A 57,671-nucleotide genomic window follows, 5' to 3' on the forward strand; every position below is an offset into this window, starting at 1 on the left:
GCATCTAAGTTGCTAATTAGGTCTTCAATTGATTTGCTTGATAGCTCATCTTGACCTTCTAACGCATTGTTTAAGTTTGTTACATATGTGTTGTGATGTTTTCCATGATGGATATTCATTGTTTGCTCATCAATATGTGGTTCTAAAGCATTTGCAGCATAAGGTAATGCAGGTAATTCATATTTTGCCATTTTTCATTTCCTCCTAGATATTTTTAAAATTTAATTTGGAAAAATAATACTATACAGTTAATATATTTAAGCAACAGAAATGTTTACTAAGTTGCTCAATAATTACATTATCAGAAAAAACTTGATCTTGCAATTGATATGTATCTTGTATTTAACCGCATTCTTATTTAATCCACTTTATACTGTACCCTTATTTCAAAAATAGTAATCAAAATATACATATTTACCGGACAAACCCCATATTGTGAATTACGTATATATTAAGGGGGTGTATTATTGAACTGGGTTGAAGCATTATTATTAGGGATGATCCAAGGGATATCTGAGTTTCTTCCTATCTCTAGTTCTGCACATTTAGTAATCGCTGAGAAGATATTAGGAATTCAAATTTCTACGAGTAATTTAACATTCGAAGTCATTCTTCACGCAGCATCTTTACTAGCGGTTATCTGTTTTTTTTGGAGAGATCTATTGGATATTATTAAAGACTTTTTATCATACCTCTTAACAAAGGATCAGAAAGCGCAGGCAAACTATCGATTTGCATGGTTAATCGTAGGTGCGACTTTAATTACGATGGGAGTCGGAAAGGGAATTGAAGGGATAATAGGAACGAACATGACTCATTCCTCAACTATCGGTGCATCACTAATTGTAACTGGACTCTTTTTAATCCTAATTGAACATGGAATTAATGTTGGAACACGAACGGTAAAAGATATGAATTGGAAAGATTGCATTATAATCGGCTTTGGTCAAGCCCTCGCTGTTATACCAGGAATTTCAAGGGCAGGTAGTACATTAATCGTGTCCCTCTGGTGTGGTTTGGATAAAAAAACAGCTGTTCGATACTCATTTCTGTTATCAATTCCGGTTATTTTAGGAATTACCATTTTAAAAATTCCTGAATTAACTACAGAGACATTTTCAGGGATAGGTTTTGAACTCGCAATCGCCTGTATCGCCTCATTTATTTTTGCAATTATAGGAATTAAGTGGCTCATCCAAATGTTAAATCAAGCGAAACTCACATACTTTGCAATTTATTGTATTGCCTTAGGCGCAATCACGTGGATATTCCTAAAAGATATCCAAATATAAAGAAAAGCTTATGATTGAATTCATCATTCAATCATAAGCTTTAATATGTATAATATGGCGGAGGAAGAGGGATTCGAACCCCCGCGCGGTTTAACCCGCCTGTCGGTTTTCAAGACCGATCCCTTCAGCCGGACTTGGGTATTCCTCCGTGTAAAAACTTTAGTTTCTATTTCTAATATCATTTAAATGGTGGACCCTGTAGGACTCGAACCTACGACCAATCGGTTATGAGCCGACCGCTCTGACCAACTGAGCTAAGGGTCCATAAATGGGGCGGCTGATGGGAATCGAACCCACGAATGCCGGAACCACAATCCGGTGCGTTAACCACTTCGCCACAACCGCCATTTTATTAAATTAAGTAAATTGGTAGCGGCGGAGGGAGTCGAACCCACGACCTCACGGGTATGAACCGTACGCTCTAGCCAGCTGAGCTACACCGCCACAATAACTTGGCTCCACAGGCAGGACTCGAACCTGCGACCGATCGGTTAACAGCCGATTGCTCTACCAACTGAGCTACTGTGGAATAATAAAGACAAGAATTATTATATATCAATTCATCATTTTAAGTCAATACCGTTTATCGATGTTTATAATAAACGGTAAAAATGTAGTAACGAAGAGTAATATATCATAAAGTCCAAGTTATGACAAGAGATATGATCCAAAAAAACCGTTCACTTAATTGAAACAGAACATATCTTGTAGCATTATTACATATCTTGTAAAATGTACATTGGTGGTGCTACAAAAGGAAAAGGAGTAGACTCAAATACATGAACATTTTCAAACAGCTTATAAGAAGTTTATATTCACCTAAAGATATTGCCATATTTCGTTTTCAAGGCATCGGTAAAACGATATTTTATGTGTTTTTACTAATGGCTATTATTTCAATACCGAACGCAGTTAGCATATCTACGACTACTTACCAAGGAGTTAATTATTTAGCTACATCGTTACAAGAAGAAATTCCCGATTTTGCTTTACAAAACGGTGTTCTAACTTCAGATTTTTCATCTCCTTACATAGACGGAGATGAAAGTAATTTCTTCATTCTCGATTCGACTGGTGAGCTGACTGTTAATGATATTTATCAATACGATAATGGCTTAGCTCTACTTGAACGTGAAGCAGTAATAATGACTGACGGTATCGCGGAAACTATTCGATATCGTGATTTCGGTAACTTGAACCTAACGAAAGCGGAAATAAGCAGTTTAGTTACTAGTATTGCTGATGTCCTTCCTATCATTTTAAGCATTATATTATTATTATTGTACATTTTCATTACGGCTCTAAAATTTATTGGAATTACAGTATTAGCATTAATTGGATTAGTATTTAAGAATAAAGCGGGACTGAACCTAAAATATCGACACTTATGGATATTATCGGCCTATACCGTTACATTACCAACAGCCTTCTTTGCATTAACAGAATCGTTCGGTATCTTTATTCCATTTTCAATGTTCTTTTACTGGGCTATTGCTATATTCATGTTATACCGTGTGCTGCAATATGTTCCTAAACCAACCCCACGAAATAGTGCCGACATCTCCTCCCCTCCAACAACTGAGTAACGATTAAAGAGGCAGAACAAATTCTGCCTCTCCCTTATTTTTCTTTATTTTTTTTTACTTGAAAACCCGAAGTTAATTCCTGAAGACTTTTTGAAGTTTGGTATAATTCTTTTGATATTGTGTAGTTTTCCTTTGACTGTAACAATTGTTGATTAGAAATCGCTGTCATTTCTTCTGTACTTGCAAGGGTTTCTTGGGATATACTCGTAAAACTTACCGAAGCTTTCTCCATGTCTGGCAATACTTCACCAAGTGATGCTAACCCCTGCTTCATTTCGTTTAGTTTTACATTAGTATCTAAAATCTTTGTTAATAAAAAATGAAAGACTTCATTTGAATGATGGGCTACATCCGTATGCTTATCTACTTTTTGTAAAATCGAATTAAACTCATTGGCTGCATTTTCGGAAGTGAAATTCATCGACTGTATCGCTTTAGTAATTTTAACAGTTGCAGTTGTTGCTTGTTCAGCAAGTCTCCTCACTTCTGTAGCAACAATTGCAAATCCTTTTCCTGCTTCCCCTGCTCTCGCTGCTTCTATTGTTGCATTTAAGGCAAGAAGTTTTGTCTGCTCCGATATTTGTTTTATTAGTTCAACAATTCCGCTAATCTCTTGCGATTCTTCTTTAACTTTTGAAATGGTTTCATGAATAGCAATAAATTCACCATGTAACTCTTCCATAGATAATAACATATCACCAATCTGTTGCTTTCCTATCTGGGCATGATCATTCATTTCCTTTGAACTAATATTAACAACTTCTACTTGTTGTATTGCATGTGTAATATTTTGTTTCATTTTTTGAAAAGTCATGGTATTTTCATCCGAACTAACTGCAGTTTGCTCAGCACCTTGACCGACTACACGAATAGCTTCTAATAACTGACTGTTTGTATCTTGCACAATATTAGAAGAATGATCAAGGTCACTACTTCGCTGAAAGAGCCTATCAGTGGTCTTTTTCACTCCATCAATCATTGTATTCATTTGTTCAATCATTTGGTTATAACTTTTTATTAAAGAAACAATTTCTGGTGTAGTTGTTTTATGGTTTAGACTTTGACTTAAATCGCCCGTTCTTACTTTCCTCATCACAGCACGAAGAGCGGTTAACGGAAGGGTAATAGTACGAACAACGAAAAAAATTATAATGGAACCAACCATAATACTAACAACCACTGCATATTGAATAAATCTCCCCAATTGATAGATTTTATGTAAATAGTTATTGCTTGGTACTACAATGATTACAGTTTTTCGAATATCCTGCACAAAATCAAAAGCTAATGCATATTCAAAATCATTTATAGTCGTATAAATTAACCCATTTCCTTGATCAAGTATTTCTTCTATTACTTGTTCAGGAAAAACAATGGTCGTATGACGACTGACATTAAACGGTGATACCGTGCCAGTATCATCTATCGTAAAGAAGTCACCATTCAACCCTTCTTGAATTAATTCCACAGCTTGACCTCTTACACCATACTCAAACTGTTTGTTAAAACGCTCTTCATCAGAAATATAAGACAGCTTCAAGTACTCTGCCATTTCTTTTACAACTTTTATCTCCCTTTTCAACCTGTTTTCATTTGTCACGATGATAAGTTCTTTTGCTTGGTGATAACTAATTAGCCCAATTAATCCTGTTGAAATAACAATAACTGTTAAAAAAATAATTAATAATCGTGTACGTAACGAAAATTTCTGTAAAAATGGCTCTTTTTTTTGGATATCTTTTAACTTTTCTCTCTTCTTTTTCTTCAAATTTCACACCCCTCGTGTCAACCTAAATCAGATTATGACACTGGAGTGTTAACGAAATATAAATTTTTCGTTAAGAATTAATTATTATTCACTTTCTACTTTTTTTACGACAATTCGAGTACCGTCCACTGAAATAACTTCAATCATCGTACCTTCTGTTAACCAATTATTTTCACTTGTTGCACTATATTGCTTTCCTTCTACTTCAATCGTTCCAATAGGACGAAAAGGAGTAACCGCTTTCCCTCTTTTTCCTACCAAATCTTTATAATTATCATTAATTGAATTATATCCAAGTTCCCCAGTTAATCGATCTCTTAACGTCATTTTTGACCATAGTTTTCGAGATGGAAATACTTTAAGAAAAAGTAGCGAAGCAGCAGCACCAAGAACTAAGCCCATTGCCACTAACGCCCCGTATACAAAGCTCGGTGCAGGAACAGCTAATCCTAATATCATTAATACGATCCCAAGAAGCGCAATGGTTCCGTCACTGATGACTTTTCCATCGACTACAATTAATACAAGACCAGTAATGTACAATAAGATGACCCAAATTCCTGTTTCACCACCACCTAAATGATGTGAAAAATAAACAGCCATAATACCAATACCTAGAATACCGAAAATACCTTTGGACTTTACAAGCAGTTCACCAAATAAGAACAGAGTCCCTAAAAAAACAACGAGAAAGCCCATACTAGCAATATTAAGTATATCCATTAATCTCAACCCCCCCAATCACTTAAATATACGTACAAAAATAAAAGAAGTTTCATTTCAATTTTTGGTTAAACTATTTTTGAGGTGAAAATATGAAAAACACTAATAAAAAAGCTACTAACCAAACAAAACCTGCACAAACCACACTACAGCAACAACAACCTATTACTTCTAATGCCTTTTCAAACATTAAAACAAAGTCACTACTCATTTAAAATTGTACCAAAAGTGAAAGCAAATTACATACTACTTAAGGAGGTTCTAATTAAAAAGAGGAGGCTGACTCAATTTGAAAGTTTCTACCCCTCCCCACAATTCGTTGTTACTACTTATTCAGTAGCACATGTTGGTATCGGTCGGAGGAAGTAGACACTAATGAGTCAGCCACTCTTTATCTAAATAACCCTTTAATTGCATCAATAAAACGATTAAGGACATCTAACATCGAAGCAATAAATGATTGAGTATCTTCACGATTTAGAAAATCACCTAAATTGTCTCGAATTTTTCCAATTTGATTTTGTACTTGATTCCAATCAATATTTAAATCTTTTATTCGCATAAATAGAGAAACAAGGCCATTTAACTCCTCATCTGTTAAAGTAACACCCAACTCTTGAGCCACTCGTTGAATTAGTGCACGAAGATCATCTTCTGTCTCTACTGGGTTTTTAGCGATTTCCTCTTTAATACGATTCATTAACTCTGTTGCTTCTTCCATTCCAATACTTTCCGCAAGCTTACCTGTTCTAACCATTTCTTCGTTAGCAATTTGCTTCTGCTCTTCTGGAATGTCAATTTCTGCTGTAATTTCATAAGCTTTAATAATTCCAGTTAATCCCGCTGTACCTGATACTTCAAAAGGCGCCGTTACATAAATATCAGCATCCTTTACTCCTGCTGTTACAAGAGCATTCGCATACATCCCTTCAGAGACCCAGCTAATATTATTTGTTTCAATATTTAAACCAGATCCTGATTCTGTTAATGTAATCATAGAAGAAGAGATGGCACGCGTGCCTATTTGCCGAGCATTTACATAGTTACCTAAATACTGATGTTCCTCTTCATTTGTTACATATATAATTTCTACATCTGCTGGAGCACCCATTTCATTTAAAAGACTTTGACGCTGTTCTGCTGTTAAATCCTCTCCTAACGTTACAATCATATCTCCTGGCGCTGCATCAGCAACGACAATACTTGGTAAAAGTAATGATAGAATTAATAACAATGGAAGAAATTTCTGCTTCATCAATTTCATATAACCCATCTCCTTTGAAAGCCTCAATTAGAAAACATGACTTATCACCAAAAGAGGCGATAATCGATGTCATTCTTATACTTTAATCTTTTAATAAATTTCACTTTCCTAAAAGTATAAAAAACAACATTCTAACCTTAAGAAAACTATTTTTCGAGGGAAATGAAAAGTGACTTTTGTCCTAATTATTTATGTAAAACTTTAAAGTCCCCCCATCTTTTTCATATTGTGGGATTACACTCCTTTAAAATCGGTATGCATGTCCAAGAAGAAATAAGGATAACAAATGATACCCCTACGAAAAAAAAGGATAGAAAAAACAACTCCATCGGTTCGTTCATAAAAACACTAAACGTAATCGGCCCAAAAGCAACTCCTAAAAATCGGATCATTGAATATAAAGAAACCACTAAACCCCTTTCATGAATTCCGACAGAAGAGGTTACTGCTGTATTGGCTGCTGGAAGAAAAAAACCTAATCCTACAGATACCAATGTTATTAACACGAGTAAACCGAGTAACCCATGGAAAAAAATAAGCAATGCGAAACTTATAAACAAAATGCTTAAGCCTAACAATAAAAATTGTTTGACTTTATTACTATTCCCCCCCAATTTGTTGCCAGTCCAATATGAGAAAATCGTTAATGCGATGAGAGGAAAAGCTAAATATATCCCTTTTTGAATGCCATATATTCCATAACTTTCTTCAAAATAATAGGACATAAAAAACATAAGTCCAAATAAAAGTAACATACCAACTCCACTTGCAATAAAGATTGGAATAAGCCACTTAAATTCCCTTAAAATGATTGTTATAACCGAACGTCGATAATCTTTGACGCTAAATGCTTTCTTTTCTCTTACACGCTCATTGATCGAAATTTTAATTCCAAAGTAAGCAAGAAAAGCTAGAAAAAAATAAATCCAAAAAGTTCCAACCCATAAGAACACTGCAATAGATGCCCCGATAATTGGACTTATTACCTTTCCAAGACTATTGAATACTTCCACAGTTCCCAATGCTTTACTTCTTTCTTTTCCTTCAAATAAATCACCAGCCATCGCCATTGCCATTGGAGCAGTTCCACCTGCACCAACACCTTGGAAAAATCGACCAAATAACAACAATGAAAAAGCGGCTTGCCCGTCAAGTAAAAGGGGTGCTACTGCTGACATGATACTTCCTAACATAATAAATAAAAGAGAAACTAAAACGACTTTTTTTCTCCCCACTCGATCTGATATAAAACCGATAATTGGTATCATTAAAGCTGCTGGAATCGAAAAAACAGTTAAAATAAGCCCACTTTCTACTGTGGTTAACCGTAATTCATGTTGAATGTCAGGAATAATCGGAATAAACATCGAGTTTCCAACAACCATAACAAATGGTAGTAAGCCTATGATGCATATTATCAATGTTGTCGAAGTTGATTTCTTCATTTTTGGGTCCTCCTTCCTGAAAAAATATATATTATTTTTGGTATATTTTTATATCTACGTGCATATATATTGTTAGAATAATTACTTTATTAGGGAGGACAAGCTATTGAGCACTCAATTGAGCTTTAAACATAGCATTGTATTAGTAATCATCTTATTTATCATCTCTTATAGCATTTATTATGATCTAACGACAGGTACTTTACCCAAAGTAGATAGTTCTTCAACAATTACCTCTCAAGAAGAAAACCCTTCAAATATTTTAGTTGAAGAAGAAGCCTTCCCTGCACAAGAAGTAGTTGTCGAAAATGGATATACTGTATTATCGATTGTAGAACATTTACATGATGGTCCTATACCTGCATCTATTCAACAGATCGTTTATGATTTTCAAGAATTAAACCCTGGGGTTACTGCGGATAAAATTCAAGTAGGCAAGACCTATTTGTTTCCTCTTTACACAACATCAGAGTAACAATACCTTGCCAAATAAAATGGTACACTGATAAAATAAAACTGTATGTCAATAAAAATACACTAATAGTTAAAATTGAAGGGGCGAATGATTCATGACCCAAATCACTCATCGAACGCAAACTCGACCTGTACAAGTTGGCGGGATTACGATTGGTGGCAATAATGAAGTAGTAATCCAAAGTATGACAACAACTAAAACTCATGATGTAGAAGCGACAGTTGCAGAAATCAAACGGCTAGAAGAAGCGGGGTGCCAAATTGTTAGGGTTGCTTGCCCTGATATGCGAGCAGCAGAGGCGATTTCTGCAATAAAAGCTAGAATTAACATCCCCCTCGTTGTAGATATACATTTTGATTATAAACTTGCCTTAAAAGCAATCGAAGGTGGCGCGGATAAAATCCGAATTAACCCTGGAAATATTGGGAAACGTGAAAAAGTAGAAGCAGTTGTTAAGGCCGCTAAAGAGAAAGGTATCCCTATTCGAATTGGGGTAAATGCAGGTTCACTAGAAAAGAAAATTTTAGATAAGTATGGGTATCCTACTGCGGACGGAATGGTCGAGAGTGCGTTGCATCACATTGGCATCCTGGAAGAGCTAGATTTTCATGACATCATCGTTTCAATGAAAGCATCAGATGTTAACTTAGCGATTGAAGCCTATGAAAAAGCAGCCAAAGCGTTTAGCTATCCACTACACTTAGGAATTACTGAATCAGGTACATTATTTGCAGGTACAATTAAAAGTGCAGCTGGGTTAGGTGCAATATTAAATATGGGAATCGGGAATACAGTTCGAATTTCATTAAGTGCCGATCCGGTTGAGGAAGTAAAAGTTGCTCGCGAATTGCTTAAATCATTTGGTTTAGCAGCTAATGCTGCTACGTTAATTTCTTGTCCTACATGCGGTCGAATTGAAATTGATTTAATTAAAATTGCCAATGAAATTGAAGAATATATTTCAACGATTAAAGCACCAATTAAAGTTGCTGTCCTTGGTTGTGCTGTTAACGGTCCAGGTGAAGCAAGAGAAGCTGATATCGGTATAGCTGGTGCTCGTGGAGAAGGGCTATTATTTAGACATGGAGAAATCGTTCGAAAAGTTCCCGAGGAAATAATGGTCGAAGAGTTAAAAAAAGAAATTGACAAAATTGCTTTAGAAAAATTAGCTAATCAAAACAGTTAATACCTTTTATCAACTGGCAGTAATACCCTCCCTGATGGAAGTTTTACTTTATAGTGCATCTATCTATTAATGTAATAATAAGCACACGCTAGTTGCGTGTGCTTATTCCATAACTCCCCTTCACAAATTAGGTGATGTGGATTCCTGCTTTGACTTACTAGAAAAATGGCGAGAAAAAAACGGTTAAGATAATCGATAATGCACCGATACCGATAGCCCAGTTCCCAAGTGCATTAGCACCCGCTCTTCTCGCAACGAACCCGACAATGATCCCTGCCGCACCTAGAATTATTGGCAAAAAGAACAATGACAGGATCGAAAGGACAATGGCAAACGTCCCAACACCTCGACCACTAGCGGTCGCATCGTCATAATTTGCTTCTGCTGTGTCTTCACGTTCTTCTGTTCGACCACCAAAAGCTCCAGTCATTGGTGTAACTTCAGCAGCTGTTTCCTCTTCAAATGTTTTTGGTTCATAATCTCTTTCTTCTGGCCTTAAATCAATGGAACGCTCGTCATCATTAAAGCCTTTATAATTGTTATTATCAGCCAAAACTAATCCCTCGCTTTCTATATTTGGGGGAGCATTAATAGTATGACTCAACTTGTATTGAATATAGATGACAATGATTACATGCAAAGGAAACGATTATTTGTTCAAGAGGTGAAATTTATGAAGAAATCGAAGATATTTGGTTTTGATATCGATGGTACGGTTACAGACCCAGCTACTTTTGTTCCATATTTAAATAAACACTTTAAGAAAAATATAACATTAGAAGATATAACCGAATACGATTTAACACAAGTTCTTGGAGTAACATCAGAACAATTTTGGAAGTGGTTAAGCGAACATGAAGGACATATTTATTCAAAAGCCAACCTAGCTGTTCATGCAAAAAATGCTCTCTATACATGGAAGGACTCCCATAAAATAGTCTATATCAGTGCAAGAGGTGACCATTTATATGACTTGACTGAACAATGGTTTCAATCTAAACAAGTACCATATGATCAAATTACACTAATTGGAAGTCATGATAAAATTAATGCTGTCAAAGATCAACAACTTGATATTTTCTTTGAAGATAAACATGACAATGCTTGCGACATTGCGGAAGAATGCGAAATTCCTGTATTATTATTTGATACTCCATACAATCGTCTTTCTGTTCCTCGTAATGTCATTCGAGTACAAAACTGGAAAGAAGCAACGCATTGGGTTAATCAATGGCTTAAACATGAGTAAACAAAAAGGAAAGGCGAGATTACAATTCTCACCCTTCCTTTTTTGTTTTTTATCCGTCAGAATGTACGGGTACACAACTTTTACAATAGCCATATAATTCAAACTTATGCCCAATTACTTCAAAATCTTTAAAGTGAATGTTTAAATCTTCCATAGGACAGCTGTGTAGTGCTTTTGTTTTTCCACATTCTAAACAAATTAAATGATGATGATGCTGCGAAGTCGAACAGGAAAAACGAAATTTCTTTTCTCCATCTAATTCGGTTACCTCAAGAATTTCCAACTGTGCAAAAACACCTAGATTTCGATAAATGGTATCAAAACTTAATCCAGGATAATCCCCAGACATCTTTTCTAGAACATCCTTAGCAGAAAGATATCTCTTTTCATCAAAGAAAAGGCGAACCATTTCTTCTCGTTTTTTTGTATATTTATATCCTTTTTCCTTTAAGCGTTCCATTGCTTGCGACACATTCATGAAGATACTCGCTCCTTTCGTTTTCCTTTAAACAAATGGTGAAGAAGATGAGCTACAATAAGCCAAACTGTCGCAAACAACACAATTCCTCCACCAGTAGCAATATTTAAATGATAAGAAAAATAAGATCCAGTGAGCATAGCAAGCTGACCGAACAAAACAGACAACCATAATAAACTTTTAAAACTTTTTGCAAAGATGATAGCTGAAGCTGCAGGTAAAACAATCATTGCTCCAACAAGCAAAATTCCAACAACTTTCATTGACAACGCTATGACAAGAGCGATTAAAAATGAAAAAATAAAATTTAATCCTCGAATGGATATACCTGAAACTTTCGCAAACTCCTGGTCAAATGAAATGGCGACAAACTCTTTATAAAATAACGTCAATATAATAAGAACTACTATTGAAGTTAAAATCATAAAATATAAATCCTGTAACGTGACACTAACAATACTACCGAACAAATACATAAACCATTGATTATAGCCAGTTTTCGAAATACTAATAATAATAGCACTTAAACCTACACCCGTAGATAATATGATTGGAATGGCTATTTCTTGAAAATCCCTATATACTTGTCTCAATCTTTCAATTAACAACGAACCAATAAAGGCAAACACTAATCCGAAATATAATGGGTTAATAAAGGAAAAAAACGTCATTGTTGAAGTTAGTAATACACCAGCAGCTATTCCAGTTAACGTAATATGCGACAAAGATTCAGAAATAATTGATATACGTCTAACGAGCAAAAATGCCCCTAATAATGGACATATAAATCCGATTAATCCAGCTGCAACCATTCCTCGTTCAATAAAGCTTAAATTTGATAAAATTTCCAACATCAATGTACCCCTATTCTAATCTGTCTATTAGATTTTACTTTAGAACAGACCTCAAGACAACAATGTACACTTTAAACATTTCATGTACCTAGGTTCGGTTTACGTCTATAAAAAAGTTTATCTTTACATTTTTTTATAGATAAACATATGACTAAAATCAGTACCGAGAGGATAACAATTGTTCCTCCTGGTGCTAAGTCTAATTGAAACGCAGCAATTAAACCGCCAATCACTGCAATTTCACCAAATAGAATGGAATAAAAAAACATTTGCTTAAACCCTTTAGCTAAACGCATGCTTGCGGCAACTGGAAGTGTCATTAAGGCAGAAACTAAAAGAATTCCAACAATTCTCATTGAAGCCGCAATGACAAGAGCAACACTAATAATAAAAATGAGATGAATAAATTTCTTATTAAGCCCAGATACCGTAGCTTGTTCTTCATCGAAAGCCAAATAAAATAATTCTTTAAACAAGAATATAGTTAGTATAATGACAACAATTGAAGTGATTAAAACCGTATATAAGTCAGACCGACTTATTGTTATTACACTACCAAATAAATAATTAAATAAGTCATTGTTAAATCCATCTGCTAATGAAATAAGGACAACACCAATACCTATACCACTGGAAAGAATGATCGGTATCGCAAGCTCCTTATAATATTGATAAACATTTCTAAGCTTTTCAATAAGTAATGAGCCACCTACTGCTGCACCCATTCCTAAATACAGAGGATTGAGTCCTTGAAATAATACAAAATGTTTACCTAATAATAAACTGGCTGCAATTCCTGTTAACGTAATGTGTGAAAGGGCATCAGCAATCAGTGATAACCTACGAACCACAAGAAAAACACCTAACATAGGTGCGATAAGTCCAATTAACAACCCAGTATAAAATGCATTTTGTAAAAACTCATATTTAAGAAAAGCTTCAATCATGTTGACAGCCTCCGTCACAATGATTGTGACTTAGAAGTTGTACATTGTGACCAAAAAATGATGACAGGTTATGATTTTTTTCAAATTCTTCACGATCCCCATGAAAATGCAATGTCGTATTAATACATGCAATATCCGTTACATGTTCAATCATCGTGCTAATATCATGAGTCACTAACAATAAAGTGATTTTGTTATTTCGATTTAAATCGATTAACATTTGATAAAAAGATTGAACCGAACTTGCATCTACTCCAACTGTTGGCTCATCCAAAATCAATAATTCTGGATTACTAACTAATGCTCTTGCAATAAACACTCGTTGCTGTTGTCCACCAGATAATTCCCCAATATTTTGTTTCGTATATTGACTCATTCCTACACTTTTAATTGCCTCATGAACCCTTTCCTTATCGTTTTTTGACATAAAACGAAATAATCCAATCTTTGCATACAAACCCATGGAAACTACTTCATATACCGTAGCTGGGAACCCAGAATTAAAGCTGTTCGCTTTTTGTGAAACAAAGCCAACTTTATCCCAAGCTTTAAATTTATTGACACGTTGACCAAATAAAAAGACGTCGCCATCTTGAGGCGTTAATAATCCTAGGATGCACTTAATTAATGTTGATTTACCAGATCCATTGGGTCCAACTAAGCCTAGGAATGCCCCTTTTTTTATTTTTAAATTAACATTTTCTAATACGTCCTTATTATCATATCGAAATGAAACTTTATTGACTTCTATAGCATAAGCTTGCTGACCAGACATAATGTTCCTCCATATTAGTACTGTCTTTATAGTATACCACAAATAAGAATAATTCTTATTAAATAATCGAAAAGTAATAGACATGCAAATAGAAGTAGAAAATTATATAATAGAAAAAATACAATAGATCCCAATCCATAACTATATCGTTTTTTTAGGATGTGAAATTTAGTGGCACAAAGAAAGTTAGCAATTATTGACATGGGTTCTAACTCTATTCGACTGGTCATCTATACAATTCAAAGTAACGGTTGTTATCATGAACTTCATAACTTTAAAGTCGTTGCAAGGCTTAGCAGCCATACAACAAACGATGGCAGTATTACTCCTGAAGGGATTGAAATTATAGTTAATACTCTCGCTCGTTTTCATAACATAATAATAGCTCATGAAATTCACCAAATTAAGGGAGTAGCTACAGCTGCCCTTCGACTTGCACCCAATCAAAAAGAAGTATTACAAATACTCAAAGACAAAACTTCCATATCCTTCTCCGTACTAACTGATTATGAAGAAGCTTATTACGGTTATTTAGCAATAATTAATTCAACGAATATTGAAGACGGAATTTCAATTGACATCGGAGGTGGGAGTACCGAAGTTACTTTATTTAAAAATCGAAAATTAGAGCAATTTATAAGTTTTCCTTTCGGTGCCATTACCTTAAAGAAACTTATTAAAAATGATTCACCCACGATAGAAGAAATGGACAAGTTAAAAACCTTTTTAATCGATCAATTTTCTTCTTTAATTTGGATTGTAAACTCTAACCTACCCGTCGTTGGAATTGGTGGGTCAGCTAGAAATTTATCACTCATTCATCAAAGAAAAAGCAACTACCCATTAAAAGGCCTGCATCAATACGAGCTCTTGCCAAGTAGCATTCAAGGTATTCAAGACGAATTACTTCATTTGTCTGTTACCGATAGACAAAATGTTGAAGGGCTATCTAAAGATCGGGCAGACATCATCATTCCTGCTATACAGGCTATTTATTCTCTAGTCGAAGTAACAGCTGCACCCAAATTTATTATGAGTAATAAAGGATTACGCGATGGAATCTTTTATGAAGAGGTTTTGCAACAACTTGGAATTGAACAATTCCCGAATGTAGCTGAAGAAAGCTTTTATCAATTATCTTACAGCTATCAAATTAATATAGAACATGTGAAGCAAGTATCTAAGCTCGCTACGACTATTTATAAAGAACTTGCGCCTTATATACTGGAAAAATACAATGACGAAAATAACTTAAGATTGTTAAGGTATAGTGCCCGAGTCCTTTATGTTGGGGAATATATTAGTAATGAAGCAAGTAACCAACATACCTTTTATTTATTGTCGAACATGACAATTGATGGCTTAACACACGAACAACGTTTAGCCATTTCCCTAATTTCATCTTTTAAGTCGAAGTCAATTTTATCACAGTTTGCCGAACCGTTTGCTAAATTATTAACGAAACAACAGCTTAAGCGGTACGAGTTACTTGGGGCGATTTTAAAATTTGCTTATGCTCTAAACCGAACACGAAGAAACATTGTAAAAAACTGTACCATTACGATGACACCCAAAAGAAAATTATCAATACACCTACTATGTGATAGTGACTATTTTTTCGAGGCTGAGCAAGCAAATAAGTATAAAAAGCATCTCGAACGAGTATTAAATTTCAATGTTGAACTCCAATTCCAAAATAACAACTAATTTACAGGTTCTTTACAAAAAATTTACAATGAATTGCTAAGATTGTAGTTAGATTAATTTTCAATTTTGGAAAGGTTGATATTATGTCGACAAATCACATCGAACAAAAAAAAAACCTCGATTTAAATGACCCAACCTTTTATAATAACCGCGAGCTAAGTTGGTTAGCATTTAATGAACGTGTACTAGAAGAAGCAATCGATGAAAGAAATCCCTTATTAGAAAGACTCAAATTTTTAGCAATCTTTAGTTCCAATTTAGACGAATTTTTTATGGTACGAGTTGCAGGATTAAAAGATCAAGTAAAAGCTGGGTTTAACCGCCCTGAAAATAAAGCAGGATTGACTCCAAAACAACAACTTAAAAGGATATCAGAAAAAACGCAACAACTAGTTCGTCTCCAGGATAATATGTTTTGCGAAACGCTATTACCGATGCTTTACCATGAAGGTGTTCATTTTTTAGCTATCGATGAAGTAACTAATGAGCAAATGACATTTTTAGAAGAGCGCTTTAATCACTATATTTTCCCTGTGCTCACACCTATGGCCATTGATGCATACCGGCCGTTTCCAATGTTACTCAATAAAAGTTTAAACTTAGCTGTCTTGTTGAAAGAGGATAATAGACAACAAGAAAAAGAACGCCTCGCTATCGTGCAAGTTCCTAGTGTATTAAGTCGTTTTATTCAACTTCCTACTCGAGATGATAAACAACAGTTCATTTTGCTTGAAGATGTCATTAGCCATTTTATTGGAGTACTCTTCCAAGGGTATAAAGTGCTCTCCGTTTCACCATTTCGAATTACAAGAAATGCCGATTTAACAATTCATGAAGAGGGAGCAAGAGATCTTTTAAGAGAAATAGAAAAGGAATTAAAGAAACGAAAATGGGGAGCTACGGTTCGTCTTGAAATGCAGGAAGGGTTAATGGAATCAAAAGTTTTAAACCTCTTGCTAGACGTTTTAGAAGTTCATAGTAATGACGTTTATTCTTTTAAAGGTCCATTAGATCTTTCTTTCTTATTTAAGCTATACGGTAAACTCGTATCGGAATTTGAGCATTTAGCAAATGAAAACTTTATTCCGCAACCACCTGTGGACTTAATAAATGAAGAAAATATTTTTCATGCAATCGATAAAAAAGACATTTTTCTTCATCACCCTTACGAATCGTTTCATCCAATTCTAGATTTCTTAAGTATGGCGGCAGATGATCCAAGTGTGCTCGCAATTAAGCAAACGCTATATCGTGTCAGTGGAGACTCGCCAATCATTCATTCACTTGCACGAGCAGCAGAACAAGGAAAACAAGTAACAGTATTAGTGGAATTAAAAGCTAGATTTGATGAAGAAAATAATATCCAGTGGGCAAAAAAATTAGAAAAAGCAGGTGTCCATGTTATCTACGGAATTACCGCTTTAAAAACTCATAGCAAAATAACGTTAGTCGTACGGCATGAGAATAATAAAATACAACGGTATGTTCACTTAGGTACTGGAAACTACAATGACTCTACCGCAAAGCTTTATACAGACATGGGTATTCTTACCTCTGAGGAAGACTTCGGGATAGATGCGACTAACTTTTTCAACTATTTAAGTGGATATAGTGACAAACCCGTCTGGAATCATATATCAACAGCACCTTTTCAAATCAGAGAAACTTTTATTGACGCAATTAATCAAGAAATAAGCGCTCATCTCCAAACAGGTAATGGGAGAATTATTGCTAAAATGAATTCATTAACAGACAAACCGATTATACTTAAACTTTACGAAGCCTCTCAAGCAGGAGTAAAAATTGATTTAATTGTTCGAGGAATTTGCTGTTTACGTCCTGGTATAGAAGGAGTGAGTGAAAACATTCGTGTTCGAAGTATTGTCGATCGCTTCCTTGAACATAGTCGGATCTTTTATTTCCATCATGGTGGACAAGAAAGCATTTTCCTTTCCTCCGCAGATTGGATGACAAGAAATATGGAAAAACGAATTGAAATCCTATTTCCAATTTACAGTCCGAATATTAAGCAACGAATTATAGAAGTTCTAAACATCACGCTAAAAGATAATGTCAAAGCAAGAGAACAGGACAAGACTGGCCATTATCATTATGTTGCTTGCCACAACGGAGAAACACCGATCCAGAGTCAACTTGCTTTTTATGAGATGGCTGCTCGTTTTAATGAAGATTATTAATATTGAAAAGAGTGTATTTGTCAGAATAAGTAGTTTCCCAAAAAATTCAAGTCTTCTAGGAAGTACTGAGCCATTAGCGGCTGTTTTTACAACGGTCTTTTGGTTAATAGAACCTTTTGGAAGTTTTCAATGGATTGGTACCACTTGTATCCTTATCATGATTTTATTATTGGCTTTGAATAAAGAACCCTTTTTCAAAAACGATTTCTAAAAAAGAAAAGCCCCTCAAAATCAGCTAGTTTCGCTGAGAGGGGCTTTTAACAAGTGAGAGTTCATTATGCTTTTAATCTACTGCTTCAATTCGTTTTATTATTTTTGCAGGATTTCCACCCACTACCACATTGTCTGGTACTTCTTTTGTTACGACAGCACCCGAAGCGATGACGACATTATTACCTATTTTAACCCCAGAGTTAATAACAGGGTTAAAAATTGTGTATAGCGAAAAGTAATAGTTTATACATTTAAAGAGTAGTCTAAAAAGCTACTCTTGTCTTAATCTCAGTTTAGTTTTTAGGGTGTCTAGACCCCCACCTCTTAGCGTAGCGTAGGTGGGAAGTTCTATTCAGGTAGAGTCGAGATCTATCTGATTCTCCGATGTCCCAGCTTGTTGATACGAGTTCGCTTAAAGAAAGCTGCTCAAAATACAATCATTTTTTTAGATTTGCCTTCATTAATGAGGATATCTGTTGCTCGTCTTTATTTGAAATTTTTTCTAGTTGATTAATAACTAACTCTTGCCGTTGCACTGAATGGTTTTGACTTAATTTCGCTTTTCCTTCAATCTTGTTGATTTTTATTTTGAAACCTTGAACTCCTTTGTTCATACCAGCAAGAAACTCAGGGTCTACTTCTCGTAATCGATATGAACTATCAGGAGCTTCATACTTCAATACCATATCATGTAAGGATTCGATTAACTCACGTTCATCCTCTAAAAGTTCGACTTCTCCGTAAACATGAACCGTCACATAATTCCATGTTGGTACAGCTTTATTCGTCTCATACAAAGATGGAGAGATATAACAATGAGGACCATGAAATATGGCTAAGACGGTTTGATTTACGATATCTTTCCACTGCGGATTCGGACGAGCAAAATGTCCATATAAGTATGTATTCTCCTTGTTCAACATCACCTTTCAATAATTTCTCTTGTTCTTTTCATAAAGCCACTCATTTCAAGTTTTTTTATCGCACGAGAAGCTGGTATTCGATCTCCTTTTATCATCTCAGCTAACCTTTTCTTGAATGATACCTGGGTTTTTACATATTCGCACAAGGTACCAATACTGCCCTTTTGTATGGTCAGCTATATTACTTATAGAATCTTCTCTTTCTATCTAATGATACTATAAAATAGGAAATTTACCCTTTTTTATGCCATTAGCAACAATCCTTACGAAAAACAGTCTAATAAAAAGAGACCGAATCACTCTTCGATTCGGTCTGATAATTAGGTTGTTATTTACTATGTTTCTCCACAGAATCGGAACTACTTACCGTCAGTTACCTCTATTTATATTTATGCTGTTCGCTGAACCTTCGAACGAAGATATCGAGTAATAACGCCTTGTTTAGGAGAAAAGAAAAACACGATCCCAAATAGGACAGAAGCAACGAGAACAATGGCTGCTCCAGACGCAACATCATAAATAACAGAAAAGAAAATTCCTAGAATAGCTGAGATGGAACCGAAAAATGCCGATAAAAATAACATGACGGGAAGTCGATCCGTTAATAAGTATGCCGTTGCACCTGGTGTAATTAACATTGCTACGACTAAAATTATTCCTACTGTTTTTAAGGAAGCTACCGTTACCAAAGATAAGAGCAGCATTAGCAAGTAATGAATTAATTGAACTGGAATACCTGCTGCTTTGGCCATTGTCGGGTCAAACGTACTCATTAGTAATGGACGGTAAAATAAAAATATCATTAATAATACAAAAATTCCTATACCAAATGTAACCCAAAGATCGCTTCTCGAAACAGCCAAAACATTTCCAAATAAAATATGCCATAGATCTAAAGACGTCCCGCGTAAATTGGTTAGGAGAACAACACCTAGAGCAAATGCAGCTGTAAATAAAATACCTATAGCTGAGTCGTCTTTAATTCGGCTATTTTGAGATACATAGCCAATCCCAAGTGCCGTTAATACCCCCGCAATAACAGCTCCAATAAAGAAACTACTTCCGACCATATATGCAATAACGACTCCAGGCAATACGGCGTGAGAAATAGCGTCACCCATAAGAGCCATTCCACGTAAGATTATAAAACAACCAATAACCCCGCATATAATCCCAACTAAAATAGCCGCAATTAAAGCTTGCTGAAGATAATTATAACGAGACACTTGGTCAATAAATGTTAATATATCTTGCATTAGTTACTCACCACCATCATTTGGTCATTCTCTTTGAAAAGTTTAATCTTCCCTTGATACGTTTTTGATAGTAGCTCAGGTTTAAACGTTTCACTCACTTCACCATAACCAATAAGTTCTTTATTAACTAACATAATTTGATCAAAGTACTCTTCTACCTTACTCAAATCGTGGTGCACAACTAAGATTGTTTTGCCTTCCTCTTTTAGAGTTTTTAATATACGAATAATAATATCTTCAGAAGTAATATCGATACCAGCAAAAGGTTCATCGAGAAAGAACAATGTCGCTTGCTGTGCTAAAGCTCTAGCTATGAACACCCGTTGTTGTTGTCCCCCAGAAAGCTCTCCAATTTGCCGTTTTCGAAAATCAGTCATTCCAACTTTCTCTAAGGCACCCGTGACAATCTTCTTATCATCTTTAGATGGACGTTTATACCAAGGTAAATGAATAAACCTCCCCATCATCACTACATCTTCAACAAGTACAGGAAAATCCCAATCAATCTGACTTCTTTGCGGAACGTAAGCAATTAATTTTCTCGCTTTTTTTATTGATTTTTGCAAAGCAGATATCCCACTATTTGTAGATTTTTCTAAACCTAATATCGCTTTAATTAATGTCGACTTACCAGCACCATTAGGTCCAACAATTCCAATTAATTTTCCTGCATCCGCAGTGAAACTCACATTATTTATAGCTTGAAGATTATCGTAATAAACGGAGAGATTATTGACCTCTAACATTCGTTCCATTATAAAACCCCTCTCTATTATTAAATTGACAAAAACCTATTCAACGAGATATCTAGTTCCATCCAAAGAAACCACTACCCGTAATATACCTAACCCATTTTATGAAAGTTATTTAGGTTTCGTGATAAAAAGTTTCCTTAGGTAAACTTTTTATACTATAACCAATTATATTAGCTAAGGGGAAACATTGTAAATGATTTTTTATAATCTTTATTCATTCAAGAAGCTAAAGTGATGTAAATTTTATTTTTTTATCCAGATTTCACACTTTTTTTCTCCTTTCATAAACTGATTGTATTAGTGCTGCGAGGAGGAAGAAGTGATGAATCCTTTTATTCAACAAATGATTAATCATAAGATTAATTCTTTAACAAAAAAGGAATTAATTACATTATCCCATCAACACCAAATGCCTATTAATGGGGGGCAGGCAAGTAAGGTAATTCAAATTATTCAATCAGAGCCAATCGACATTGGAAATCGTTCACAAGTAGAACGAATGATCCAAAGGTTACAAAACGAAGTAGATCCTCATGTGTCAAAATTAGTTAATCAACTCCTAAATCAATACGGTCATTTACTTTCCCAACTATAGAACTATAGAGAGAACTCTTAAAAGCATAGTATCGTTAAGCGAACTCGTTCCAGTAAGCTGGAACATCGGAGAATCAGATGGAGTTTCGACTCCACCTGATTATAACTTCCCACCTACGATACGCTAAGTGGTGGGATCTTTACCCTAAGAACTTAACCAGGATAAACTCAGCTTTCCAAAAAAAAAGACGCTCAGTTCACATCGTAAACTTGAGCGTTTTTGCATTAAGAATTCATAATTTCTTCTTTTAATTTTTCATTAAAACTCGAATTCTTTAACATTTCAATTTCATGCTTGTATGGTGCTTTTTTATTGTTTTTGTCTTCACCGATATAAGGAGTCTCTAAAATTTTCGGAACATCCTTTAGTTGTGGGTGGTGCACAATTTTATGGATTGCTTCGTATCCAATGTGGCCAAATCCAATATTTTCATGGCGGTCTTTTCCTGCGCCACGTTCATTTTTACTATCGTTAATATGAAGTACCTTTAATCGGTCTATTCCAATTATTTTATCGAACTCTTCAAGAACACCATCAAAATCATTCACAATATCATATCCAGCATCGTGTGTATGACAAGTATCAAAGCATACAGATAATTTCTCATTATGAGTAACGCCATTGATAATTGATGCTAATTCATCAAATGATCGTCCACATTCAGATCCTTTTCCTGCCATTGTCTCAAGAGCAATTTGCACATTTTGATCCTTCTCAAGAACTTCATTTAATCCTTCGATAATTTTTTTAATCCCAGCTTCTGCTCCTGCACCAACATGTGCACCAGGGTGAAGTACGATTTGTTTGGCGCTTAACGCCTCTGTCCGTTCAATTTCACTACGTAAGAAATCGACACCTAATCGAAAGGTAGCTGGTTTTTCTGTATTGGCAATATTAATAATGTACGGAGCATGAACAATAATTTCGTTTATGCCATTTTCATTCATATGAGCTAAACCTGCTTCAATATTTAACTCTTCAATTGGCTTTCTTCTTGTATTTTGAGGAGCCCCCGTATAAATCATAAATGTGTTCGCACCGTAGGAAACAGCTTCTTCACTTGATGCTAACAACATTTTCTTTCCACTCATCGAAACATGTGATCCTAAAATCATATTTCTCCACTCCTTGTAAAACATCTTTTATAGTTATCTAAACGGATTTTTCGCTATTCCCACCGTAGTTTAACAAGTATTTGACTCTTTAAGTTTTGAGTAAAATACTATTCATTTAGTAACAGACTTACGAAATGTTTTACGTACTATTTCTTCCTATTTAATCTTCTGTCTCGTTTCTCTTTCTTTTCTTGCAAATAACGAGCTTTCTTTTTATATCCTGGTTTTACTTTTTTCGGTTTGGCTAGTGCTTTCCCACTACTTACTGTACTTTTACTTTTCGGTTTATTGCCACCAAACTTAGGTTTTTCTAACTTTATTAATTCCCCATTCTTTATATCAGCAAATATAAAGTTAATGCCTCTTTTCATCAATTTCTCAATAGCTTCTTGTTCCTGAGGCTCATAAATTGTTACGGCTAACCCTTCTTTTCCTGCACGAGCTGTTCTACCTACTCTGTGAATATAAAAATCCAAATCTTTTGGTATATTATAATTGATTATATGGGTAATTCCTTTAATATCCATTCCTCTAGCTGCTAAATCTGTAGCGACTAAATATTGAATCTTCACATCATTGACTTGTTTCATAATCTGTTTTCTTTCTCGAGCCTGTAAACCTCCATGCAATCTTCCCACATTTAGCCCTGCAGTTTGCATTGCATCGGCTACTTCATCCGCTTGTTCTTTCGTATTTGTAAAAATAATAGCAAGATACGGATTAACAATCTTCGCAACCTCAATTGTTACTTCAATTTTATTACGATGTCTTAACGAAATTAACCTATGCTCAATCGTTGGTGCCGTAGCATGTTCTGGTTTCACGTGTACATGTCTTGGGTTATTCATATATTTCCGTAAAAAAGGCTGCAATTTTTCTGGGATGGTTGCTGAGAATATAAGCATTTGCAATTCAACAGCCATTCGTGAGGCTAATTTATCAACGTCTTCGATAAAGCCCATATCTAACATTTGATCTGCCTCATCTACTACAAGCATCGATGTATTTTGAACACCTAAAGCTTGTGCAGATACTAAGTCATTAATACGACCTGGGGTTCCAACTACAATATGCGGCTGTGCTTTTTCAAGCTTATCTATCATTCGGGTACGATCTGTTCCACCAACAAGCAACTTTGCTTGGATCGTTTGCTCTTCTTGATGATCTAACAATTTCTTTAATTCATTGAAAATTTGAGTAGCTAGTTCTCGAGTTGGTGCAGTTATGATAGTTTGTACTTCTGCTTTATCTGTATTAATCATATCTACAATAGGTAATAGAAAGGCTAACGTCTTACCAGACCCTGTTTGTGACTGCCCAATTACGTCTTTACCGCTCCGTATAGCGGGAATTAGCCGTTCTTGAATTTCTGTCGGTAATGAAAAACCTTGAGCAGTAATTGCCTCTATTAGAAAAGCTTGTAAATCAAAGCGTGAAAAATTTGAATTTGTCATGTGTCTCCTACCTCTTTTACCTTTTAAAGGTTATAGTTCTTGCAATTGTTTATTGTACCAAAAACAAAGTGTAAAAGCGAATTTCGGTTTGAAGCCAAATATGAAACATGTACTTATTGCACCAAACCGTTTAACATGCATATACCTAATCATAAAGAGTGAATATTGCACGAAAGGATGAAAATGATGTTTTTTCCTTACCAACAACAAATGATGATGCCTCCAACATCTCCTAGCCCTTTTAATTTTCCATTCTTTAATTCAACCCCTAGTCCAGGAATGTTTGGAATGGCATCTGGTGCTCCAAATATGATGACACCAGGTGGCGGTGGCGGCTTGTTAGCTCGTTTATTTGGAAGAGGAGCCGCTGGTCTTGGGTCTAGTTTTGGCCCAGGAGCTAGTATGGTTGGTGGAATGGGTGCTCCAATGAGTGGTATCGGTGCAGCTGGAACAGGAGCATTAGGTGGTGGAATGAACTTAATGGGAATTCTCCAAAACGCCCAACGTGTAATGGGGATTGTTCAACAGGTGACACCGATGATCCAACAATATGGTCCACTCTTGCGGAGCATGCCACAAATTTACCAAATCCTAAAAAATAATCCTGATAGTGATGAGACTCCGTCTACACTTGATCATGACAATACTCAGACAACCGAACTAACAGTAAATGCTGCAAACTCTTCTAAAAGGCGATCAACGAAGGCTCATCAACTAAAAAAAGCTACAGTTGCTGGAATGCCAGCCCCTAAAATGTATATTTAATGATGAGAAAGTGATGTTCATTGTATATACTACAGTCCTCCTTTATAATGTAACTTAGTACGTTATTGATAGGAGGCCAAGCATGAAAGTACTAAAAATATCACCGCGAGGCTATTGTTATGGTGTTGTCGATGCAATGGTACTCGCAAGACAAGCCGCCCAAAACCTTGATTTACCTCGCCCTATTTATATATTAGGAATGATCGTTCATAATAAACACGTTACAGACGCCTTTGAAGAAGAGGGAATTATTTCTTTAGACGGTCCAAATCGTTTAGAAATTATAAAGCAGGTTGACAAAGGAACTGTTATCTTTACTGCTCATGGAGTATCTCCAGAGGTTCGAAAGCTTGCAAAAGATAAAGGTTTAACTGTTGTTGATGCAACATGCCCAGACGTAACGAAGACTCATGACCTTATTTTAGAGAAAAAGGCAGAAGGATACCAAGTGATATACGTAGGTAAGAAAAGCCATCCTGAGCCAGAAGGAGCGCTTGGTGTAGCCCCTGAAATTGTTCATTTAGTTGAATCTACTGACGATGTAGAAAAACTTCAATTAACCAATGAAAAAATCGTTATTACAAACCAAACGACAATGAGCCAATGGGATGTTGCTGATATTATGAATCAAGCACTTAAAAAATATCCACATGCAGAAATTCATAATGAAATCTGTTTAGCTACTCAAGTTAGACAGGAGGCTGTAGCCAAGCAAGCAAAAGAGGCTGACCTCGTCATTGTCGTTGGTGACCCAAAAAGTAATAATTCAAACCGTTTAGCCCAAGTATCTGAACAAATTGCGGGTACTAAAGCTTACCGAATTGCAGACCTTTCTGAATTAAATTTAGAATGGTTAGAAGGAGTTCATATTGTAGGTGTTACTTCAGGTGCTTCTACACCTACTCCTATTACAAAAGAAGTTATTGCTTTTCTAGAAAAGTATGATCCTACAGATGAAACAACGTGGGAAAAACAACGAAAAGTCACTCTTCAAAAAATCTTACCTAAAGTTAAATCAAAATAACATTACACTTTAAAGTGTCTCATCTTGCAGCAAAAAAGAGGTAGAGCATATCAATGATATGCCCCACCTCTTCCATGCAAAAGTGATGGACATTTTTTTATTTGGCTTAAACAAATGTGAACGGGTCAGTGTTTATCTTACTAATAATGACCTCTGTCTCATAATTTTGTTTATTTAAATTCTCTTTTAAAATTCTTTGTACGCCTTGTTTCATAATCTTTTCAACATTATGTCCTGGATCGACAATATGAAGGCCGTCCATCATCGCATCGTGCGCTACGTGGTAATAAACATCTCCAGTAACAAAAACATCGGCGCCTTTAAATATGGCTTGAGACATATATTTGTTACCATCCCCGCCGAGAACCGCAACCTTCTTAACTTTTGAGTCAAGATTTCCAACAACTCGGGCACCTTTTACATCGAAGGCTTGTTTAACATGATGCGCAAATTGTTCCAATGTCATTTCCTCTTGAAGCCAACCTATACGACCAAGTCCAAGTACTTCCCCCTTATTTTCGAGTGGATAAATATCATACGCGGGTTCTTCATAAGGATGAGCTTTTATCATTGTGGCAATTACTTTATTTTGAAGGTGGCTTGGAATAATCGTTTCAATTTTAACTTCATTAACTTTTTCTAATTTCCCTTGTTGTCCGATAAAAGGGTTTGTCCCTTCTAAGGGAGTAAACGTGCCAAAACCTTCACTATTAAACGTACAGTGGCTATAATTTCCGATATGACCTGCACCTGCGTTTCCTAATGCTATTCGGACTTGATCTACATGACTTTCAGGAACGAATATGACTACTTTCTTTAAAGAAATTTCTGTCGTTGGTGAAAGCACTTCACAGTCTGTTAATCCTAGCGCTTTAGCCATCATGTCGTTTACGCCACCATTTGTCACATCTAAATTGGTATGCGCAGCGTAAACCGTAATATTATGTTTGATTGCTTTTTCAATAATTCGACCTGCAGGACGATTGGTATCTATGTTTTTAAGCGGTCTAAAAATCAGTGGATGATGAGCGATAATTAAATCAACACCTGCTTGAATCGCTTCATCCATTACTTCCTCCAACACATCGAGAGCAATCATTACTTTTTTGATTGGTTTATTAAGTGTTCCAATCATTAACCCAATCTTATCTCCATCTACAGCTAGAGATTTCGGTGACCAGCTTTCAAACGTTTGAATAATCGTCTGCCCATTTGCAATTTTACTCATGTTGAGATTACCTCCTCTACTTTAGAAATTAGTCTTGTCAATTCTTCTTTTTTTCTTTGCACTCCTCCTGTTTCTTTTGCTTGTTCGAATTGATTTAATATACGTTTCCAGCTGTAGAGCTCACTTGTCCACTTTCGGATGAAAGCTGCATTCTTCTCTCGCATTAAGAACGGTCCAAGTAATAATTCAAGATCGATATTATTACTATATGGCTTATCAACATTTCCTCTTTCAGCTACTAAGATTTCATATATTTTTTCATCTTCTTCTAAAATCACTTCATACTTTAATTCCCAGCCATTTTGTTTTAGCCAAACTCGAATTCGATCTGCCATAACATTTGGCTGTAAAATAAGCCGATTAACGCCCTCTAGTTTATCGCTTCCAGCTTCGAGGATTTCTGTGATTAGCGCTCCCCCCATACCAGCAATAATAATATGTTCGACCTCCTGAGGAGAAATAACTTCCAGACCGTTCCCTTTTCGAACATGGACTTGATTTGATATCCCCAACTTTTTAACTTGGGTAAGCGCAGATTGGTATGGCCCTTCATTTACCTCACCAGCAACCGCATAATGTATTTGACCGTTTACACATAAGTAAGAAGGAAGATAAGCATGATCAGAACCAATGTCTGCTATACTTGATCCTGGCTTAACAAAATCTGCAACCGTCTTTAATCGCTTTGAAAGCTTTGTTTCATTCATGTTTTCACCACATTTTATGTAAACTTTTTTTAATCATACCTTTAATAAATTAGAAAGCGCAAGTCAGAAAAGCAGAAGGCATATGCTTAGCCCCGACAAGCTAATGTTCTGGCAGGCTAAAGTCCGCTTTTTGACTTTAGTCCTGACAGGTTATTTGACCTCGAGGGGCTTGTGCCTGGCGCTAGACATAGAAAAGCAGAAGGCATATGCTTAGCCCCGACAAGCTAATGTTCTGGCAGGCTAAAGTCCGCTCATTAGAATCTGACTCTTTATTGAACTCATGAGCAATAAAAAAAGAGGGTACGGTAACCCCCTCTTTTCTTCCTATTACTCAGAAATTGATATTAAATATGTAGCAATTGCTTCTGCTTCAACCTGCTGTAAATTGCTCATAGCTGGCATGGAAACTCCTTCATATTGCCCAAAAATAATTTGTACAATTTCTTCTTCAGTAAACTTACCTTCTAAAGCGTTAATTGCAGGATTACTAGCTAAACCTTGTAGATCTTGCCCATGACAACTTATACAGCTTCGTTGTACTAGCTCTTCACCAGCTGCAATTGGATCTTCAATTACAATTTCTTCTTCGGCTTCGCCTTCATCGGCTTGACTAGCTAATAGGCCTTGGAATGATAATACTAACATTAGAAGAATTCCTGCTATTGCAATTATTGCAAAAGGAAATAACGGTCTACCTTTCACTATCTTGTCCCCCTTTACACTATAATAATGACGTATACAAAACTAAGTGAATCCAAGTTGAATTCCCTCTACCATTTTACTTGAAAACAGTGAAAGAGAAAAGAGTTAACTGAAGAATTGCTTATTTTGTCATTGTTTTCTATTGTCTTTATTCATTTTATCAAATTCTTACTTAAATTAAACTCCACTGTAGAAGCAGATTTAATAGAATAGAAAAAATAAGGTGATCAGTAGAAAACCTACGCTCCCTCCAATCATAAAATACTTCATCTTAAATTTCAAACCGATAATAAGCCAAAGAATACAATTGGCAAAAATAACAATAGACATGGCTAAACGATTGTTAGGTAATATTTGTTCTACTCCCTCAACTACTACTACCAGTAAAATAATCGCAGCGATTAAAAAATAAAAATGTCCTAATTGAGATAACGTACTTACCGTTTTTTTCGCAAGAAAAGCCGTAATTAACACACAAATAATTCCAAAGACGATTTGCAATAAAAAAGGAAAATCAGTAAAATAAATGACAACAACCGTTAATAATAATAGGATTTGAACGATAAAGAAGTTTAACATAGACCGAATGCTTACATTAGTGCGTGCTTTATTTGGTATGATTGGATCTTCTTCTCCCTCACTATAAAGGGTAAGGAGATAATTACAATATTGCTCGGGAAGAAGTCGTGTTTGTTTCCAATATTTTATCTCTTTTATAATAATTTCTTTCCGCTCTTGGTTCATCCTTTCCCCTCCTGAAGCTCTAAATAACTATATTTATTATCGTACGGAAGAGCGAAAAATTGAAGTAAAAAAGCTGACTCAAAGAGTCAGCGTTGAATAATTAATCTAAGAAATCTTTTAGTCGCTTACTTCGACTTGGATGTCTCAATTTTCTTAAGGCTTTCGCTTCAATTTGACGAATTCTCTCACGTGTAACACCGAATACTTTACCAACTTCTTCAAGTGTACGTGTTCTACCGTCATCTAAGCCAAAGCGAAGTCTAAGAACATTTTCTTCCCGATCCGTTAATGTGTCCAGCACATCTTCAAGCTGCTCTTTTAATAACTCATATGCGGCTGCGTCTGAAGGAGCTAACGCATCTTGGTCTTCGATAAAATCACCTAAATGCGAGTCATCTTCTTCACCAATCGGTGTTTCTAATGAAACAGGTTCTTGAGCAATCTTAAGAATTTCTCGTACCTTTTCAGGTGTTAGATCCATTTCTTCTGATACTTCTTCTGGAGTAGGCTCACGACCTAAATCCTGCAGTAATTGACGCTGTACCCGAATTAATTTATTAATCGTCTCAACCATATGAACTGGAATTCGAATGGTACGAGCTTGGTCAGCAATCGCACGTGTGATCGCTTGGCGAATCCACCAAGTTGCATACGTACTAAATTTATATCCTTTGCGATAGTCGAACTTTTCAACAGCCTTAATTAATCCCATATTTCCTTCTTGGATTAAATCAAGGAACAACATTCCACGACCAACATACCGCTTAGCAATACTAACAACGAGACGTAGGTTGGCTTCCGCTAATCGCCGCTTTGCTTCTTCGTCACCGTCTTCAATTTTTTTTGCTAAATTGATCTCTTCTTCAGCAGAAAGAAGTGGAACTCGACCAATTTCTTTTAAATACATACGAACTGGATCATTAATCTTAATTCCAGGAGGTACACTTAAGTCGTTTAAATCAAATTCTTCTTCTTTCTCCATTTGTTGCATATTAGGTACATCATCATTATCATTTAATATTTCAATACCTTGTTCACCTAAGTATTCGAAAAACTCGTCAATTTGGTCTGAATCTTGGTCAAATACTGCAAGTTTTTCTGTAATTTCTGCGTAGGTTAGTACTCCTCTTTTTTTCCCTAACTCAACTAGTTGTTCCTTTACTTGATCGATGGTCAAATCTCCATCCGCGAGTGGGCGTAATGGTTTCTCAGCCATTCGATCCCCTCCTTCCATTGATACAACACGTCAACTTTCTTCAGATGAATCCTCATCTCTCTAGCAGGTGCTATCGTTTCAAGTCTTTTTTCATTCGGATGATATCCATAGCAATTTGAGCTGCCATTAATACATCTTTTTGTTTTTCAGCTTCTTTTTTCTCTTTTTCTTTTTGTTCTATTTCTACCCATTTTGGATAGGTTTCAATCTTATTAATGTAATCCGATAATTCTTGATCAGATAAATCATCACTAATCTCAAGCATCGCAATTTCAGCAGCTAGCCTTCTTAACTTCTCGTCATCAAGTCTTTCAATAAAAAGACTTGGATTAGGTTCAAATCCTTCACCATAATAAGCAAAGAGATGCGCAACAATTGCGTGATATTCATCTATGTTAAAAGCTCCACCAATTTTTTCTTGGATGGTAGCAGCTGTTTCTGCATTTTTCATCATATGTGCTAAAAGAATTCTTTCAGCATTGTGATAAGCGGGAAGTAACTTTTTCTGCTCAAACCCTCGATGTTTTTTTATTTCGACCAAGGATCGAACATTTTGTTGTTGCCCTCCCTTATTTCGTTTTTCTCGAAAAATTCGATGCTGTTCTTGCTTTAGTGCCTCCAATGATAAAGAAAATTCATTAGCGATTTGTCTCAAGTAATGATCTCTTTCAACTGCACGAGGAAGATCAGATATTTCATTAAGTACTTCTTCGATATACCTCATCCTTTCTCCTTCATCGAGGAGGTTTTTCCCTCGTTTTAAATATTGCATTTTGAAAGACATCAGTGTAAGACTACCATTGATAATTTCTCGCTTAAATTGCTCCCCACCATTAAGCCGAATGTAATCATCTGGGTCTTGCCCTCCTGGTAACAATGCTACTTTAACATAACACCCCACTTGAACGAGCATCGAAGCAGCTCTTGATGAAGCCTGTATCCCCGCTTCATCAGAGTCATAACATAAGATAACAGTTTCGGCATTCCTTCGAATAACTTTTGCCTGTTCCTCGGTAAGTGCTGTGCCTAAGGTTGCAATGCCGTTTGAAATTCCAGCTCCCCATGCGGATATCACATCAATATATCCTTCAAAAAGTACTGCTTGATTTAACTTTCTAATGTTCGGGCGAGCTAAATGGATCCCATAAAGCGTACGACTTTTATTAAAGAGAACCGTTTCTGGACTGTTTAAATATTTGGGCTTTCCATCATCAATAATCCGTCCACCAAAAGCGATTACATTTCCTTGTCCGTCCCAAATTGGAAACATCACACGATTACGGAAACGATCAAATAATTTACCGTCAAACTCACGGACCGATAATAATCCTGCTTTTTCAAGGGACTTTAGGTTGTATCCTCTCTTTTCTAACAGGTTTGTTAAACTATCCCAATGATTTGGGGCAAAGCCAATTTGAAAAGTTTCGAGCATTTCTTGTGTAAATCCTCTTTGCTCCACATAATTTAACCCTGTAGCCCCCATATCAGTTTTAAGGAGAATGTGATGGTAAAATTTCATTGCAAGTTCATGTGCGGCTTCTATAACAGACTGATCATTCGATTTTGCTTTATTGGAACTAATACTAGGAAGTTCAATATTTGACCGTTCCCCTAGCCTTACAACTGCCTCAACAAAACTAAGGCCTTCTAATTCCATAAGAAAAGAAAAAACATTACCGCCAGCTCCACAGCCGAAACAATGATAAAGTTGTTTATCTGGTGAAACTGAAAAAGAAGGTGTCTTTTCACCGTGAAATGGACAAAGACCAATGTAATTTCTTCCTTGTTTTTTTAACTGTACATATTCGTTAATCACTTCTACAATATCTGCCGACTTACGAACTTCCTCAACTTTTTCTTCTGGGATGCGGTTAACCATCTTTCATCACCAATCTTCTATCTGATTAGGATTACCATTCTGGTTACTATATTTTCGACCTTTTTCGGCAAATTCCTTCTTCTGTAGAAATATTTTTCTTAAATTGGTACAAAAATGTTTGCGATCCGTTGCTGTAAATGCTTTAGGCCCTTTTGTCTTATTTCCAGCCCTCCTTTGTTTTTGAGACCAATGCCTTAATTGAAGGATCGTGATCATTTCATCTTCTGTAAAAATTTTTCCTCGTGGTGATAATACAGACAACTTCCGTCCTACCAGAATGGAAGCAAGGGCATGATCTTGTGTAACGACAACATCATTTTCCTTCGCATTGTTCATAATAAACAAATCTGCAGCCTCTTTGTCTGGATCTACCAACACAACTTTAGCTTGTTCATACTGAGCTGATGAGAATATGAGGAAACAAAAATGACCTCTACATTAAATTCTGCTATTATTTCGTCCTTGACTGGACAAGAATCAGCATCAACATATACATATGATTTCGTTAACATGGTCTCTATTTCTACATCTCCTAACAAAATCCTTCTTAAAAGTGTTCTTCAGAAATGAAATATGTCGACAAATCCTCGTCAATAACTATCATTACCAAAAAACACAGAAAAAGTCTTGACTTTTTCAATTTATTTGTTCTTTTTTTGTTTTATGCTAAATCTAGATGTTTTTTTATCACAAATTTTCATTATAATAATTATTTGTTAATTTGACTACTATCATGCTTAAAAAATTTTCCTGTAAGAAAAGTGGAAGGCGCCAGCTTATCAGGGACAAGCGCTGGAAGGCTAGCAATAGATGTGCCGTTTTTTGATATCGGTTGATAGACCGAAGCCGCCGTTTAGTGCCGCATGGACTGGAGCTGCTTATTCCTTTCAGTTGCAAAATGCTGTTTTCGCAACAATTTGATTCACCTCAATTTGCCTTACAGTAAAGAGGAGAGCGAAGTCCATTAGACCTGAACTCTGCAGCTAGACAATCGAAAAGCGAAAGGCTTGTGGGTAGCCATGACTAGCAGTTGTTCTTGCTCGCGAAAGTCTGCTTTTTTGTTTTTTGGTTCTGTCAGAACATTTGACCTCAAGAGGTAAAATCCATGCGCTAGACAAAAGAATAGAGGCTGAATAGTCAGCCTCTACTTGCCTTGAAACATATTCGAAATAAGGTTTGCTGTTTCCTCTACAGCTTTGCTCGATACATCAATAACCGTACACCCAATTCGATTCATAATTTTTTCAGCATACTCAAGTTCTTGTTTTATTCTTTCTATATTTGCGTAGTTAGCTTCTGCTTTTAATCCTAAAGCTTTTAAACGTTCTGTTCTTATATCATTTAACTTCTCAGCATTAATAATAAGACCGATACATTTTTTTGGAGTCACCTTAAATAGTTCTTCAGGTGGCTCTACTTCAGGAACGAGCGGAACATTAGCTACTTTGAAACGCTTATGTGCTAAATACTGTGAAAGAGGCGTTTTCGAAGTGCGTGACACCCCAATCAATACGATGTCTGCCCGAACAATTCCTCTTGGATCTCTTCCATCGTCATACTTTACAGCAAATTCAATCGCTTCAACCTTTCGAAAATAGTCTTCATCTAGTCGATACACAAGCCCTGGTTCATACCGTGGTTGTTTTTGTGTAATTGTTGCGATTTTCTCCATCATAGGACCAATAATATCTACAACCTCGACACGTGCAGCTTGAGCTTGTTCAATTAAGTAGTCTTTTACCTCTGGAATAACTAACGTAAAAGCAATAATCGCTTGTGCTTGTTGCGCTAGACCAACTACTTCATCAATTGTACTTTTATCATCAACATAGGGAATTCTCCTGATTTCAACACCAGAACCACTATATTGACTTGCTGCAGCTCGTACAACTAATTCAGCAGTTTCACCTACTGAATCTGATACAACATAAACAATTGGGCGATGATTAAATACCTCCATCACTACCTCCTCATTAGCGCAAACCATTCATTAAATTATATTAATTCATCGTTCGCTAAGTCCACTAACACTTTCGTAATGTTCGTTTTTGTTAATCTACCGATCACTTCTAGCCCAGATCCTTTATCAAATTCACGGACAACAGGTAACGCATCAATTTGTTTATCAATTAATTTATTTGCTACGTCAATAATTAAATCATCTTTTTGACACATTGTTATATTAGGCATCCTCGTCATAATAATACTTACTGGCATCGTTTCGATTTTTTGACTTCCGATGCTCGCTCGTAACAAATCCTTTCGCGAAAGAACTCCAATTAAAGACGAACTTTGATCAATAACAAATAAAGTACCAACATCTTCTAGAAACATCGTAACGATTGCATCGTATACCGATGAAGATTCGCTGACAACAACAGGAATGGATTGATACTGTTGTACCGTGAGTTTCTTTACTTTTTCTGTTAATAATTGTGAACCTGTCTTACCCGTATAAAAATATCCTACCCTTGGTCTTGCATCTAAAAATCCTGCCATCGTTAATATAGCCAAATCTGGTCTTAACGTAGCTCTCGTTAAATTCAATCGATCTGCAATCTGTTCTCCAGTAATTGGCCCATTATTTTTCACTATATCTATAATCTGCTCTTGTCTAACTGTTAGTTCGATTGTACCTCACCGCCTTCACAACACAAAATGTGTTATGCTTTTATTCTATTATTATATACTAATACAATGAATTTTGGAATATGCGGTGCATTATTTTAAATAACTTGTATTTATAATTAGCTTAGTTACAAAGTAAGGTTGAATATTAAAGTGCTAATTGAACGATTTAAGCAAAAACAATCGCATTAAACTTAGCAAAACTTTGAATTGTATTGGCTAATAATTTCATTTGTGCTAAGCGATTTTGTTTTACTTTTTCATCTTCGGCCATAACCATAATATTATCAAAGTATAAATTTATAGATTTTTGCGTATTCGCTAATGCTTCATAAGCTGTTTTTACATCCCCATTTTCTAAAGCTTGCCTTACTTTTTGATCAGTTTCTACATAAACAGAGTATAGATCTCTTTCTTCTTCAAGTTCAAATAAACTCTCGGACAACTCCGTTAGCCCACTTGCCTTAGAAGAGATGTTTGTGACACGACTTAATGCTTCTACCGTTTCTTTAAATTGTGGTTGCTCAAGCTGTTCCATAAGTAATTGAGCTTTATTGACAATCGTATCTACTTTCCCAATCGAATCTGAAAGTACAGCATCGACGATATCATAACGAGTTCCTCGTTCCTGAAGTGTGTTCTTCACTCGTAGACTAAAGAACTCAATCAAGTCACTAGTAACTTCTTTACTGTCTCGCTTTAATAACTGCTTCTCATCTGCTACTTGTACTGCCAAATCAATGACTTCTTCAACCGATAGTTTAAGGTCTTTATCTAATATCATCTGAATAATACCTGCTGCTTGACGACGTAAAGCATACGGATCTTGAGAACCCGATGGAATTAGACCAATCCCAAAACAAGTCACAATTGTATCTAATTTATCTGCCATACTAACAATAGTCCCCGTTTTTGTTGAAGGACTTTGATCATTAGCAAAACGAGGCATGTAATGTTCTTTAATAGCCAATGCAACTTCTTTGTCTTCTCCAGCTTTTATAGCGTATTCCTCACCCATTCGCCCTTGCAACTCAGGGAATTCATAGACCATTTGAGTTACTAAATCAAATTTACACAGCTCAGCTGCTCGCTCAATTTTAGATGTCTCAGTCATAGCTAATGTTCCAGCTATCGCCTTAGAAATGGTTTGAATACGTCTTACTTTTTCACCTAAAGAACCTAATTCTTCATGATACACAATCGTCTCTAAGCGTTTTAGAGCATCTTCAATTTTTAATTTTTGATCTTCTCGATAGAAAAACTGTGCATCTGACAAACGAGCACGTAATACTTTTTCATTTCCTTTTACAACATTCTCTAAATGTTCATGATTACCATTTCTTACGGTAATAAAGTAAGGTAATAGCTTACCTTCTTCTGTTTGAACAGGAAAATAGCGTTGGTGTTCTCGCATAGATGTAATCAATACTTCTTCTGGAACTTCAAGGAAACTTTCATCAAAACTTCCATGAAGAGCTGTAGGATATTCGAGTAAATTATTTACTTCTTCAAGTAAATCCTCATCAATTGGGACGACCCAACCATTCTGTTCTTCAATCTGTTTGATTTGATTTCTAATCGCTTCTTTTCTCTCTGTAGGATTTACTATAACGTATTGAGCTAGTAGTGTGTGTACGTATTGCTTTGGCTCTTCTATCGTTGTTTCGTTCCCTAAGAAGCGATGCCCATAAGATAGTCGCCCCGTTTGTACATTCGTAATATTAAAAGGAATGACTTCATTTCCATACAACGCAACGAGCCATTGAATCGGACGAACATAACGTAAATCATATTCATTCCAGCGCATGTTCTTTGGAAAATGAAGATTTTTTATAATCTCTTCAAGCTGTGATAACACCGATTTCGTTTCTTGACCAACAATGTGCTTTTTAGCAAATACATACTCTTGACCATTAATTTTGTTGAAGAACAAACCATCTGCTGTTAAACCTTGTCCTCTTGCAAAACCTAAGGCAGCTTTTGTCCAATTCCCTTCTTCATCAACAGCTATTTTTTTAGCTGGACCTCTCGCTTCTTCCACCTTATCTTCTTGCTTTTCTGCCAATCCCATAATCACAATAGCTAGTCTGCGTGGAGTTGAATATGCTTCAATTGCATCATAAGAAACATGTCCATCATTTAACCACGCCTCTATTTTATCCTTTAACTGATTCATTGCATCTGTGACAAAACGAGCGGGCATTTCTTCTAAACCAATTTCAAGTAAAAAATCTTTCTTACTCATTTGATAATTCCTCCTTCACCTTCAGCATTGGGAAGCCTAGTCGTTCACGTTCTGCTAAATAAACTTTTGCACAATCTCTTGCTAAGTTACGAACTCGTCCAATATAACCTGTTCGTTCTGTAACAGAAATGGCTCCTCTAGCATCTAATTGGTTAAACACATGAGAACACTTCAACACATAATCATACGCTGGAAATACAAGGTTTTCATCTAATGCACGCCTTGCCTCTTGTTCATATGTACTAAATAATTGGAACATCATCGCACTATCTGATACTTCAAACGTATATTTTGAATGCTCATACTCAGGTTGTAAAAAGATATCTCCATATGTTACCCCATTGACCCACTCAAGGTCGAAAACATTTTCTTTATCTTGAATGTAAGAAGCTAATCGTTCAATTCCATAAGTAATTTCAACAGCTACTGGATGTGCATCAATTCCACCAACTTGTTGAAAGTATGTAAATTGGGTAATCTCCATGCCATCTAACCAAACTTCCCAACCTAATCCCCATGCACCGAGCGTAGGAGCTTCCCAGTTGTCCTCTACGAAACGAATGTCATGTTTTAAAGGATTAATCCCTAATTCTTTTAAGCTGTCTAAATAGAGCTCTTGGATATTATCAGGCGATGGCTTCATAATGACTTGAAATTGATGATGCTGATACAGACGATTGGGATTTTCCCCATACCTGCCATCAACTGGACGTCTTGAAGGCTCAACATAAGCTACGTTCCATGGTTCAGGACCAATACTTCTTAAGTAAGTCATTGGATTCATGGTCCCAGCACCTTTTTCAACATCGTATGCCTGCATAATAATGCAATTTTGTTTAGCCCAAAAGTTTTGTAACGTAAGAATCATATTTTGTACATTCATCTTTTTTCCTCCTTATCAAATTAACATTTATAAAAACTTGACTCCTTTGTTAACAACATAGGTAATTTACGGCATTTTTTAATGAAGCCTAAAATATGCGAGTAATCTCGAATGAACATCAAAAAAACTCTCGTCCCTATGCTATCCTTAATAGCATAGGGACGAGAGTTACCCGCGGTTCCACCCTATTTGCTTTTCTCATCAACGATGTGAAAAGCCACTTTCAATGAGAGATGCTCCAGAATGCCTTTCTTTATCGTCTATATCCCTAGCTCACACCATCCTAGGTTCGCTTTCTATAGAGAGGATAAATACTTCCTTTCCTTCTTTGCACCGTATGTTTTCAATAAAAGTTCAAAAAGTTCTCATGCAACATCATTTCATTCCTTGTAAAGTCACTAACCTCAGTTTTTTCACAAGATGACCTGTGTTACTAGTCCTTTTTTAACTAGTTAAAACATATACTTTAAAAGCATGATACTCAAAAAGCTAACCGCTGTCAACTTTCATTTGGATTTAGCCAATTCATTTTCTCTAATTGATCTAAAAAAGATCTTGATTTTAGCCTTAATCCAGAATACTCATCGTAATACGATGTCAAAACGTGTTTCAATTCTTGCTTTGTTTCTTTTTTCACAGAAATATTTCCTAAACGCTTTAAGTCAAAATGGTAAAAGAGCCGGAGCAATTTAATGGTAGCTGGGGAAACTTTCAACCGATACGGATCTTTATGCGAACAACGATGACACAAAAAACCACCTTCACCGATTGAAAAAGAAAATTCTCCGTCTACGCTATCACAACTAGAACATCCATTTAACTGCGGTCCAATACCAGATACAAAAAGCATCTTTACTTCATAAAGACGGACTAGTATCTCTGGGTCTACTTCTTCATCAATATAATGGAGCGTTTGTACTAATAATTCAAATAAATATGGATTACGTTCAAGGTCATTGGTAAGTTTATCTGTTAATTCAACTATGTAAGAAGCATAAGAGGCTCGAAGTAAATCATTTCGAACCTCTCGATAAGATTGAATAATCTCTCCTTGTTGAAGAGTACCTAGACCAGAGCCTTTTTGAATAAGAAAAGTGCCATAAATAAATAATTGAGAAATAGCAGCTAATCGACTCTTAGGTTTTTTTGCTCCTCTCGCCATGACACCGACCTTACCCATTTCTCTCGTCAGTAAAGTAACAATTTTATTAGCTTCACCGTAATCCGATGTACGAATAACAATACCTTCTACTTTTTGAAACATTCTAGTCACCACACAAGGAAGTCGTGAAGTGCAAGCAAGATCAGTGAGCGTCTAAGTTCGTGTACTCCTCTTCATTATCTTGAGCTGATACGTCACCATGCTCCTTTTCCAGTTCCTTGATTAATAAATAGGTATCAACACTTCCTGTCATCGAAAATACTTTCCAGGAGAAATCAAGCACTTGGAATTCCACCTTTCGTTTAGGAATGTTAGACCGCTCTATACTCTATAGCTTGACCTTGTTTTGCAAATTCATGTTATGGAATAATTGTCAATTTAGACAAACCGTAATATGCTACATGCATTTACTTCATACATCTATCTTAGAGATTTTTTTATAAAAAAACAATGGCTACAAGTTGAGCCATTGTTAAAACTATATTAATAAGTTATTACAGACTATTACAAAATTAATATTCATCTTCATTAAATCCGAAATCTCGCAATTGATGACCTTTATTTCTCCAATCTTTTTGCACTTTAACCCATAGTTCAAGGAACACTTTTGAGCCTAGTAAAGCCTCAATATCTGTACGAGCACGTTTGCCTATTTCTTTTAGCATACTACCTTGCTTGCCGATAATAATCCCTTTTTGTGATGAACGTTCGACAATAATAGTAGCCCCAACGTAAACAGTCTCACTACCTTCACGCTGCTTCATTTGTTCTATAACCACAGCTAAAGAATGAGGTATTTCCTCACGAGTTAAATGTAACGCTTTCTCGCGAATGAGTTCTGCAACAATAAATCGTTCAGGGTGGTCGGTTACTTGATCTGCAGGATAGTATTGTGGACCTTCTGGTAAATGTTTAGTAATTTGCTCTAATAAAGTTGTTACGTTGTTTCCTTCTAATGCGGAAACAGGCACGATCTCTTCAAACGTATGACGGTCTTTATATCCATTAATGATATTAAACAACTTGTCTGGATGGACTTTATCTATTTTATTCACAACAAGAAATACAGGGGTTTTCGACTCTTTTAAACGATCCAAAATAAATTGTTCGCCTGAACCAAATCCTTCTCCTGCATCAATAACAAACATAATTAAGTCAACTTCTCTTAATGTATTGTTTGCAATTTTCATCATAAAATCACCAAGCTTATGCTTAGGTCTATGTATCCCTGGTGTATCTAAAAAAACAATTTGCGCATCGTTATTCGTATAAACACCTTGAATTTTATTTCTTGTCGTTTGTGGTTTATCACTCATAATCGCTATTTTTTGACCGACGATGTAATTTAACAATGTTGATTTTCCAACATTCGGTCTCCCGATAATGGCGACAAAACCTGATTTATAACCTTCTCTATTATTCATTCATATCCCCCGCAGTAAAAGCTCCTGGCAAAAGTTCGCCAACAGTTATTTCTTGAACATCACCTTTTAAGTTTGTTAAATAGACTGGCATTTCCGCACGACAGAATTCAGTAAGGACTTGCCTGCATGCACCACATGGAGGCACTGGTCGGTCCGTATCCGCAACTACAGCGATTGCAGTAAAATCATGGATACCTTCTGATACAGCCTTAAATATGGCCGTTCTTTCTGCGCAATTCGTAAGCCCATATGAAGCATTCTCAATATTGCACCCTTTGTAGACGCTTCCTTCTTTCGAAAGTAAAGCCGCCCCGACAGGAAACTTAGAATATGGAACATATGCTTTTTCTCTTGCAGACTTTGCTTCGTCCATAAGCTTAATTTTTTCCAATGTTACTCTTCCTTTCTTTTTTCACGAATATACACTTTCATATTACTGTCATCATAAACTGCATCTTTAATGAGAAGTTCATCCATTTGATCTGGAGGAACGACGACTCCACCAGAAATAATAAATTTCAACCCTTGCTCAACTGTCATATTAAGAACGATCACATCTTCCCTAGGAACGAGTACTAACCATCCTGAAGTTGGGTTAGGTGTAGTTGGTAAAAAAACATTAATACATTCTTTTGAAGTCAACCGCTGAACTTCCCCTTTGGATTCTCCAGTTTGAAATCCAATCGTGTAAAGACCTTTCCGTGGATATTCTAATAGTACAACATTTTTAAAAGACGATCTTTCTTGTGCAAATGCATGGATGACTTGTTCGACTGATGTATAAATAGAATTCGCAATTGGGACCCTTCTAAACCCTCGATCAATTGCATTTAGTATACCACTCCCTTTTCCTGTAAGTCGCATCGAACCGATCCAAGTAATTAGAATGATCGTTAAAATAAATCCAATTCCAAAGATCCTTTCAGAAAATGGAGTATAGACTCCAAGAAAGTAAATACTACCGTCATGAGTCGTAATAACGTTTAGCCCTTTTAATATGCCAGTTATAAACGAACCAAGAAACGCATCAATTAAGGTAAATAAAAATTGAATCACATAAATTGTGGCAATTGCTGGCAACAGAAAAATAAGACCAGCGATAATATTTTTTTGAAGCCTTTTCCACATGTCTCCTAGTTAACTCCTCTCCTACACATCAGCCTAAAACCATATTTATTCGTTCAATGATCGGTGGTAAAAAAATAGATAATCCGATTAGGACAGATATGATACTAAAGATAAAAACAGCGGCGGCTGCAATATCTTTTGCTACCTTAGCCTTTGGGTGGAAGTCTTCTGTAATCATATCGACGGTCCGTTCAATCGCCGTGTTCATTACTTCTAACGAAAGTACCATTCCAATGACTAACAATAAAATAATCTTATGAATTAATGGAACTTCTAATAGAAAAGCTAATACAATTACGATGAAACTCACGATCAAATGAATTCTCATGTTTTGTTCAAAGCGAATGACATATTTTAAGCCAGTCCATGCGTATACAAAAGAACGAAGCAGTCGCTTAAATCCCCATAGGTTTTTATCTTTTAAGTCCATAAGCGTTCAAAATTTCCTCTTGTCTAGAAAACATTATTTTCTCTTTTTCTTCAGTTAAATGATCATAACCTAACAAATGAAGAAATCCATGGACAAGCAGGAAGCCAAGTTCTCTCTCAAAAGAATGTTCGTATGATTGGGCTTGTTCAAGCGTACGTGGGATAGATATGATAATATCACCTAATACATTAGGTCCTTCAGGATCAATAATTTGAACCTCCTCTTCCCCAGCTTCATTTAATGCAAAAGAAATGACGTCCGTAGGTGTATCTTTCCCTCGGTATTCGCGGTTTATATCTTGAATTCGCTTATCGTCTACAAACGTGACTGAAATTTCGGTAGGGCCTGTTAACCCTTCCATTTTCGCTGCTTTGCTAATAATGGATTTTGCCAATTCGATTTGTTCTTCGGTGAGTTTAGTCGTTTCATCTAAAATATCAATTTCAAAGTTCATGCCTTCGCTCCCTTTTCTTTCGGATCATCTGGGTATTCAATACGAGAATGAAACGTTCCTTGTAACGTCTCATACATCGATACTGCGACTTTATCTAGTTCTTTTAACGTGAGATCACACTCATTAAACTGACCATCCTCCAGACGATCATTTACTATTTTTCGTATCATAGTAGATATTTTATCCGGTGTAGGCTTATTTAGCGACCTTACAGCCGCTTCAATGCAATCTGCGATTCCAACGATGGCAGCTTCTTTCGTTCGAGCTTTAGGACCAGGGTACCTAAATTGTTCTTCAGGAATCGTTTGATCGGTTTCTTGGTTTGCTTTATGGTAGAAATATTTTAATAACGTTGTACCATGATGCTGTTCTGCAATATCAATAATCTCTTTAGGCATTTTATATTCCTTCAACATATCTGCACCGTCATACGGATGAGATATAATAATCGTCTTACTAAGCTGTGGAGAAATTTTATCATGTGGATTATCAATTTTCATTTGATTTTCTATAAAGAAATGCGGTCGTTTCGTTTTCCCGATATCATGATAATAAGACCCTACTCTCGCTAATAATCCATTAGCACCTATCGATTCACAAGCTGCTTCCGCTAAGTTCCCAACCACCACACTATGATGATAAGTTCCTGGAGCTTCTAATAAGATCTTTCGTAACAACGGATGGTTTGGGTTTGATAGCTCAATAAGCTTAGTCGTCGATAAAATTCCAAAGCCAGCTTCAAAGAATGGAACGAGACCTAATGTTAACACAGCAGCAATAAACCCTGATACAAAAGCAAACCCTAAATGCATTCCAATCTCAATCCAACCTTGTTGGAAACTTTTTAACAATAATATGGATAAGATCGTGACCATATTAATAAAAGATACAAATAATCCTGCTTTTAAAATTCGAGTCATACTTGTCGAACGACCTAAGAAATACACTCCTGCAAAACAACTGAATAAAATATAAACACCAAACGTAAAATTAAAAGTCCCAACTGTTTCATTGTTAAAAATAATACTTGCAATAATTGCAAAGAATATGCTTGAAAACAATGCAATTCGTTGATGGATTAAAATCGTTAACAACATCGCACCAACTGCCACAGGTACAATTAAACCAATTGCTGGAATGTCTAACCTCTCAATTAAACTCGTAATTTTCATAATGGTAACCGTAATAAAGAAAATTAGAACAAACATGAGCAAATGACTGTTATTTGTCTTTACACTCGTTTGAGCTTCATTAAGATAATAAGAAAGCATCCCAATTATTAGCAGAACGAGAATGGCTAACCCTAAGTAAGGGTAAATATTAAACGCATCATCTAATAAACCCACCATCCGTATTTGTTCATAAATTTCATGGTTGATCAATTCCCCTTGTTTTACTAACAATTGCCCTTCACGTATAATTACAGGTTCAACCGATTCAACAGCTTCTTGTTGAAGACGTTCTGTTGCTTTATCGTCATAAATGTAATTGGGAATAATAGCAAATTGTGCAGTTTCAATCATTGCGTCATGTAAACGGTTGGAAACGGTAGAAATCGCGATCTTACCTTTTACCGATTGTTTCGCCGCCTCCAAATCATTGATAGCAATTCTCTCACTCATGACAGCATGTACTGCATTCGTCGTCGTTTCTCTAGCTACTTGTAATTGACCACTTGAAGACAATAATAATGTTCGAACCGTTTCATCTGACAGATCGTTCGTCGTCCCCGAAGAAAGAACTTCTTGAACATAATTAAGACGATCTTCTAAACTTAATGTTTCGCTTTCTTCTCCTGGTTGAACCTCTAATTCAGCTTTTGTCATCTCTTCATTTACTAAGTGAATAAGGTCAAAGGTATCGTTCACTCTTTCAACTTGCATTTGAGCATATTCTTTTTTGAGTACATAGACAGGCTGAACCGCCTCTAAAACTTCTTTTCTTTTTTGGTCTGTTGCTATTTTATTTTCCACAGTAATCGGCGAACGAATGTCTTGGTCTGCAACCTGAGACATTCGAACTTCAATTTTTTCAGGAATAATATTGTCAAGCATAGCAATAAACAAAAACAAACCTAATATTACAAATAGAACACCACGCAAATAGCGATGGTCCTTCACTCTTTTCCACCATGTCATTTGATCGATCGGGGAACGTTTACTCAAGATAGTTCACCTCTTATTTTCATACCTTTACTACTCTCCTGTTTGTCCAACAAAATTATATCTTAAACGGAATAAGGATAAAGAGGGCGACCATAAGTGATTGTGCTCTCTCGCATCCATGATATACGGCGCCTGTAAATGTACTCAGGCAGCTGTATATTCATCGCGAGGTGCCTAGCACTCTGCTAATGGGTCACCCTCAAAATCAAATGTCAGTGTCAATTATCTTTATCCCTTTTCTCTGATTGATCATATGCATCCAATATTCGTTGAACAAGCGTATGGCGAACAACATCAGATTGCTGTAAATAAATAAAGTCTACTCCGTGAACATTGCCTAATACATCGATTCCTACTTTTAAACCAGATCTCTTCCCTTTTGGAAGATCAATTTGGGTTAAATCACCGTTTACTACCATTTTTGAACCAAAACCTAATCGAGTTAAAAACATCTTCATTTGTTCTTGTGTCGTATTTTGTGCCTCATCTAAAATAACAAATGAATCGTCTAAAGTTCTCCCTCTCATATACGCTAATGGTGCAACTTCAATCGTCCCTCTTTCCATTAGCCTAAGTGTCTGTTCGACACCTAATATGTCATGAAGAGCATCATAAAGTGGCCGTAAATAAGGGTCCACCTTTTCCTTTAGATCACCTGGTAAAAAACCTAAGCTTTCTCCTGCTTCTACAGCTGGACGCGTCAGGACAATTTTTTTTACTTGTCCGTCTTTTAATGCAGTTACAGCCATGACAACAGCTAAATAGGTTTTTCCTGTTCCAGCAGGACCTATACCAAAAACAAGATCCCGTCTTCGAATGGCTGAAACATAATGTTTTTGACCTAAGGTTTTAATCAATACTGGTTTCCCTTTTGCATTGACGGTAAGCTTTTCCTGATATAAATGGAGAAGTTCTTCAAGCATTCCTTTTTCGGCTAACTGAATAGCATAAACAACATCTCGCTCAGATAATGTTGTTCCTTGTCTTAATAATTTCAACATCGTTTCTAATACGTCTTTAACGGTTTGAACGGATTCGTCTTCTCCTTTGACTGAAAGATCCTCGCCTCGAGTGGTAATTTGAACACCCAGCTTTTCTTCAATCCGTTTTAAATGAGCGTCATTTGGACCATATAATCGTTGAACTTCATTTTGATCTTTAATTTCTAATGGAATTACTTTAATTTGTGACAATAGCCTCAATCTCCTTGAATGATCGGTTGCTCCGTCGTAATATCTTCTATAACTTGGTAATGAAGCTTTAATTTAACTTTACCATTCTCGACGTCTTGGTGCAAAACTTTTTCACCTTTAATAACAGCATCCACTGGTAATCGCTCTTGCAATTCTTCTTTCGCCATCTTTTTAGCTACTTTCACAGCTTCTTCAACAGTGTACTCTCTTTCTACTTCATTTTTCTCTAACCATTGCTTTTTCTTATATTGCACAGGTATCGTCCAATTTAAAAGTCGTAGTGAATGTTTTCTTTCAAATATCTCTACTTTTTCAAAAGAGTGTTGTTTCCAACCCCAAATAGGAAGATCCAAGTCAAAAATACTTAGATAATGGTAAGTTCTCCCTTCCCCTGTTAACGTTTCAAAATGGTTGACAAGTGGTATCGTCACTTCGGACTTGTACCAAATTTCTCCAAGAACACTTCCTTGTGCGGGTACTATTTGAGTATTTCCTTCCTTTCCTATAAAACCAGATACAAGTAAGTCTCCTTTTTCAACAAAGTCATTTCGACGCACAAGGACTTGACCCTGTTCAATAAACATATCATAGACAATCGCTTTTTTCTTTGCTACTAAATGCCTCGGATTTAGTCTTTCTTGCTTTTCAGGTAGTGTTTGCTCCACAACATTAAACTGAAAGGTTGTACCATTCAATTTAACACCAATCCATGTGGCATCCTCAATTTGATCTGTTATTTTTTTCTGTATATACTCTACACTAGGAAGCATAAAAATAAAGGTTCCTCGTTCGATTCCCATTTCCTGAACAGCCAGTCTAAGTTCATGTTCGACCTTAGGCGATGCTCCCTCAATTGAAATGTTCCAGACCATATTTGACAGAACAAGGAGTACGAGAAAAAAGGAAATGATACCCGCTGTAAATCCACCACGTTTCCACATTTTCTTATAAAAGAAAGGCAAACCACGCCTTTCTGTAAAGGTGACCTTACAGCTTGTCATCCGTAAAAGAGGCCTAAGACGTTTGACGTCTTCTAAGGCAATATAACAAACGATACGTTCTGCTCCAACCCTTTTAATACTCCAAATCTGAATATTATACTCAATACATCGATTTAAAAAACGCTCTCCATATGGGCCATCTATTCTCATCCTGGCATAACCATAAAGGAAGTTTATCCATACATTTTTCATTGCCATCCTCCTACTAACTATGTTCTATTCATTGATAAATATTACTTTATCGATTTTTCCTTCTAATAGGAGTTCTTCAGGTAGTATCGTCTTGATGACAAATTGTTCTCCTTTGATTAAGAGCTGGCCTTGAGATAATAATAAACGGAGCTCTTCGTTCGAAAATTGAAGGACACCGCGATGATTTTCAATATAAATATGAATTTGACCGATCATTGTAATGCGAGGTAAATCCATCAACACATCAGCTGGAAGCTCCATTTGGTCTGTAAGAAATTTCTTCACTTGTTGTCGCCACTTTTTCATCAGAGAACCTCCTCTCCTCTCATTTTTATGACAGGAAGAGATTGACTATCACTAGAAAATTAGAAAAACACAATTTGTTGCTAAGAATAGGTGGAAATTAGAACGGTTATACCCTAATCCGTAATCGTTTAAAGTAAAACAATTATTAATGGAACGATTATAAAAGCTACCTATAGATAACAAGAAGGTTAGTACTCAGCTATTCAAAGATACTGTATTCAGACAAACTTTAACTTTAATCGGGGCGTACTCTAAACGAGAGTTGGAACCAAATAAGGCTAGAACTAACCTTATTTGGTTCCTCGATCCCTGATACAATAAAAAAAGGGCATTGGAATTTAACTTCCAATACCCTTTAACTTCTCGGTTTACATTTAATATTTATAACTGACCTTAACGATTTTTATAAACCGAATTATCTTTTGTTTGAATAAGAACGCATTGCTTTTGGTTTAGCTAATATTTCAGACCAGATAATTCCTTTCATTGCCTCTTTTTGAGAAATGTTAGAGAAATTAAGATCTAGTTTGGTTGATTTTTTGCCTATTTCTTTTTTGAAAATAGGTGAATCGGTAATAGCAGCGTCCGTAATTGATTTTGATTCTGTTTGCCTTAACTTCTTACGCTTTTCCTCTAATTGATCACGAACTCTTTCCATCTCTGTACGTCGGTCACTAACTGCAGTACCTACTTCTCGATGGATTGGTTCAAATGAAGGTTCAATTTCTCTTGTTACAGTCGGTTGAGGAGTTTCTCTTTCCACAGGAGCTTGTTCTTGACGGAAGATTTCTTTCCAATCAATTTCTTGTTCTCTTTTTGGCTTTTGCCCTTGCTCTGCTTCTTTCTTATTTTCTGCTTGCCTGCTAAAGAAATTCCACAAAGCACCTAATATTAGTAAAACGAAAAATATATTCCCGAATAAAAAATCAAAGATTTGCAATTGTAACTCCTCCTTTGAGAGGATTATTTACCGTGCTTTGGGTTATTATCTTCATCATTTGTTGCTTTTCCAATAGAATCTCTCATGTCTGTATCAGCCATAATGTTTTGATAGTTAACATAGTCCATAACACCCATATGACCACTGCGAAGCGCTTCAGAAAGTGCCATCGGTACTTCGGCTTCGGCTTCCACAACTTTCGCTCTCATTTCTTCAACTTTCGCCTTCATCTCTTGTTCTTTTGCTACAGCCATTGCACGACGTTCTTCAGCTTTCGCTTGTGCAATTTTCTTATCTGCTTCCGCCTGATCTGTTTGAAGTTCTGCCCCGATGTTTTTACCGATATCTATATCTGCAATATCAATCGAAAGAATTTCAAACGCGGTTCCTGCATCTAAACCTTTAGATAAAACAGTTTGCGAAATCATATCTGGATTTTCAAGTACTTTTTTATGATTCGTTGCTGAACCGATCGTTGATACAATCCCTTCACCAACACGGGCAATAACTGTATCTTCACCAGCACCCCCGACTAGACGATCGATGTTCGCACGAACTGTAATACGCGCTTTCGCTTTTACTTCAATTCCGTCCATTGCTACACCCGCAATAAATGGAGTTTCAATAACTTTAGGGTTAACACTCATTTGAACCGCTTCTAGTACGTCACGACCAGCTAAATCGATCGCAGCTGCCCTTTCAAAACTTAAATCAATATTAGCACGTTGTGCAGCGATTAAAGCGTTTACGACACGGTCAACATTACCACCTGCTAAATAGTGACCTTCTAGCTTACTTGTGTTTAAATCAATACCTGCTTTAACCGCTTTAATTAACGGGTTTACAACACGCGCTGGAATTACTCGACGGAGCCTCATTCCAACTAATTCAAAAATACCAATTCTTACTCCAGCAGCTAGTGCTGAAATCCATAGCATGACTGGAACAAATGTAAATAGAACTGCTAATGCTACAATGATTAGACCTAAAATAATGAGAAAGAAAATATCTCCTGTAGGCATTCTTTATTCCTCCCTTTGTAACTTTTCTTTGATTTCTCTTACTACGATACGCGACCCTGAGGTATAAACTACCTCAACGTTCTTACCTTGTTCAATATACCCTCCCTCAGAAATAACGTCAAGACGGTCACTTCCGAATAACACCATTCCTGACGGTCGAAGAGGTGTAATAGACTTTCCAATTTGCCCTACTAGTTCTTTTCTAGTGACGTTTGTAATATAACCTTCTTCGGTCGTAGTGGCACCTGTAAAAACAATTTTCTTCATTGGACCACGATAACCAAAATACTTAAAGATTAATATAGAAACGATTGTTGTTATAACAACAGCAATTAGTAAAGAAACTAGAATGTTTACGGTGGAGTAGGAAGCTAAAATCATACTGCCTATAATTGATCCTATCCCTAGTATACCAAAGATACCGAAACCAGGGACAAAGATTTCAATTAAGATCAAGATAACACCCGCTGCAAAAAGAATGACTGATTCCCATCCTGCAAATCCTGCAAATAAATGTCCAAAGAAGAAAAGAAGTAATGCAGAAAGTCCCATTATACCTGGCACACCAAACCCTGGTGAATACAGTTCAAGTACTAGCCCTAAGCTTCCTATTGATAGGAGAATAGGAATGACAACAGGGTGTGTGACAAAACGAGCAACTTGTTCTGCAAAGCTTACTTCCATATCTTTTTCAAAAGCATTTTCGATTTGTAAAAACTCTAGTAACTCTCCACGATTACTCGCTAATGCATCGGCATATCCTACATCAAGTGCATCACCAGAAGTTAAGGTAAGAAATCGACCCTCTTCTGCATTGTACTCAGGTAAATCAACAGAATTATCAGCCATTGCCCTTGCATAGAGTGGATCACGACCATTTAACTTTGCTGATTCTTCCATTTCAGCAATCCAATACGATTGCATCTTTTCTTCAGCAGCGTTACCAGCCGAGTCAATGACACCAGCAGAACCCATAAGTGCTCCAGGTGCCATCACGATCTGATCCGCATTTAGTGCAATATACGCACCAGCAGATATCGCATCTTTCGTCACATATGCAGTTATAGGGATGTCCGTTTCTCTTAGCAACCGTGCTATATTACCTGCGGCGTCAACTGCACCACCTGGAGTATCAATTTCCAAAACAATATGTTCAGCACCTTCCTCAAGTGCAGCTCCAATGGAACGTTTCATAAACGCCTCTAGTCCACGTTCGACTGTCTGTTCAACAGGAATGTAGTAAACTAATGGTTGTGAAGTTGGATTTTGACTATGTACGAATAATTGTAATGGGATAAGACAGAAAGCAGTAACCATTAAAAGTAAATAAAACCGAATCCGCAACTTACTTCTCAAGCTCATGCCTCCTTTCTAAAAGTTGGTCTCTTTGTACATATACGTTATTAGTATAACAAGGTTTCACTTTTTTAACGAATAATTAAACAATATTTATGGCAAAAGATGACCTGGCTTGTTCCGAAATTTTGCGGACCTAAGTAAAAAGTGCCTTGCATGAACGCAAGACACTTTTCTCACTTTATGATAAATGCTGTTGAACGAGACGGTTTACTAGACCGCCGTCAGCTTTGCCCTTCACCTTTGGCATGATCGCTCCCATGACTTTTCCAAAATCAGCTTTGGAAGTCGCTCCAACTTCTTGTATAGTTTCCTGTACAATTTGAGCTACTTCTTCTTCAGAAAGCTGTTCTGGTAAATACTGCTGAAGAACTTCAATTTCTCCATACAACTTAGAAGCTAAATCATCACGATTGGCTTTTTCAAACTCATGGAGGGATTCCCTGCGTTGCTTGAGTTCGCGGTTAAGTACCGTCAGTGTTTCATCTTCAGAAAGCTCACGTCCAAGTTTGATTTGTTCGTTTTGCAACGAAGATTTCACCATACGGATAACAGAGAGTTTTTCCTTCTCTTTGCTTTTCATCGCTGCCTTCATATCATCAGTAAGACGATCTAGAAGATTCAATCGATACACCCTCTCTTACGAATTAGAACTTACGCTTTCTTGCTGCCTCAGATTTTTTCTTACGCTTTACACTAGGCTTTTCATAGTGCTTACGCTTTTTCACTTCAGCTAAAGTACCTTCTTTTGAAAGTGATCTCTTGAAGCGACGAAGAGCAGCATCGATCGATTCATTTTTGCGAACACGAGTTTCTGCCATTTTATTTCCCTCCCTCCGAAACAACCAACTAACGACTTGAAAAAAACAAGTCTTTTTTGATTATAATACAAGAGACTGTTTCGGTCAACCTAAACTTGACAAGTTACTTTTTATTTCCCTTTAAATTTTGGTTTTCTTTTCTCAATGAAAGCTTGAACTCCTTCTAAATGATCATCAGTCGTAACCATCATCGCTTGTGTAATTTGTTCTCGTTTCAACACATTTTCTAGCGTCAATGTAGAGGCTTCGTCTGCAATTTGTTTCATGATTCCAATCGCTCGCGTTGGACCGTTTGCTAATTGGTTTGCAAGAGTTTCTGTAGCTTCTGGTAATTGTTCAAGTGGAACTATCTCATTGACTAATCCCCACTCTTTTGCCTTTTGTGCTTCTAATGGCTTAGCACTAAATAACAATTCCTTCGTTCGATAAGGACCAAGTACGTGTGGGAGGAAATACAAACCTCCTCCATCTGAGATTAAACCTACTTGTGCAAAACTAAGGATGAATTTAGTGTCTTCGGCAGCTATAATTAAATCGCATGCTAATGCTAAATTAAATCCTGCGCCAGCTGCAAAGCCATGTACAGAAGCAACTACTGGTTTGTTAAGTGACTTAATTTCAAGGATAAGTTCATTTAAAATGCCAACAAACTCATAAGTTTTAGTACCTGAAGTTTCCCCCATATTCTTAACATCCCCACCAGAGCTAAATGCACGTCCTGATCCATTAAGGACCACTACTTTAATGTCTTCATTTTGCTTCGCTTCTTGAATAGAACTAATTAGTCCTCTAAGCATTTCTTCACTAAATGCATTTAACGCCTCAGGACGGTTTAAAGATAGCCTCATTACACCAGCTTCAATTTGCTTCAAAAAATGTTGATTACTCATCGTTTTTTCCCCCTATTATTTAATTAACCAGCCACCATCAACGAGAATGTCAGAGCCTGTCATATAACTAGCCTCTTTTGATGCTAAGAATGCAATAACATTGGCAATTTCTTCGGGTTTTCCAATTCTATTCATAGCGGTATTTCGTTCGATCGCCGCTGTAAATTGATCATTCTCTAACCCTTTTTCAGTTAGCGGTGTTTCTATAAAACCAGGTGAAACTGAATTTACACGAATTTGATAAGGTGCTAATTCATTGGCAAGTGCCTTCGTAAAGTTTATAACCCCAGCCTTCGCAGCACTATAATGGGGAATTTTAGCACCTGACTTATAACCTGAAAGAGAGGCGACATTAACAATTGAACCATGTTCCGTTTTTGTATGAATCATCACTTTACTTAAATACTTTGAAGTTAGAAAAACACTTCTTAAATTTCGATCCTGCGTTTGGTCCCACTCCTCAATATCCATCTTTAAAATGGTCGAAGAACCTGAGCCACCTGCGTTATTAATAACGACATCAAGACGACCGATATGATCACGGACGAAATTAGCTAATCTTAAAACTTCTTCTTCCTTAGTCACATCAGTTGGGAAAATTGTAGCGGCATCTTCTCCAATAGTCGTGGTTATTTCGTTTGCCACATCGTTAAGCTTCGATTCTGTTCGTCCAACAAGGATAACTTTTGCCCCTTCCTTTGCTAACCGAAGGGCCGTTTCTTTCCCTATTCCACTACCACCTCCGGTAATTAGTGCAACATCATTTTGAAAACGAGACACAAAATCGCCTCCTTTTTTCTAGGTATTATATTGACCAGCTTCGTTCAAGCTCGCTGCAATGTCTCTAAATCGGGCAATTCGACTTTCAATTCGGTAAGAAGAAAGTTGTTCAGAAATCAGAGATAATACCTCATCTGTTTCAACTGAAAACTCGATACCCCCGATAAATTCTCTAATTAATGTTTGTACTTTTAGTACAGCTTCTTCTGTAACTACTTTTGTTAAGTTTACTTTTAGCTTTTCTTTTTCTGTTCCGTGCTGTTTTATTGCTTTTTCAGTACGGACGACCGCTGACTCGGCAGCAAATAATTCTATTCCGATGTCGGCGAGCTCCATTACAAGTTCTTGCTGTTCGTCTATCTTGGTCCCATACTTTTCATGCGATATTCCTGCTAATACTAAAAAGGCATCTCGAATCGTTTGCAGTACACGCAATTCTGGTGTTAATTCATTTAAACGATCCTCGACTTGATTTACTTTAAGACGTTCTTTTGCTAGATTTATAGCTTCGAATCCAGGAAGCTCTCCCTTTCCTGCTCTCTTAAAGAATATTCCTGGTACAAGTAATCGATTAATTTCGTTAGTTCCTTCAAATATTCGGTTAATCCGTGAGTCACGATACGCTTGTTCAATACGATATTCCTTAATAAATCCCGAACCACCGTGTAACTGGAGTGATTCATCAACTACATGGTCTAATGTTTCTGAACCATAGACCTTACAAATCGCACATTCTAAAGCATATTCCATCATTCTGTTTGTAACAAGTTGTTGATCTTCAGTGTCATACACTCCACCTAATGCACCTTCTAGCAAATCAGCTGTACGATATTGGAGTGATTCAGCTGCATAAATTCTTGCAGCCATTTTCGCTACCTTTTCTTTTGTCGCTCCAAATTCTGCTATTCTTTTTCCAAATTGTTTTCGCTCGTTCGTATGAGTAATTGCTAGTCTTAATGCTCCTTTCGCTCCCCCCATACAAGCTGACCCTAGGTTAAAACGTCCAAGATTAAGGACATTTAAAGCGATCAAATGCCCCTTACCAACTTCACCAAGGACATTTTCTACTGGGACAAGACAATCTTCTAATATTACTGATCGTGTTGATGAGCCACTAATTCCCATTTTCTTTTCTTCGGGCCCTAGTGAGAGACCCGGAAAATCTTTTTCAACAATAAATGCTGTGAATTTATCACCATCTATTTTTCCATAAACAATAAACGTTTGTGAAAATCCAGCATTTGTAATGTAAATTTTCGTACCATTTAAAATATAATGCGTTCCTTCTTGATTTAATGTTGCTGTTGTTTTGGCAGATAAAGCATCCGACCCTGAAGAAGGCTCTGTTAAACAATAGGCACCTATGTATTCACCTGATGCCATTTTCGGCAAATACTTTTCTTTTTGCTCCTTCGTACCAAAATACGTAATCGGTAATGTGGCAATACACGTATGATTAAAATGGGCAATGCCATAGCTTCCTGAGCTTCCAAGAATTTCACCTACAAGCCCTTTACTTACCTTGTCTAGACCTAGCCCTCCATATGCTTCTGGAATGCTGTGAGCTAATAAGCCTAACTCTCCTGCTTGTTGAAGAAGAGGAACTAGTTTGTCGATATTTTGCTTTTCAATCTCTTCATGGTTCGGAGCTACTTCCCGTTCTAAAAACTGCTTTGCTGTTTGACCGATCATCTGATGTTCATCGGTAAAATCTTCAGGAGTAAACATTTCATCTACTTCTAATGATGAGATAAGAAAACTTCCGCCTTTTGCTTTTGATGTTGTATCTTTCATATTTGTCCTCCTTGTTACCTTTAGGTTACTTTGCTAAGGAATAAAGCGAACTCGTTCCAGCAAGCTGGAACATCGGGGAATCAGACGGAGTTTCGACTCCATCTGATTAGAAGAACTTCCCACCTACGCTACGCTAAAAGGTGGGGGTATTACTGCCAGTTGTTGCGGGATAAATCATCACGAAACCCTGCAAACGTTCAGTATTTTTCTATGACAGAGTACTTATCGCAAATTGATTAAGTTTCTCCCTTATTTCAGTTGATAAAGGCTTACTTCTTTGTTGCTCAAAATCAAAGTAAACTACCGTTGCCTTTCCTTTTGCTATTAATTGACGATTTTGATTATAGATATCGTGAATTAATTGAACACTTGAATTTCCAACCCGCTCAACATAGGTTTCAACTGTTAAAACATCCTCAAAATATCCTTGATTTACAAAGTTGCACTCCGTATGAGCTAATATAATATTCCACTCTTCTTTTACGTCACCACTTGATAGTTGCCTAAAAAACTCTACTCTCGCTTCTTCTAAGTAAATAAAATAACTGATGTTACTTATATGACCTAGTGCATCTGTTTCACACACTCGTACCTTTACAGAATTGCTATGCTTCATACCTCTTCACCCTACCTCATATCCATGCTACGCTTCTGCCGTTGTCACATGTTCTAATTTTTCGCTCATACTATACTTATTTTACTTTTTACTACCCACTTGCTCGTAGTCATACCAGCCTTTGCCTGTTTTTCTTCCTAGTGTTCCAGCATTCACCTTTTCTTCAATACATTTCGCTGGCTTATCATTCAGGTCACCTGTTTCATTGTATTGTTCTTGTTGTGCAAAATAACCAACGTCAATACCTGATAAGTCCATTAATTCAAACGGTCCTAATGGGTGATTTAAGGCTTTTTTACAGATAATATCGATATCTTTATAGTCACAAACACCCTCTTCGTATAATTTGACGGCTTCCTTATTTAAGGCAAATAATAACCGGTTCGCAACAAATCCCCAAATCTCTTTTCTTAAGAGGACTGCTGTTCGATTAATTTTTTCACACACGTCCATTGCAACTTGTGCCGTCTCCTCAGATGTTTGCTCACTCATTACCACTTCTACACAATCCATAACGAGTGGCGGGAAAAAGAAATGCATATTACAAACTTTGTCTGGTCGATTGGTGACCGCTGCAATTTTAGAATTAACGATTGTTGAACTATTCGTTGCTAAAATGGCATGTGGTGGAGCTAGACGACCTAGCTTTTCAAACAAATCCAACTTGACGTCTAATTTTTCAACAACGGCTTCAATGACAAGGTCTGCAGTCATTGTTGCTTCTTCTAAGCTAGTTGTTACCGTTAACCGCTCAAACACACGGTCAAGATTTTCTTGGGTAATCTTGCCTTTGTTGACCCATTTATTCATTTGAAACTGTAAACTTTCTTTTGCTTTTTGAAGCGCTGATTCTTGAATATCTTGTAAAGTCGTTTCAAACCCGCCTAAAGCACATAACATAGCGATTTGGTGACCCATTGAACCTGCACCAATGACAGCAACTTTTTTTACATCGTTTACATTCATTTTTTTATTCCTCCCTATAATACTAACCAGTTAGTATGTTTTATCGATTAAGATTTTCTCAAGTTTTTTCACTCTTCTTTTATACCATTTAAAATCATATCCATATAAATTTTAGCGACTGTTTTATCAGCTAATGGACCTTGTGGATCGAACCAGTGGTAACTCCAATTACACATTCCTAATATTCCTAAAGTTACAATATGTGACTGTAACCCTTTACGAAATTCACCTTTTTCAATTCCATCGTCGATTAGTTTTTGTAAGTTCAATCGAAATTTATCTCGCTTTGGAAAGATTTGCGATAATGGTCCCTCAGAAAGATTTTGCATCTCACGAAAGAAAACTCTAGCGCTTTGAGCTTGAGATTCAATATTTTTGATTAACATAAAAACAATTTCATACAACTTTTGTTCACAGGATGCGTTCTCATCCTTCATAATTTGATGTTGTTTGTCTAACAAATCATCAATGAAACTTAAATGAATTCCCAAAAGTATCTCTTCTTTACTTTTGAAGTAATAATAAAAAGTTCCTTTTGTAACACCTAGAGCATCAACAATATGTTGAATCGATGTTTCATTGAATCCTTTTTGACCAAATAATTCAATGCTCTTTTCAAAAATCTTTTCTTTCACAGGACTAACCCCACCTCATACTAAACTGTTGTTTTTTCTTTTATATCATACTAAACTTCACACTCCTTTAACCGTACGATAATTCTTTACTTTTTCTTATCTACACTACATGTGTTC

58 protein-coding genes, 5 tRNA genes and 4 pseudogenes (2 of these 67 running past the window's edge) are annotated in these 57,671 nt (G+C 36.3%); 11 read left to right on the forward strand and 56 right to left on the reverse strand.

Annotation, left to right across the window (positions count from 1 at the left end; all coding sequences use genetic code 11):
• Positions 1-191, reverse strand: the 5' end (the start) of a protein-coding gene (locus BK574_RS12435) for a superoxide dismutase (protein WP_075388717.1). It extends 421 nt beyond the left edge of the window; only the first 191 of its 612 coding nucleotides appear in the window; the start codon lies at positions 189-191; its stop codon lies off the left edge, out of view.
• 276 nt (positions 192-467) lie between these two features.
• Here BK574_RS12435 and BK574_RS12440 point away from each other — a divergent pair, with 276 nt between their 5' ends.
• Positions 468-1,292 carry an undecaprenyl-diphosphate phosphatase gene (locus BK574_RS12440; RefSeq protein ID WP_075388718.1) on the forward strand — a complete coding sequence of 275 codons (825 nt, stop codon included), beginning with the start codon at positions 468-470 and terminating at the stop codon, positions 1,290-1,292.
• A gap of 55 nt (positions 1,293-1,347) precedes the next feature.
• On the opposite strand, the gene BK574_RS12445 is transcribed toward BK574_RS12440, so the two are convergent.
• The 5 genes from BK574_RS12445 to BK574_RS12465 all read right to left on the reverse strand — a co-directional run bounded on the left by BK574_RS12445 (position 1,348) and on the right by BK574_RS12465 (position 1,821).
• Positions 1,348-1,440: transfer RNA gene (locus tag BK574_RS12445), tRNA-Ser, on the reverse strand.
• Between the two features lie 39 nt (positions 1,441-1,479).
• Positions 1,480-1,556: transfer RNA gene (locus BK574_RS12450), tRNA-Ile, on the reverse strand.
• 5 nt (positions 1,557-1,561) lie between these two features.
• Positions 1,562-1,637: transfer RNA gene (locus BK574_RS12455), tRNA-His, on the reverse strand.
• A gap of 22 nt (positions 1,638-1,659) precedes the next feature.
• Positions 1,660-1,736, reverse strand: a tRNA-Met gene (locus BK574_RS12460).
• A gap of 9 nt (positions 1,737-1,745) precedes the next feature.
• Positions 1,746-1,821 (reverse strand) — tRNA-Asn (locus BK574_RS12465).
• A 250-nt stretch (positions 1,822-2,071) separates the two neighbouring features.
• On the opposite strand from BK574_RS12465, the gene BK574_RS12470 reads away from it, so the two are divergent.
• Positions 2,072-2,878, forward strand: coding sequence for a DUF1189 domain-containing protein (locus BK574_RS12470; RefSeq protein WP_075388719.1), 807 nt, complete (start codon positions 2,072-2,074; stop codon positions 2,876-2,878).
• 34 nt (positions 2,879-2,912) lie between these two features.
• Here BK574_RS12470 and BK574_RS12475 read toward each other — a convergent pair whose 3' ends face one another.
• The 4 genes from BK574_RS12475 to BK574_RS12490 form a co-directional block, all read right to left on the reverse strand.
• Positions 2,913-4,646, reverse strand: coding sequence for a methyl-accepting chemotaxis protein (locus BK574_RS12475; RefSeq protein ID WP_078428827.1), 1,734 nt, complete (start codon positions 4,644-4,646; stop codon positions 2,913-2,915).
• Positions 4,647-4,730: 84 nt separating this feature from the next.
• Entirely contained in the window at positions 4,731-5,369 is a 639-nt protein-coding gene (locus BK574_RS12480) for an NfeD family protein (protein ID WP_075388721.1), read from the reverse strand.
• Between the two features lie 391 nt (positions 5,370-5,760).
• Complete coding sequence (locus BK574_RS12485) at positions 5,761-6,633, reverse strand: DUF1002 domain-containing protein (RefSeq protein ID WP_075388722.1); 873 nt, start codon at positions 6,631-6,633, stop codon at positions 5,761-5,763.
• A gap of 221 nt (positions 6,634-6,854) precedes the next feature.
• On the reverse strand, positions 6,855-8,078 hold the full coding sequence (locus tag BK574_RS12490) for an MFS transporter (RefSeq protein WP_078428828.1): 1,224 nt from the start codon (positions 8,076-8,078) through the stop codon (positions 6,855-6,857).
• A gap of 106 nt (positions 8,079-8,184) precedes the next feature.
• Between BK574_RS12490 and BK574_RS12495 the strand changes: the two genes are divergently transcribed.
• Positions 8,185-8,553 (forward strand): hypothetical protein, encoded by a 369-nt coding sequence (locus BK574_RS12495; protein ID WP_238457630.1) that lies wholly within the window; start codon positions 8,185-8,187, stop codon positions 8,551-8,553.
• A 103-nt stretch (positions 8,554-8,656) separates the two neighbouring features.
• Positions 8,657-9,739 (forward strand): flavodoxin-dependent (E)-4-hydroxy-3-methylbut-2-enyl-diphosphate synthase, encoded by a 1,083-nt coding sequence (ispG, locus tag BK574_RS12500; RefSeq protein WP_180320614.1) that lies wholly within the window; start codon positions 8,657-8,659, stop codon positions 9,737-9,739.
• 157 nt (positions 9,740-9,896) lie between these two features.
• On the opposite strand, the gene BK574_RS12505 is transcribed toward ispG, so the two are convergent.
• A complete protein-coding gene (locus BK574_RS12505) occupies positions 9,897-10,292 on the reverse strand; it encodes a DUF4190 domain-containing protein (protein WP_238457631.1) in 396 nt (131 codons plus the stop codon).
• Positions 10,293-10,412: 120 nt separating this feature from the next.
• Here BK574_RS12505 and BK574_RS12510 point away from each other — a divergent pair, with 120 nt between their 5' ends.
• Complete coding sequence (locus BK574_RS12510; protein ID WP_078430855.1) at positions 10,413-10,988, forward strand: 5' nucleotidase, NT5C type; 576 nt, start codon at positions 10,413-10,415, stop codon at positions 10,986-10,988.
• Between the two features lie 49 nt (positions 10,989-11,037).
• Here BK574_RS12510 and BK574_RS12515 read toward each other — a convergent pair whose 3' ends face one another.
• From BK574_RS12515 to BK574_RS12530, 4 genes are all read right to left on the reverse strand, one after another.
• Positions 11,038-11,466 (reverse strand): Fur family transcriptional regulator, encoded by a 429-nt coding sequence (locus tag BK574_RS12515; protein WP_075388725.1) that lies wholly within the window; start codon positions 11,464-11,466, stop codon positions 11,038-11,040.
• Positions 11,463-12,320, reverse strand: coding sequence for a metal ABC transporter permease (locus BK574_RS12520; RefSeq protein WP_142247962.1), 858 nt, complete (start codon positions 12,318-12,320; stop codon positions 11,463-11,465). The genes BK574_RS12515 and BK574_RS12520 overlap by 4 nt, the downstream gene beginning before the upstream one ends.
• A gap of 80 nt (positions 12,321-12,400) precedes the next feature.
• A complete protein-coding gene (locus BK574_RS12525; protein ID WP_078428829.1) occupies positions 12,401-13,267 on the reverse strand; it encodes a metal ABC transporter permease in 867 nt (288 codons plus the stop codon).
• Positions 13,260-14,042 carry a metal ABC transporter ATP-binding protein gene (locus tag BK574_RS12530; RefSeq protein ID WP_078428830.1) on the reverse strand — a complete coding sequence of 261 codons (783 nt, stop codon included), beginning with the start codon at positions 14,040-14,042 and terminating at the stop codon, positions 13,260-13,262. The genes BK574_RS12525 and BK574_RS12530 overlap by 8 nt, the downstream gene beginning before the upstream one ends.
• Positions 14,043-14,213: 171 nt before the next feature.
• Here BK574_RS12530 and BK574_RS12535 point away from each other — a divergent pair, with 171 nt between their 5' ends.
• From BK574_RS12535 to BK574_RS28420, 3 genes and pseudogenes are all read left to right on the forward strand, one after another.
• The gene (locus tag BK574_RS12535; protein WP_078428831.1) at positions 14,214-15,749 is read left to right on the forward strand and encodes a Ppx/GppA phosphatase family protein; all 1,536 of its coding nucleotides are present in this window, start codon (positions 14,214-14,216) and stop codon (positions 15,747-15,749) included.
• Positions 15,750-15,832: 83 nt separating this feature from the next.
• Entirely contained in the window at positions 15,833-17,947 is a 2,115-nt protein-coding gene (locus BK574_RS12540) for an RNA degradosome polyphosphate kinase (RefSeq protein WP_078428832.1), read from the forward strand.
• A 37-nt stretch (positions 17,948-17,984) separates the two neighbouring features.
• A pseudogene (locus BK574_RS28420) lies at positions 17,985-18,158 on the forward strand (EamA family transporter); the annotation flags it as partial.
• Between the two features lie 72 nt (positions 18,159-18,230).
• Here BK574_RS28420 and BK574_RS12550 read toward each other — a convergent pair.
• The 5 genes and pseudogenes from BK574_RS12550 to BK574_RS12565 all read right to left on the reverse strand — a co-directional run.
• A pseudogene (locus BK574_RS12550) lies at positions 18,231-18,368 on the reverse strand (acetyltransferase); the annotation flags it as partial.
• A gap of 229 nt (positions 18,369-18,597) precedes the next feature.
• Positions 18,598-19,086 (reverse strand): annotated as a pseudogene (locus tag BK574_RS12555) (FMN-binding negative transcriptional regulator); the annotation flags it as partial.
• A gap of 11 nt (positions 19,087-19,097) precedes the next feature.
• Positions 19,098-19,290, reverse strand: a pseudogene (locus BK574_RS27030) (MarR family transcriptional regulator); the annotation flags it as partial.
• A 182-nt stretch (positions 19,291-19,472) separates the two neighbouring features.
• A complete protein-coding gene (locus BK574_RS12560; RefSeq protein ID WP_075388731.1) occupies positions 19,473-20,339 on the reverse strand; it encodes a metal ABC transporter permease in 867 nt (288 codons plus the stop codon).
• The gene (locus BK574_RS12565; protein ID WP_075388732.1) at positions 20,339-21,094 is read right to left on the reverse strand and encodes a metal ABC transporter ATP-binding protein; all 756 of its coding nucleotides are present in this window, start codon (positions 21,092-21,094) and stop codon (positions 20,339-20,341) included. The genes BK574_RS12560 and BK574_RS12565 overlap by 1 nt, the downstream gene beginning before the upstream one ends.
• Before the next feature lie 322 nt (positions 21,095-21,416).
• Here BK574_RS12565 and BK574_RS12570 point away from each other — a divergent pair, with 322 nt between their 5' ends.
• Positions 21,417-21,689, forward strand: a complete 273-nt coding sequence (locus BK574_RS12570; protein WP_078428835.1) for a DUF2624 domain-containing protein — start codon at positions 21,417-21,419, stop codon at positions 21,687-21,689.
• 224 nt (positions 21,690-21,913) lie between these two features.
• On the opposite strand, the gene BK574_RS12575 is transcribed toward BK574_RS12570, so the two are convergent.
• On the reverse strand, positions 21,914-22,804 hold the full coding sequence (locus BK574_RS12575) for a deoxyribonuclease IV (RefSeq protein ID WP_078428836.1): 891 nt from the start codon (positions 22,802-22,804) through the stop codon (positions 21,914-21,916).
• Between the two features lie 146 nt (positions 22,805-22,950).
• Positions 22,951-24,258 carry a DEAD/DEAH box helicase gene (locus BK574_RS12580; RefSeq protein WP_078428837.1) on the reverse strand — a complete coding sequence of 436 codons (1,308 nt, stop codon included), beginning with the start codon at positions 24,256-24,258 and terminating at the stop codon, positions 22,951-22,953.
• A gap of 186 nt (positions 24,259-24,444) precedes the next feature.
• Here BK574_RS12580 and vrrA point away from each other — a divergent pair, with 186 nt between their 5' ends.
• Positions 24,445-25,023: a VrrA/YqfQ family protein gene (gene vrrA / locus BK574_RS12585; protein ID WP_075388736.1), complete on the forward strand. Its 579-nt coding sequence runs from the start codon at positions 24,445-24,447 to the stop codon at positions 25,021-25,023.
• 82 nt (positions 25,024-25,105) lie between these two features.
• Positions 25,106-26,047, forward strand: coding sequence for a 4-hydroxy-3-methylbut-2-enyl diphosphate reductase (locus BK574_RS12590; protein WP_078428839.1), 942 nt, complete (start codon positions 25,106-25,108; stop codon positions 26,045-26,047).
• 106 nt (positions 26,048-26,153) lie between these two features.
• Here BK574_RS12590 and BK574_RS12595 read toward each other — a convergent pair whose 3' ends face one another.
• The 34 genes from BK574_RS12595 to BK574_RS12760 form a co-directional block, all read right to left on the reverse strand.
• Entirely contained in the window at positions 26,154-27,275 is a 1,122-nt protein-coding gene (locus tag BK574_RS12595) for a Nif3-like dinuclear metal center hexameric protein (RefSeq protein WP_078428840.1), read from the reverse strand.
• On the reverse strand, positions 27,272-27,982 hold the full coding sequence (locus BK574_RS12600) for a tRNA (adenine(22)-N(1))-methyltransferase (protein WP_078428841.1): 711 nt from the start codon (positions 27,980-27,982) through the stop codon (positions 27,272-27,274). Before BK574_RS12600 ends, BK574_RS12595 begins: the two co-directional genes overlap by 4 nt.
• A 327-nt stretch (positions 27,983-28,309) precedes the next feature.
• Positions 28,310-28,684 (reverse strand): c-type cytochrome, encoded by a 375-nt coding sequence (locus BK574_RS12605; RefSeq protein WP_075386877.1) that lies wholly within the window; start codon positions 28,682-28,684, stop codon positions 28,310-28,312.
• 201 nt (positions 28,685-28,885) lie between these two features.
• Positions 28,886-29,428, reverse strand: coding sequence for a hypothetical protein (locus BK574_RS12610; RefSeq protein ID WP_075386876.1), 543 nt, complete (start codon positions 29,426-29,428; stop codon positions 28,886-28,888).
• A 100-nt stretch (positions 29,429-29,528) separates the two neighbouring features.
• Positions 29,529-30,644 (reverse strand): RNA polymerase sigma factor RpoD, encoded by a 1,116-nt coding sequence (gene rpoD / locus BK574_RS12615; protein WP_075386875.1) that lies wholly within the window; start codon positions 30,642-30,644, stop codon positions 29,529-29,531.
• Between the two features lie 70 nt (positions 30,645-30,714).
• Entirely contained in the window at positions 30,715-32,523 is a 1,809-nt protein-coding gene (dnaG, locus tag BK574_RS12620) for a DNA primase (RefSeq protein ID WP_075386874.1), read from the reverse strand.
• A gap of 6 nt (positions 32,524-32,529) precedes the next feature.
• The gene (locus tag BK574_RS12625) at positions 32,530-32,898 is read right to left on the reverse strand and encodes a DUF188 domain-containing protein (RefSeq protein ID WP_420796938.1); all 369 of its coding nucleotides are present in this window, start codon (positions 32,896-32,898) and stop codon (positions 32,530-32,532) included.
• 769 nt (positions 32,899-33,667) lie between these two features.
• Positions 33,668-34,483 carry a pyruvate, water dikinase regulatory protein gene (locus tag BK574_RS12630; RefSeq protein WP_078428842.1) on the reverse strand — a complete coding sequence of 272 codons (816 nt, stop codon included), beginning with the start codon at positions 34,481-34,483 and terminating at the stop codon, positions 33,668-33,670.
• Between the two features lie 35 nt (positions 34,484-34,518).
• The gene (ccpN, locus tag BK574_RS12635; protein ID WP_078428843.1) at positions 34,519-35,154 is read right to left on the reverse strand and encodes a transcriptional regulator CcpN; all 636 of its coding nucleotides are present in this window, start codon (positions 35,152-35,154) and stop codon (positions 34,519-34,521) included.
• Positions 35,155-35,320: 166 nt separating this feature from the next.
• Positions 35,321-37,396: a glycine--tRNA ligase subunit beta gene (gene glyS, locus BK574_RS12640; RefSeq protein ID WP_078428844.1), complete on the reverse strand. Its 2,076-nt coding sequence runs from the start codon at positions 37,394-37,396 to the stop codon at positions 35,321-35,323.
• The gene (gene glyQ / locus BK574_RS12645) at positions 37,389-38,279 is read right to left on the reverse strand and encodes a glycine--tRNA ligase subunit alpha (protein WP_075386869.1); all 891 of its coding nucleotides are present in this window, start codon (positions 38,277-38,279) and stop codon (positions 37,389-37,391) included. The genes glyS and glyQ overlap by 8 nt, the downstream gene beginning before the upstream one ends.
• A 499-nt stretch (positions 38,280-38,778) precedes the next feature.
• Complete coding sequence (gene recO, locus BK574_RS12650) at positions 38,779-39,543, reverse strand: DNA repair protein RecO (RefSeq protein WP_075386868.1); 765 nt, start codon at positions 39,541-39,543, stop codon at positions 38,779-38,781.
• Between the two features lie 40 nt (positions 39,544-39,583).
• Positions 39,584-39,724, reverse strand: coding sequence for a YqzL family protein (locus BK574_RS12655; protein WP_075386867.1), 141 nt, complete (start codon positions 39,722-39,724; stop codon positions 39,584-39,586).
• 229 nt (positions 39,725-39,953) lie between these two features.
• Positions 39,954-40,865, reverse strand: a complete 912-nt coding sequence (gene era, locus BK574_RS12660; RefSeq protein ID WP_075386866.1) for a GTPase Era — start codon at positions 40,863-40,865, stop codon at positions 39,954-39,956.
• Positions 40,858-41,256: a cytidine deaminase gene (locus BK574_RS12665; RefSeq protein ID WP_139313850.1), complete on the reverse strand. Its 399-nt coding sequence runs from the start codon at positions 41,254-41,256 to the stop codon at positions 40,858-40,860. Before BK574_RS12665 ends, era begins: the two co-directional genes overlap by 8 nt.
• Before the next feature lie 2 nt (positions 41,257-41,258).
• Positions 41,259-41,993 (reverse strand): DUF502 domain-containing protein, encoded by a 735-nt coding sequence (locus tag BK574_RS12670; protein ID WP_075386865.1) that lies wholly within the window; start codon positions 41,991-41,993, stop codon positions 41,259-41,261.
• A 28-nt stretch (positions 41,994-42,021) separates the two neighbouring features.
• Positions 42,022-42,423, reverse strand: a complete 402-nt coding sequence (locus BK574_RS12675; protein WP_075386864.1) for a diacylglycerol kinase — start codon at positions 42,421-42,423, stop codon at positions 42,022-42,024.
• Entirely contained in the window at positions 42,407-42,877 is a 471-nt protein-coding gene (gene ybeY / locus BK574_RS12680; protein ID WP_075386863.1) for an rRNA maturation RNase YbeY, read from the reverse strand. Before ybeY ends, BK574_RS12675 begins: the two co-directional genes overlap by 17 nt.
• Positions 42,874-45,042 (reverse strand): HD family phosphohydrolase, encoded by a 2,169-nt coding sequence (locus BK574_RS12685; RefSeq protein WP_180320589.1) that lies wholly within the window; start codon positions 45,040-45,042, stop codon positions 42,874-42,876. The genes ybeY and BK574_RS12685 overlap by 4 nt, the downstream gene beginning before the upstream one ends.
• A 218-nt stretch (positions 45,043-45,260) precedes the next feature.
• On the reverse strand, positions 45,261-46,235 hold the full coding sequence (locus tag BK574_RS12690; RefSeq protein ID WP_075386862.1) for a PhoH family protein: 975 nt from the start codon (positions 46,233-46,235) through the stop codon (positions 45,261-45,263).
• Positions 46,236-46,240: 5 nt separating this feature from the next.
• Entirely contained in the window at positions 46,241-47,428 is a 1,188-nt protein-coding gene (yqfD, locus tag BK574_RS12695; protein ID WP_078428845.1) for a sporulation protein YqfD, read from the reverse strand.
• Between the two features lie 24 nt (positions 47,429-47,452).
• Positions 47,453-47,737: a sporulation protein YqfC gene (gene yqfC, locus BK574_RS12700; RefSeq protein WP_078428846.1), complete on the reverse strand. Its 285-nt coding sequence runs from the start codon at positions 47,735-47,737 to the stop codon at positions 47,453-47,455.
• 412 nt (positions 47,738-48,149) lie between these two features.
• A complete protein-coding gene (locus BK574_RS12705) occupies positions 48,150-48,674 on the reverse strand; it encodes a hypothetical protein (protein ID WP_078428847.1) in 525 nt (174 codons plus the stop codon).
• 23 nt (positions 48,675-48,697) lie between these two features.
• Positions 48,698-49,696 (reverse strand): flotillin-like protein FloA, encoded by a 999-nt coding sequence (floA, locus tag BK574_RS12710; RefSeq protein ID WP_075386858.1) that lies wholly within the window; start codon positions 49,694-49,696, stop codon positions 48,698-48,700.
• Positions 49,697-49,699: 3 nt separating this feature from the next.
• Positions 49,700-51,052, reverse strand: coding sequence for an NfeD family protein (locus BK574_RS12715; RefSeq protein WP_238458014.1), 1,353 nt, complete (start codon positions 51,050-51,052; stop codon positions 49,700-49,702).
• 181 nt (positions 51,053-51,233) lie between these two features.
• Entirely contained in the window at positions 51,234-51,677 is a 444-nt protein-coding gene (locus tag BK574_RS12720) for a GatB/YqeY domain-containing protein (protein ID WP_075386857.1), read from the reverse strand.
• Between the two features lie 22 nt (positions 51,678-51,699).
• On the reverse strand, positions 51,700-51,873 hold the full coding sequence (gene rpsU, locus BK574_RS12725; RefSeq protein WP_003323311.1) for a 30S ribosomal protein S21: 174 nt from the start codon (positions 51,871-51,873) through the stop codon (positions 51,700-51,702).
• A 110-nt stretch (positions 51,874-51,983) separates the two neighbouring features.
• Positions 51,984-52,763: an enoyl-CoA hydratase/isomerase family protein gene (locus BK574_RS12730; protein ID WP_078428849.1), complete on the reverse strand. Its 780-nt coding sequence runs from the start codon at positions 52,761-52,763 to the stop codon at positions 51,984-51,986.
• A 15-nt stretch (positions 52,764-52,778) separates the two neighbouring features.
• Positions 52,779-53,543, reverse strand: a complete 765-nt coding sequence (locus BK574_RS12735; protein WP_078428850.1) for an SDR family NAD(P)-dependent oxidoreductase — start codon at positions 53,541-53,543, stop codon at positions 52,779-52,781.
• Between the two features lie 18 nt (positions 53,544-53,561).
• Positions 53,562-55,337: an acyl-CoA dehydrogenase family protein gene (locus tag BK574_RS12740; protein ID WP_078428851.1), complete on the reverse strand. Its 1,776-nt coding sequence runs from the start codon at positions 55,335-55,337 to the stop codon at positions 53,562-53,564.
• Positions 55,338-55,545: 208 nt separating this feature from the next.
• Positions 55,546-55,953, reverse strand: coding sequence for an acyl-CoA thioesterase (locus BK574_RS12745; RefSeq protein WP_078428852.1), 408 nt, complete (start codon positions 55,951-55,953; stop codon positions 55,546-55,548).
• 81 nt (positions 55,954-56,034) lie between these two features.
• The gene (locus tag BK574_RS12750) at positions 56,035-56,919 is read right to left on the reverse strand and encodes a 3-hydroxyacyl-CoA dehydrogenase family protein (protein WP_078428853.1); all 885 of its coding nucleotides are present in this window, start codon (positions 56,917-56,919) and stop codon (positions 56,035-56,037) included.
• Positions 56,920-56,987: 68 nt separating this feature from the next.
• Positions 56,988-57,554: a TetR/AcrR family transcriptional regulator gene (locus BK574_RS12755; protein WP_078428854.1), complete on the reverse strand. Its 567-nt coding sequence runs from the start codon at positions 57,552-57,554 to the stop codon at positions 56,988-56,990.
• Positions 57,555-57,654: 100 nt separating this feature from the next.
• Positions 57,655-57,671, reverse strand: partial view of an SDR family oxidoreductase gene (locus BK574_RS12760; RefSeq protein WP_075386850.1) — the final stretch only. 760 nt of this gene lie beyond the right edge of the window; the window shows 17 of its 777 coding nt (coding positions 761-777); the start codon falls outside the window, past its right edge; its stop codon occupies positions 57,655-57,657.

This window comes from Alkalihalobacterium alkalinitrilicum (assembly GCF_002019605.1).
GTDB classification, from domain to species: domain Bacteria; phylum Bacillota; class Bacilli; order Bacillales; family Bacillaceae_F; genus Alkalihalobacterium; species Alkalihalobacterium alkalinitrilicum.

What these genes read in the sequence shown, in the direction of transcription:
- BK574_RS12470 (WP_075388719.1), top strand. Translation starts at nt 2,072, where the DNA reads ATGAACATTTTCAAACAGCTTATAAGAAGTTTATATTCACCTAAAGAT.
- BK574_RS12480 (WP_075388721.1), bottom strand. Translation starts at nt 5,369, where the DNA reads ATGGATATACTTAATATTGCTAGTATGGGCTTTCTCGTTGTTTTTTTA.
- BK574_RS12485 (WP_075388722.1), bottom strand. Translation starts at nt 6,633, where the DNA reads ATGAAATTGATGAAGCAGAAATTTCTTCCATTGTTATTAATTCTATCA.
- BK574_RS12490 (WP_078428828.1), bottom strand. Translation starts at nt 8,078, where the DNA reads ATGAAGAAATCAACTTCGACAACATTGATAATATGCATCATAGGCTTA.
- BK574_RS12510 (WP_078430855.1), top strand. Translation starts at nt 10,413, where the DNA reads ATGAAGAAATCGAAGATATTTGGTTTTGATATCGATGGTACGGTTACA.
- BK574_RS12515 (WP_075388725.1), bottom strand. Translation starts at nt 11,466, where the DNA reads ATGAATGTGTCGCAAGCAATGGAACGCTTAAAGGAAAAAGGATATAAA.
- BK574_RS12520 (WP_142247962.1), bottom strand. Translation starts at nt 12,320, where the DNA reads ATGTTGGAAATTTTATCAAATTTAAGCTTTATTGAACGAGGAATGGTT.
- BK574_RS12525 (WP_078428829.1), bottom strand. Translation starts at nt 13,267, where the DNA reads ATGATTGAAGCTTTTCTTAAATATGAGTTTTTACAAAATGCATTTTAT.
- BK574_RS12530 (WP_078428830.1), bottom strand. Translation starts at nt 14,042, where the DNA reads ATGTCTGGTCAGCAAGCTTATGCTATAGAAGTCAATAAAGTTTCATTT.
- BK574_RS12540 (WP_078428832.1), top strand. Translation starts at nt 15,833, where the DNA reads ATGTCGACAAATCACATCGAACAAAAAAAAAACCTCGATTTAAATGAC.
- BK574_RS12560 (WP_075388731.1), bottom strand. Translation starts at nt 20,339, where the DNA reads ATGCAAGATATATTAACATTTATTGACCAAGTGTCTCGTTATAATTAT.
- BK574_RS12565 (WP_075388732.1), bottom strand. Translation starts at nt 21,094, where the DNA reads ATGGAACGAATGTTAGAGGTCAATAATCTCTCCGTTTATTACGATAAT.
- BK574_RS12570 (WP_078428835.1), top strand. Translation starts at nt 21,417, where the DNA reads ATGAATCCTTTTATTCAACAAATGATTAATCATAAGATTAATTCTTTA.
- BK574_RS12575 (WP_078428836.1), bottom strand. Translation starts at nt 22,804, where the DNA reads ATGATTTTAGGATCACATGTTTCGATGAGTGGAAAGAAAATGTTGTTA.
- BK574_RS12580 (WP_078428837.1), bottom strand. Translation starts at nt 24,258, where the DNA reads ATGACAAATTCAAATTTTTCACGCTTTGATTTACAAGCTTTTCTAATA.
- vrrA (WP_075388736.1), top strand. Translation starts at nt 24,445, where the DNA reads ATGTTTTTTCCTTACCAACAACAAATGATGATGCCTCCAACATCTCCT.
- BK574_RS12590 (WP_078428839.1), top strand. Translation starts at nt 25,106, where the DNA reads ATGAAAGTACTAAAAATATCACCGCGAGGCTATTGTTATGGTGTTGTC.
- BK574_RS12595 (WP_078428840.1), bottom strand. Translation starts at nt 27,275, where the DNA reads ATGAGTAAAATTGCAAATGGGCAGACGATTATTCAAACGTTTGAAAGC.
- BK574_RS12600 (WP_078428841.1), bottom strand. Translation starts at nt 27,982, where the DNA reads ATGAATGAAACAAAGCTTTCAAAGCGATTAAAGACGGTTGCAGATTTT.
- BK574_RS12610 (WP_075386876.1), bottom strand. Translation starts at nt 29,428, where the DNA reads ATGAACCAAGAGCGGAAAGAAATTATTATAAAAGAGATAAAATATTGG.
- rpoD (WP_075386875.1), bottom strand. Translation starts at nt 30,644, where the DNA reads ATGGCTGAGAAACCATTACGCCCACTCGCGGATGGAGATTTGACCATC.
- dnaG (WP_075386874.1), bottom strand. Translation starts at nt 32,523, where the DNA reads ATGGTTAACCGCATCCCAGAAGAAAAAGTTGAGGAAGTTCGTAAGTCG.
- BK574_RS12630 (WP_078428842.1), bottom strand. Translation starts at nt 34,483, where the DNA reads ATGGAGGTATTTAATCATCGCCCAATTGTTTATGTTGTATCAGATTCA.
- glyS (WP_078428844.1), bottom strand. Translation starts at nt 37,396, where the DNA reads ATGAGTAAGAAAGATTTTTTACTTGAAATTGGTTTAGAAGAAATGCCC.
- glyQ (WP_075386869.1), bottom strand. Translation starts at nt 38,279, where the DNA reads ATGAATGTACAAAATATGATTCTTACGTTACAAAACTTTTGGGCTAAA.
- recO (WP_075386868.1), bottom strand. Translation starts at nt 39,543, where the DNA reads ATGTTTCAAAAAGTAGAAGGTATTGTTATTCGTACATCGGATTACGGT.
- era (WP_075386866.1), bottom strand. Translation starts at nt 40,865, where the DNA reads ATGAATAATAGAGAAGGTTATAAATCAGGTTTTGTCGCCATTATCGGG.
- BK574_RS12670 (WP_075386865.1), bottom strand. Translation starts at nt 41,993, where the DNA reads ATGTGGAAAAGGCTTCAAAAAAATATTATCGCTGGTCTTATTTTTCTG.
- BK574_RS12675 (WP_075386864.1), bottom strand. Translation starts at nt 42,423, where the DNA reads ATGGACTTAAAAGATAAAAACCTATGGGGATTTAAGCGACTGCTTCGT.
- ybeY (WP_075386863.1), bottom strand. Translation starts at nt 42,877, where the DNA reads ATGAACTTTGAAATTGATATTTTAGATGAAACGACTAAACTCACCGAA.
- yqfD (WP_078428845.1), bottom strand. Translation starts at nt 47,428, where the DNA reads ATGAAAAATGTATGGATAAACTTCCTTTATGGTTATGCCAGGATGAGA.
- floA (WP_075386858.1), bottom strand. Translation starts at nt 49,696, where the DNA reads ATGCCTACAGGAGATATTTTCTTTCTCATTATTTTAGGTCTAATCATT.
- rpsU (WP_003323311.1), bottom strand. Translation starts at nt 51,873, where the DNA reads ATGGCAGAAACTCGTGTTCGCAAAAATGAATCGATCGATGCTGCTCTT.
- BK574_RS12730 (WP_078428849.1), bottom strand. Translation starts at nt 52,763, where the DNA reads ATGAGTAATCAACATTTTTTGAAGCAAATTGAAGCTGGTGTAATGAGG.
- BK574_RS12740 (WP_078428851.1), bottom strand. Translation starts at nt 55,337, where the DNA reads ATGAAAGATACAACATCAAAAGCAAAAGGCGGAAGTTTTCTTATCTCA.
- BK574_RS12745 (WP_078428852.1), bottom strand. Translation starts at nt 55,953, where the DNA reads ATGAAGCATAGCAATTCTGTAAAGGTACGAGTGTGTGAAACAGATGCA.
- BK574_RS12750 (WP_078428853.1), bottom strand. Translation starts at nt 56,919, where the DNA reads ATGAATGTAAACGATGTAAAAAAAGTTGCTGTCATTGGTGCAGGTTCA.